The sequence below is a fragment of the Nonomuraea sp. LPB2021202275-12-8 genome, assembly GCF_037044575.1.
GTDB lineage: Bacteria > Actinomycetota > Actinomycetes > Streptosporangiales > Streptosporangiaceae > Nonomuraea.
The window spans coordinates 112,646-167,807 of record NZ_JBAHWD010000009.1 but is presented as its reverse complement, the minus strand read 5'-3'; the positions used below and the strand labels follow the sequence as shown (position 1 = coordinate 167,807).

60 protein-coding genes and 1 tRNA gene (2 of these 61 cut by a window edge) are annotated in these 55,162 nt (G+C 70.5%); 36 read left to right on the top strand and 25 right to left on the bottom strand.

What is annotated here, in order from left to right; translation table 11 throughout:
• Positions 1-34, top strand: the end of a protein-coding gene (locus V5E28_RS19490) for an SDR family NAD(P)-dependent oxidoreductase (protein ID WP_336208364.1). It extends 725 nt beyond the left edge of the window; 34 of the gene's 759 nt are visible here — the last part of the coding sequence; its start codon lies beyond the left edge, outside the window; the stop codon is at positions 32-34.
• Between the two features lie 112 nt (positions 35-146).
• Positions 147-941 (top strand): alpha/beta fold hydrolase, encoded by a 795-nt coding sequence (locus V5E28_RS19485; RefSeq protein ID WP_336208363.1) that lies wholly within the window; start codon positions 147-149, stop codon positions 939-941.
• On the opposite strand, the gene V5E28_RS19480 is transcribed toward V5E28_RS19485, so the two are convergent.
• From V5E28_RS19480 to mce, 3 genes are all read right to left on the bottom strand, one after another.
• Positions 901-1,998 (bottom strand): AI-2E family transporter, encoded by a 1,098-nt coding sequence (locus V5E28_RS19480; RefSeq protein WP_336208362.1) that lies wholly within the window; start codon positions 1,996-1,998, stop codon positions 901-903. The two genes, V5E28_RS19485 and V5E28_RS19480, sit on opposite strands and share 41 nt — an antisense overlap.
• Before the next feature lie 131 nt (positions 1,999-2,129).
• Positions 2,130-3,455, bottom strand: a complete 1,326-nt coding sequence (locus V5E28_RS19475) for a DivIVA domain-containing protein (RefSeq protein WP_336208361.1) — start codon at positions 3,453-3,455, stop codon at positions 2,130-2,132.
• A gap of 192 nt (positions 3,456-3,647) precedes the next feature.
• Positions 3,648-4,070: a methylmalonyl-CoA epimerase gene (mce, locus tag V5E28_RS19470; RefSeq protein WP_336208360.1), complete on the bottom strand. Its 423-nt coding sequence runs from the start codon at positions 4,068-4,070 to the stop codon at positions 3,648-3,650.
• Between the two features lie 96 nt (positions 4,071-4,166).
• On the opposite strand from mce, the gene V5E28_RS19465 reads away from it, so the two are divergent.
• Positions 4,167-5,357, top strand: a complete 1,191-nt coding sequence (locus V5E28_RS19465; protein ID WP_336208470.1) for an acetyl-CoA C-acetyltransferase — start codon at positions 4,167-4,169, stop codon at positions 5,355-5,357.
• A 183-nt stretch (positions 5,358-5,540) separates the two neighbouring features.
• Here the strand turns inward: V5E28_RS19465 and V5E28_RS19460 are convergent, their stop codons facing one another.
• The 3 genes from V5E28_RS19460 to V5E28_RS19450 all read right to left on the bottom strand — a co-directional run bounded on the left by V5E28_RS19460 (position 5,541) and on the right by V5E28_RS19450 (position 7,919).
• On the bottom strand, positions 5,541-5,693 hold the full coding sequence (locus V5E28_RS19460; protein WP_336208359.1) for a hypothetical protein: 153 nt from the start codon (positions 5,691-5,693) through the stop codon (positions 5,541-5,543).
• 149 nt (positions 5,694-5,842) lie between these two features.
• A complete protein-coding gene (locus V5E28_RS19455; RefSeq protein ID WP_336208358.1) occupies positions 5,843-6,514 on the bottom strand; it encodes a DUF4230 domain-containing protein in 672 nt (223 codons plus the stop codon).
• A gap of 28 nt (positions 6,515-6,542) precedes the next feature.
• Complete coding sequence (locus V5E28_RS19450; RefSeq protein WP_336208357.1) at positions 6,543-7,919, bottom strand: hypothetical protein; 1,377 nt, start codon at positions 7,917-7,919, stop codon at positions 6,543-6,545.
• Between the two features lie 228 nt (positions 7,920-8,147).
• On the opposite strand from V5E28_RS19450, the gene V5E28_RS19445 reads away from it, so the two are divergent.
• From V5E28_RS19445 to V5E28_RS19430, 4 genes are read left to right on the top strand one after another with little or no spacing between them, the layout of a single operon-like run.
• On the top strand, positions 8,148-8,699 hold the full coding sequence (locus V5E28_RS19445; RefSeq protein WP_336208356.1) for a MarR family transcriptional regulator: 552 nt from the start codon (positions 8,148-8,150) through the stop codon (positions 8,697-8,699).
• The gene (locus V5E28_RS19440) at positions 8,683-9,627 is read left to right on the top strand and encodes a tetratricopeptide repeat protein (protein ID WP_336208355.1); all 945 of its coding nucleotides are present in this window, start codon (positions 8,683-8,685) and stop codon (positions 9,625-9,627) included. Before V5E28_RS19445 ends, V5E28_RS19440 begins: the two co-directional genes overlap by 17 nt.
• A gap of 9 nt (positions 9,628-9,636) precedes the next feature.
• Positions 9,637-10,266 (top strand): cytidylate kinase-like family protein, encoded by a 630-nt coding sequence (locus V5E28_RS19435; protein ID WP_336208354.1) that lies wholly within the window; start codon positions 9,637-9,639, stop codon positions 10,264-10,266.
• Positions 10,267-10,322: 56 nt separating this feature from the next.
• Positions 10,323-11,732 carry an NAD-dependent malic enzyme gene (locus V5E28_RS19430; RefSeq protein ID WP_336208353.1) on the top strand — a complete coding sequence of 470 codons (1,410 nt, stop codon included), beginning with the start codon at positions 10,323-10,325 and terminating at the stop codon, positions 11,730-11,732.
• A 50-nt stretch (positions 11,733-11,782) separates the two neighbouring features.
• Here V5E28_RS19430 and V5E28_RS19425 read toward each other — a convergent pair whose 3' ends face one another.
• On the bottom strand, positions 11,783-13,195 hold the full coding sequence (locus V5E28_RS19425; RefSeq protein ID WP_336208352.1) for an MFS transporter: 1,413 nt from the start codon (positions 13,193-13,195) through the stop codon (positions 11,783-11,785).
• Positions 13,196-13,261: 66 nt separating this feature from the next.
• On the opposite strand from V5E28_RS19425, the gene V5E28_RS19420 reads away from it, so the two are divergent.
• A complete protein-coding gene (locus V5E28_RS19420) occupies positions 13,262-13,876 on the top strand; it encodes a TetR/AcrR family transcriptional regulator (RefSeq protein ID WP_336208351.1) in 615 nt (204 codons plus the stop codon).
• 7 nt (positions 13,877-13,883) lie between these two features.
• On the opposite strand, the gene V5E28_RS19415 is transcribed toward V5E28_RS19420, so the two are convergent.
• Positions 13,884-14,405 (bottom strand): hypothetical protein, encoded by a 522-nt coding sequence (locus V5E28_RS19415; protein ID WP_336208350.1) that lies wholly within the window; start codon positions 14,403-14,405, stop codon positions 13,884-13,886.
• A 122-nt stretch (positions 14,406-14,527) separates the two neighbouring features.
• On the opposite strand from V5E28_RS19415, the gene V5E28_RS19410 reads away from it, so the two are divergent.
• Complete coding sequence (locus V5E28_RS19410) at positions 14,528-15,106, top strand: YqgE/AlgH family protein (protein WP_336208349.1); 579 nt, start codon at positions 14,528-14,530, stop codon at positions 15,104-15,106.
• 4 nt (positions 15,107-15,110) lie between these two features.
• On the opposite strand, the gene V5E28_RS19405 is transcribed toward V5E28_RS19410, so the two are convergent.
• Complete coding sequence (locus V5E28_RS19405) at positions 15,111-15,719, bottom strand: TetR family transcriptional regulator (RefSeq protein WP_336208348.1); 609 nt, start codon at positions 15,717-15,719, stop codon at positions 15,111-15,113.
• 156 nt (positions 15,720-15,875) lie between these two features.
• On the opposite strand from V5E28_RS19405, the gene V5E28_RS19400 reads away from it, so the two are divergent.
• The 9 genes from V5E28_RS19400 to V5E28_RS19360 all read left to right on the top strand — a co-directional run bounded on the left by V5E28_RS19400 (position 15,876) and on the right by V5E28_RS19360 (position 24,976).
• Positions 15,876-17,474 (top strand): DHA2 family efflux MFS transporter permease subunit, encoded by a 1,599-nt coding sequence (locus V5E28_RS19400; RefSeq protein ID WP_336208347.1) that lies wholly within the window; start codon positions 15,876-15,878, stop codon positions 17,472-17,474.
• Between the two features lie 97 nt (positions 17,475-17,571).
• A complete protein-coding gene (locus V5E28_RS19395; protein WP_336208346.1) occupies positions 17,572-17,832 on the top strand; it encodes a DUF3039 domain-containing protein in 261 nt (86 codons plus the stop codon).
• Positions 17,833-17,909: 77 nt separating this feature from the next.
• Positions 17,910-18,812 (top strand): zinc metalloprotease, encoded by a 903-nt coding sequence (locus V5E28_RS19390; RefSeq protein ID WP_336208345.1) that lies wholly within the window; start codon positions 17,910-17,912, stop codon positions 18,810-18,812.
• Positions 18,809-20,209, top strand: coding sequence for an MFS transporter (locus V5E28_RS19385; RefSeq protein WP_336208344.1), 1,401 nt, complete (start codon positions 18,809-18,811; stop codon positions 20,207-20,209). The genes V5E28_RS19390 and V5E28_RS19385 overlap by 4 nt, the downstream gene beginning before the upstream one ends.
• Before the next feature lie 88 nt (positions 20,210-20,297).
• Positions 20,298-21,068 (top strand): hypothetical protein, encoded by a 771-nt coding sequence (locus V5E28_RS19380; protein ID WP_336208343.1) that lies wholly within the window; start codon positions 20,298-20,300, stop codon positions 21,066-21,068.
• A gap of 133 nt (positions 21,069-21,201) precedes the next feature.
• Positions 21,202-22,950 (top strand): DEAD/DEAH box helicase, encoded by a 1,749-nt coding sequence (locus V5E28_RS19375; protein ID WP_336208342.1) that lies wholly within the window; start codon positions 21,202-21,204, stop codon positions 22,948-22,950.
• A gap of 186 nt (positions 22,951-23,136) precedes the next feature.
• Complete coding sequence (locus tag V5E28_RS19370; RefSeq protein WP_336208341.1) at positions 23,137-23,508, top strand: anti-sigma factor antagonist; 372 nt, start codon at positions 23,137-23,139, stop codon at positions 23,506-23,508.
• A gap of 99 nt (positions 23,509-23,607) precedes the next feature.
• Positions 23,608-24,183, top strand: a complete 576-nt coding sequence (locus tag V5E28_RS19365) for an RNA polymerase sigma factor (protein WP_336208340.1) — start codon at positions 23,608-23,610, stop codon at positions 24,181-24,183.
• Positions 24,176-24,976 carry a hypothetical protein gene (locus V5E28_RS19360; RefSeq protein WP_336208339.1) on the top strand — a complete coding sequence of 267 codons (801 nt, stop codon included), beginning with the start codon at positions 24,176-24,178 and terminating at the stop codon, positions 24,974-24,976. Before V5E28_RS19365 ends, V5E28_RS19360 begins: the two co-directional genes overlap by 8 nt.
• Positions 24,977-25,147: 171 nt before the next feature.
• On the opposite strand, the gene V5E28_RS19355 is transcribed toward V5E28_RS19360, so the two are convergent.
• Both V5E28_RS19355 and V5E28_RS19350 read right to left on the bottom strand, forming a co-directional pair.
• Positions 25,148-25,717 (bottom strand): isochorismatase family protein, encoded by a 570-nt coding sequence (locus V5E28_RS19355; protein WP_336208338.1) that lies wholly within the window; start codon positions 25,715-25,717, stop codon positions 25,148-25,150.
• Positions 25,718-25,732: 15 nt separating this feature from the next.
• Positions 25,733-27,022 (bottom strand): nicotinate phosphoribosyltransferase, encoded by a 1,290-nt coding sequence (locus V5E28_RS19350; RefSeq protein WP_336208337.1) that lies wholly within the window; start codon positions 27,020-27,022, stop codon positions 25,733-25,735.
• A gap of 40 nt (positions 27,023-27,062) precedes the next feature.
• Here V5E28_RS19350 and clpS point away from each other — a divergent pair, with 40 nt between their 5' ends.
• The 5 genes from clpS (at position 27,063) to V5E28_RS19325 (ending at position 29,667) form a co-directional block, all read left to right on the top strand.
• Positions 27,063-27,356 carry an ATP-dependent Clp protease adapter ClpS gene (clpS, locus tag V5E28_RS19345; protein WP_442945842.1) on the top strand — a complete coding sequence of 98 codons (294 nt, stop codon included), beginning with the start codon at positions 27,063-27,065 and terminating at the stop codon, positions 27,354-27,356.
• A gap of 10 nt (positions 27,357-27,366) precedes the next feature.
• Positions 27,367-27,888: a DUF2017 domain-containing protein gene (locus V5E28_RS19340; RefSeq protein ID WP_336208335.1), complete on the top strand. Its 522-nt coding sequence runs from the start codon at positions 27,367-27,369 to the stop codon at positions 27,886-27,888.
• A gap of 13 nt (positions 27,889-27,901) precedes the next feature.
• A complete protein-coding gene (locus tag V5E28_RS19335) occupies positions 27,902-28,303 on the top strand; it encodes a M67 family metallopeptidase (protein ID WP_336208334.1) in 402 nt (133 codons plus the stop codon).
• Between the two features lie 142 nt (positions 28,304-28,445).
• Positions 28,446-28,718: a MoaD/ThiS family protein gene (locus V5E28_RS19330; RefSeq protein WP_336208333.1), complete on the top strand. Its 273-nt coding sequence runs from the start codon at positions 28,446-28,448 to the stop codon at positions 28,716-28,718.
• Between the two features lies 1 nt (position 28,719).
• On the top strand, positions 28,720-29,667 hold the full coding sequence (locus tag V5E28_RS19325; RefSeq protein WP_336208332.1) for a PLP-dependent cysteine synthase family protein: 948 nt from the start codon (positions 28,720-28,722) through the stop codon (positions 29,665-29,667).
• A gap of 77 nt (positions 29,668-29,744) precedes the next feature.
• Here the strand turns inward: V5E28_RS19325 and V5E28_RS19320 are convergent, their stop codons facing one another.
• Together V5E28_RS19320 and V5E28_RS19315 are read right to left on the bottom strand one after the other, a co-directional pair.
• The gene (locus V5E28_RS19320) at positions 29,745-31,526 is read right to left on the bottom strand and encodes a DUF3352 domain-containing protein (RefSeq protein ID WP_336208331.1); all 1,782 of its coding nucleotides are present in this window, start codon (positions 31,524-31,526) and stop codon (positions 29,745-29,747) included.
• Positions 31,527-31,704: 178 nt separating this feature from the next.
• Complete coding sequence (locus V5E28_RS19315) at positions 31,705-32,031, bottom strand: hypothetical protein (protein ID WP_336208330.1); 327 nt, start codon at positions 32,029-32,031, stop codon at positions 31,705-31,707.
• A 110-nt stretch (positions 32,032-32,141) separates the two neighbouring features.
• On the opposite strand from V5E28_RS19315, the gene V5E28_RS19310 reads away from it, so the two are divergent.
• Genes V5E28_RS19310 through V5E28_RS19300 form a run of 3 tightly spaced genes read left to right on the top strand, consistent with a single transcriptional unit; the run spans position 32,142 to position 34,566 of the window.
• Positions 32,142-32,933, top strand: coding sequence for a thioesterase family protein (locus V5E28_RS19310; RefSeq protein WP_336208329.1), 792 nt, complete (start codon positions 32,142-32,144; stop codon positions 32,931-32,933).
• Positions 32,934-32,993: 60 nt separating this feature from the next.
• On the top strand, positions 32,994-33,860 hold the full coding sequence (gene murI, locus V5E28_RS19305; RefSeq protein WP_336208328.1) for a glutamate racemase: 867 nt from the start codon (positions 32,994-32,996) through the stop codon (positions 33,858-33,860).
• Positions 33,814-34,566, top strand: coding sequence for an MBL fold metallo-hydrolase (locus V5E28_RS19300; protein WP_336208327.1), 753 nt, complete (start codon positions 33,814-33,816; stop codon positions 34,564-34,566). Before murI ends, V5E28_RS19300 begins: the two co-directional genes overlap by 47 nt.
• Here the strand turns inward: V5E28_RS19300 and V5E28_RS19295 are convergent.
• Positions 34,551-35,789 (bottom strand): MFS transporter, encoded by a 1,239-nt coding sequence (locus tag V5E28_RS19295; protein ID WP_336208326.1) that lies wholly within the window; start codon positions 35,787-35,789, stop codon positions 34,551-34,553. The two genes, V5E28_RS19300 and V5E28_RS19295, sit on opposite strands and share 16 nt — an antisense overlap.
• A gap of 68 nt (positions 35,790-35,857) precedes the next feature.
• Between V5E28_RS19295 and rph the strand changes: the two genes are divergently transcribed.
• The 5 genes from rph to V5E28_RS19270 all read left to right on the top strand — a co-directional run bounded on the left by rph (position 35,858) and on the right by V5E28_RS19270 (position 41,266).
• The gene (gene rph / locus V5E28_RS19290; protein ID WP_336208325.1) at positions 35,858-36,577 is read left to right on the top strand and encodes a ribonuclease PH; all 720 of its coding nucleotides are present in this window, start codon (positions 35,858-35,860) and stop codon (positions 36,575-36,577) included.
• The gene (rdgB, locus tag V5E28_RS19285) at positions 36,574-37,170 is read left to right on the top strand and encodes an RdgB/HAM1 family non-canonical purine NTP pyrophosphatase (RefSeq protein WP_336208324.1); all 597 of its coding nucleotides are present in this window, start codon (positions 36,574-36,576) and stop codon (positions 37,168-37,170) included. Before rph ends, rdgB begins: the two co-directional genes overlap by 4 nt.
• Before the next feature lie 47 nt (positions 37,171-37,217).
• A complete protein-coding gene (locus tag V5E28_RS19280) occupies positions 37,218-38,819 on the top strand; it encodes a molybdopterin-dependent oxidoreductase (RefSeq protein ID WP_336208323.1) in 1,602 nt (533 codons plus the stop codon).
• A gap of 1,395 nt (positions 38,820-40,214) precedes the next feature.
• Positions 40,215-41,000: a toxin glutamine deamidase domain-containing protein gene (locus tag V5E28_RS19275; protein WP_336208322.1), complete on the top strand. Its 786-nt coding sequence runs from the start codon at positions 40,215-40,217 to the stop codon at positions 40,998-41,000.
• Positions 40,997-41,266, top strand: a complete 270-nt coding sequence (locus V5E28_RS19270) for a hypothetical protein (protein ID WP_336208321.1) — start codon at positions 40,997-40,999, stop codon at positions 41,264-41,266. Before V5E28_RS19275 ends, V5E28_RS19270 begins: the two co-directional genes overlap by 4 nt.
• A gap of 54 nt (positions 41,267-41,320) precedes the next feature.
• Here the strand turns inward: V5E28_RS19270 and V5E28_RS19265 are convergent, their stop codons facing one another.
• The 4 genes from V5E28_RS19265 to V5E28_RS19250 all read right to left on the bottom strand — a co-directional run bounded on the left by V5E28_RS19265 (position 41,321) and on the right by V5E28_RS19250 (position 46,508).
• Positions 41,321-43,810, bottom strand: a complete 2,490-nt coding sequence (locus V5E28_RS19265; protein ID WP_336208320.1) for an ABC transporter permease — start codon at positions 43,808-43,810, stop codon at positions 41,321-41,323.
• A 1-nt stretch (position 43,811) separates the two neighbouring features.
• On the bottom strand, positions 43,812-44,564 hold the full coding sequence (locus V5E28_RS19260) for an ABC transporter ATP-binding protein (protein WP_336208319.1): 753 nt from the start codon (positions 44,562-44,564) through the stop codon (positions 43,812-43,814).
• Positions 44,565-44,668: 104 nt separating this feature from the next.
• Entirely contained in the window at positions 44,669-45,319 is a 651-nt protein-coding gene (locus tag V5E28_RS19255) for a response regulator transcription factor (protein WP_336208318.1), read from the bottom strand.
• A gap of 19 nt (positions 45,320-45,338) precedes the next feature.
• A complete protein-coding gene (locus tag V5E28_RS19250) occupies positions 45,339-46,508 on the bottom strand; it encodes a sensor histidine kinase (protein ID WP_336208317.1) in 1,170 nt (389 codons plus the stop codon).
• 771 nt (positions 46,509-47,279) lie between these two features.
• Here V5E28_RS19250 and V5E28_RS19245 point away from each other — a divergent pair.
• Entirely contained in the window at positions 47,280-47,672 is a 393-nt protein-coding gene (locus V5E28_RS19245; protein ID WP_336208316.1) for a hypothetical protein, read from the top strand.
• Between the two features lie 48 nt (positions 47,673-47,720).
• Positions 47,721-48,731 (top strand): 2-hydroxyacid dehydrogenase, encoded by a 1,011-nt coding sequence (locus V5E28_RS19240; RefSeq protein WP_336208315.1) that lies wholly within the window; start codon positions 47,721-47,723, stop codon positions 48,729-48,731.
• Between the two features lie 68 nt (positions 48,732-48,799).
• On the opposite strand, the gene V5E28_RS19235 is transcribed toward V5E28_RS19240, so the two are convergent.
• The 3 genes from V5E28_RS19235 to bcp all read right to left on the bottom strand — a co-directional run bounded on the left by V5E28_RS19235 (position 48,800) and on the right by bcp (position 49,976).
• A tRNA-Leu gene (locus V5E28_RS19235) sits at positions 48,800-48,872 on the bottom strand.
• Positions 48,863-49,345 carry an HNH endonuclease signature motif containing protein gene (locus V5E28_RS19230; RefSeq protein WP_336208314.1) on the bottom strand — a complete coding sequence of 161 codons (483 nt, stop codon included), beginning with the start codon at positions 49,343-49,345 and terminating at the stop codon, positions 48,863-48,865. The genes V5E28_RS19235 and V5E28_RS19230 overlap by 10 nt, the downstream gene beginning before the upstream one ends.
• Positions 49,346-49,502: 157 nt before the next feature.
• Positions 49,503-49,976, bottom strand: coding sequence for a thioredoxin-dependent thiol peroxidase (gene bcp / locus V5E28_RS19225; protein WP_336208313.1), 474 nt, complete (start codon positions 49,974-49,976; stop codon positions 49,503-49,505).
• Positions 49,977-50,123: 147 nt separating this feature from the next.
• Here bcp and V5E28_RS19220 point away from each other — a divergent pair, with 147 nt between their 5' ends.
• A complete protein-coding gene (locus tag V5E28_RS19220; RefSeq protein ID WP_336208312.1) occupies positions 50,124-50,450 on the top strand; it encodes a DUF3618 domain-containing protein in 327 nt (108 codons plus the stop codon).
• A gap of 94 nt (positions 50,451-50,544) precedes the next feature.
• Here the strand turns inward: V5E28_RS19220 and V5E28_RS19215 are convergent, their stop codons facing one another.
• A complete protein-coding gene (locus tag V5E28_RS19215; RefSeq protein WP_336208311.1) occupies positions 50,545-51,738 on the bottom strand; it encodes an amino acid deaminase/aldolase in 1,194 nt (397 codons plus the stop codon).
• Between the two features lie 138 nt (positions 51,739-51,876).
• Between V5E28_RS19215 and V5E28_RS19210 the strand changes: the two genes are divergently transcribed.
• The gene (locus V5E28_RS19210) at positions 51,877-52,476 is read left to right on the top strand and encodes a DUF6286 domain-containing protein (protein ID WP_336208310.1); all 600 of its coding nucleotides are present in this window, start codon (positions 51,877-51,879) and stop codon (positions 52,474-52,476) included.
• Entirely contained in the window at positions 52,473-52,976 is a 504-nt protein-coding gene (locus V5E28_RS19205) for a hypothetical protein (protein ID WP_336208309.1), read from the top strand. The genes V5E28_RS19210 and V5E28_RS19205 overlap by 4 nt, the downstream gene beginning before the upstream one ends.
• On the opposite strand, the gene V5E28_RS19200 is transcribed toward V5E28_RS19205, so the two are convergent.
• The 3 genes in view from V5E28_RS19200 to gcvT are tightly spaced (at most 52 nt apart) and all read right to left on the bottom strand, a layout consistent with a single transcriptional unit that may run on beyond the window.
• On the bottom strand, positions 52,977-54,353 hold the full coding sequence (locus tag V5E28_RS19200) for an L-serine ammonia-lyase (protein ID WP_336208308.1): 1,377 nt from the start codon (positions 54,351-54,353) through the stop codon (positions 52,977-52,979).
• 52 nt (positions 54,354-54,405) lie between these two features.
• Positions 54,406-54,795, bottom strand: a complete 390-nt coding sequence (gene gcvH, locus V5E28_RS19195) for a glycine cleavage system protein GcvH (RefSeq protein WP_336208307.1) — start codon at positions 54,793-54,795, stop codon at positions 54,406-54,408.
• Positions 54,792-55,162, bottom strand: partial view of a glycine cleavage system aminomethyltransferase GcvT gene (gene gcvT, locus V5E28_RS19190; protein WP_336208306.1) — the 3' portion only. It continues 715 nt past the right edge of the window; only the last 371 of its 1,086 coding nucleotides appear in the window; the start codon falls outside the window, past its right edge — the gene reads right to left on this strand; its stop codon occupies positions 54,792-54,794. Before gcvT ends, gcvH begins: the two co-directional genes overlap by 4 nt.

Below are 55,162 nucleotides of genomic sequence, written 5' to 3'. Positions count from 1 at the left end.
CCTGTTCATCGACGGCGGCGCCACCGCCATCTGACCCCCGGTCGGGCCGCGGTTGACGCCGGCCGGACAGAACCGGTCATGTCGATCCGGCATATAGGCCCTTGCCCTGGAGTGATTGTCGCCGCGAACGGGGCTACCGTGTGGTGGTGCAGCTCTACACGAGATCAGCCGGGACAGGGCTCCCGGTCGTCCTGCTACACGCGTTCCCGCTGTCGTCGGCCATGTGGCTGGCCCAGCGGGAGGGACTGGCCGGAACGTGCCGGGTCATCACACCCGACCTGCGCGGCTTCGGGGGATCGAGGCTGGGAGAGGACGAGCCGTCGATCGAGCTGATGGCCGACGACGTCGCCAGGATGCTCGACGCGGAGGGCATCGACCGTGCCGTGGTCGGCGGGCTGTCCATGGGCGGGTACGTGACGATGGCGTTCTGCCGGCGCCATCCCGACCGGATCCTGGGCGTGATCCTGGCCAGCACGAGAGCCGGCCCCGACGGCGAGCCCGCGCGCGCCAACCGCGAGCGCATCGCGCAGGCGGTGCTGGCCGACGACCGCGAGGTGCTCGTCAAGGAGGTGCTGCCCGCCCTGCTCGGGCCCACTACCAAGCAGCGCAGGGCCATGGTGTTCGGCCGGGTCAAGGGGCTGGTGCAGTCGGCGCCGCCCAAGGCCGTGGCCTGGGCGCAGCGGGCCATGGCGGCGCGGCTGGACTCCTTCGACACGCTGGGCGCGCTGAAGGTGCCCGCGCTGGTCCTGGCGGGGGAGGAGGACGAGCTCACGCCGCCGTCGGACGCCGAGGCGATGGCCAGGGCGGTGCCGGAAGGCAGGGTGGAGGTCATCGCGCAGGCCGGCCACCTGACCGCCGTCGAGCAGCCCGAGGCGTTCAACACGGCGGTGCAGCGCTTCCTCAGCTCTGAGCTTGGCGCGGAATCACGACCTCGCGGATGATCAGGGCGATCGCCGCGGCCACCGGGATGGCCAGCAGCGCGCCCACGATGCCGAGCAGTGCGCCGCCGAACAGGGCGGCGATGACCGTCACGGCGGGCGTCACGTCCACCGACCGCTTCATGACCCTCGGATAGATCAGATAGTTCTCCACCTGCTGGTAGACCACGAAGAAGATCGCGCAGGCGATGCCCGCGGGCAGCGAGCCGAGCAGCGCGACGCCCGTCACCAGTACCGCTCCGATCGTGGCGCCCACCAGGGGGATCAGGTCGGTCAGGGCGACCACCAGAGCCAGCGCGAGCGCGTACTGTACGCCCACGATCGACAGGAAGATCCAGGTCAGCACACCCGCCATGACCGAGATGAGGACGTTGCCCGCGACGTAGCCGCCGATGCCGTCGAGGATCTCCTCGGTGATCGCCACGGTGCGCTCCCGCCGGGAGGACGGCACCAGCCTGAGCAGGTAGGCCTTGATCGTGTGCAGGGATCCGAGGAAGTAGAGCATGAGCACCAGCAGGGTCACCGTGGTGAACGCGCCTTCGAGCACCACCAGCCCTGCGCCCACGACACCGGTGGCCAGCGAGGGCCCCATCGTGCCGGTGACGAACGAGGCGAGCTGCGGCAGGATCTGATAGTTGGCGTCGAGCTGGCGCAGCGTCGGATGGTTGCTCAGCTCGGTGACGTAACCCGGCACCGCCGCGATGAAGTCGGTCAGCTGCTGGCTGACGGGCGGCACCACGGCCAGCCCGAACAGCACGAAGCCCACGATCACCCCGGCGAACACGATCGAGATCGCCCACCGCCTGGTCAGCCCCCGCCGCTGCAGCGCCTCCACCGCCGGGTTCAGGCCGACGGCGAGGAACATCGCCACCACCACCAGGATGATCACGTTGAACAGGCTGAGGACCATCTGCGCGAGCCCGATCGCCGTCAGCACCCCGAGGCCGCCCACCAGCCCGAACAGGAACGGTCCCCGGGCAAGAGGCTTGCCCGGCAGCCCGTAGGGCTGGGCCGGGGCGCTCTCCGCCGCTGCAGGAGCGGGCTTGACTTCTGCGGACACGGCGCTCTCCTGCGGGGGTCGGGGGTGAGTCGGCAACAGAAAGAGAGCCTAGCGACCTCGCGGTCGCCAGGCTCTCCGGCTGATCGATCAGCCCCCGTGTAGATGGCCCAGGATGTCGGCTCGCGTGGCGGTTACTCCTGCCACCACTCGGCGTCGTCCTCGGGCTTGCTCTCCGGCTTGGCCGCCGACGGAGCCGGGGTGACCGGCCTGTTGTTGGCCGGCGCGCTGACCGGTGCGCTGACCGGCGCGCTGGCCGGGGCCGCGATCGCGGGCTTCGGCGGTGCCGCCGTGACCGCGGGCTCGGGCTCCAGGCCCGGCAGGGCCGCGCCGCCGAGCAGCTGGCGCAGCTGGGCCAGGTGGCTGGTGATGCTGTCGCGCTGGCGGGTGAGTTCGTCGACCTGGCGCTGCATCGAGGTGCGGGTGCGCTCGGCCTCGTTCTTGGCCTCGGTGACGATCGTCTCGGCGCTGGACTTGGACTCGGAGACGATCTGCTCGGAGTTCTTGCGGGCGTTGGCGACGAGCTGCTTGGCGTGCAGATCGGCCTCGCGGCGGGTCTGCTCGGCCTGCTGGGTCGCCTTGGTGGCCCGGGACTCGGCGGTGGCGGCGCGCTGCTCGGCCTCCGCGACCAGCTTCTGGGTCGCGGCCTGCGTGCTGGCGTGACGCTCGGCCTCCTGGCGCTCCGCGTCCTCGCGCCTGGACGCGAGCTGGATCTCGAACTCGGCCTCGTCCTGCGCCCGCTTGGCCTCCGACTCCTCGAGCACCCGCTGTGCCTGCGCGCGCATCTCGTCGGCCTGCCGCTTGGCGGTGGTCAGCACCTCGTCGCGCTCGCGCTTGGTCGAGGCGCGCAGCTGGGCCACCTCGCGCTCGGTGGTCGTGCGCAGCTTGGCGATCTCACGCTCGGCGTCCGCGCGCTTCTCGGCGACCTCGTGGTCGGCGGTGGCCCGCAGCTTGGCGACCTCACGCTCGGTGGTGGCGGTCAGCTCGTCGGCCTCCCGGCGGGCGGTCGAGCGGATCTCCTCGGCGTCGCGCTCCGCGCTGGTGCGCATCTCTTCGCTCTCGCGCGTGGCCTGGGCGCGCTTCTCAGCGGCCTCGGCCTCGGCGGCTGCCCGCATGTCGGCCGCGTCGACCTTGGCAGCGGCCTTGATCTCGTTGGCCTCGGACCGGGCCGCCTGGACGAGTTCGGTGGCCTGCTCCTCGGCGAGCCGGAGCAACTGCTCGATGCGGGCGCCCAGACCGGAGTAGGTGGGGCGTTCCTGCTCCTGCAGCTGGCGCTGGGAGTCGGACAGATCACGCTGGAGGGAGGTGACCTGCTCGCGGGACTGGCGCAGCTCGGCGTCGATCTGCTTCAAGTGATCATGGACCTGGTGCCGGTCATAACCACGGAGGACCACGTCGAATTCGCGAGCTGGGGCGTCCTCGAAGAAATTGTTGAGCTGGGCGTCGATGTCGGACTGCATGGAGGCTCGATCCTGGGTTGTCGAGACGGCTACACGGGCCGGACGGGGGGTTCGGGGCACCCGAGCCAGGAGCCCGTGCCATGCGGCAGGCTCCTTGTCCGGTGGAAGGCCAGCGTACTCCGCCCTTGCCGCGTGCGAGGCCCCGTCCGGGTTTCTGCGTGACTAGTTACTAATGAACGTTTTTTGCGTTTGCTAGGGCTTGGCCGCTTGGACCAACTCCGTGAGCATTCCTCCTACGTCCTTGGGGTGCAGAAACGCGATCTCCGAGCCCATCGAGCCGTGCCGGGGACGCTCGTCGAGCAGCCTCACGCCCTTGGCGCCGATCTTATCCATGGCGTCGGCGACGTCCGGCACCCCGAAAGCCACGTGGTGCACTCCCTCACCCCGCTTGGCCAGGAATTTCCCCACCGGGGAGTCGGCCGACAGCGGCTCCAGAAGCTGGATGTAGGAGCCCCCGCCCGCGCCGTCGGCGACGTGCAGCATGGCCTCCTTGACACCCTGCTCCGTGTTCACCTCGCGGGCGACCACCGTCAGCTCGAACGTCTCGGAGAACAGCCGGATCTTCTCCTCAAGGTCATGGCAGGCGATCCCGATGTGGTCGATGCGCATGAACATGTGTGGCCTACCTCCATAGCGGACAAAGTGCTACCCGTGGGTATGGTGTCAAAGAACCCCGCGCGCGCACAGGAGGCCCTTGCCATGTCTGATTCGGTGTCCGGTTCCGTCATCGTCGCCGGCGCTCGCACCCCCATCGGCAAGCTGCTCGGCGCCCTGTCCGGGCTGCCGGCCGTGGAGCTGGGCGGGATCGCCATCAAGGCGGCGCTGGAACGTGCCGGAGTGGCTCCCGAGGCCGTCGAGTACGTGATCATGGGGCAGGTGCTCCAGGCCGGGGCGGGCCAGATCCCCTCCCGCCAGGCGGCGGTCAAGGCGGGCATCCCGATGACCGTCCCCTCGATCACGATCAACAAGGTCTGCCTGTCGGGCCTCGACGCGATCGCCCTGGCCGACCAGCTCATCCGCGCCGGCGAGTTCGACATCGTGGTCGCGGGTGGCATGGAGTCGATGACCAACGCCCCGCACCTGCTGCCGGGCCTGCGCAAGGGCGTCAAGTACGGCGGCGCGGAGGTGGTCGACTCGATGGCCCACGACGGCCTGTTCTGCGCGTTCGACCAGTGCGCGATGGGCGAGTCGACCGAGCGCTACAACGCCCGCCTGGGCATCGGCCGAGAGGAGCAGGACTCCGTGTCCGCCCGCTCCCACCAGCTCGCGGCGGCGGCCGCCAAGAACGGCGCCTTCGAGTCCGAGATCGTGCCGGTGGAGATCCCGCAGCGCCGCGGTGAGCCGGTGGTCGTCAAGGACGACGAGGGCGTGCGCGGCGACACCACGCAGGAGGGCCTCGCCCGGCTGCGCCCCGCCTTCGCCGCCGACGGCACCATCACGGCCGGCTCGGCCTCGCAGATCTCCGACGGCGCCTGCGCGGTGGTGGTCATGTCCAGGGCGAAGGCCGAGGAGCTCGGCCTGCCGTGGCTGGCGGAGATCGGCCGGCACGGCAACGTCGCCGGCCCCGACGCCTCGCTGCAGTCGCAGCCGGCCAACGCCATCAAGCATGCCCTGGCCAAGCAGGGGCTGACTCCCGCGGACCTGGACCTGGTCGAGATCAACGAGGCGTTCGCCAGCGTGGTGATCCAGTCGGTCAAGGAGCTCGGCGTCCCGCTGGACATCGTCAACGTCAACGGCGGCGGCATCGCGCTCGGCCACCCGATCGGCGCCTCGGGCGCGCGCATCGTGCTCAGCCTGGCCCACGAGCTCAAGCGCCGCGGCGGCGGGCTCGGCGCGGCGGGGTTGTGCGGCGGCGGCGGCCAGGGCGACGCGCTCGTCATCCGCGTCCCCAGCGGCGCCTAGGGATCCGGCCGGACGGCGAACCTCGAGAACCGGCAGAAACGCCACAGCGCGCCCCGTCCCCCGACATCGCGGGGAGCGGGACGCGCTGCTTACCCGAACGGCGCATCCGCGGGAGGAAGGCCCACTAGGGCGGCTGATGCGCCCGGCCGCGAGGGAGGTTGCGGCCGGGCGTTCTTGCGATGGTCATGAGGACAGCAGCCGGGCGAAGAGCGAGCGGTGCGAGCGCCTGGCCTTGCGGCCCTTCAGCGCCTCGCGCACCCGGCGGTGCTCGGCGGCGGCATCGCGCAGTTCCTGCGCGTGGTTCTGCATGACTACATATTCGAACTCGGCGTTCATCGAGTGCTCCTGTGCTTGGTGTTCCTTCACTGCCTGCACTCTCAAGACTGGTCCTAAGGCCCGTCCCGGCACATCGGGCGAATGCCCTATCTGGGCCGGACCGGGCACGTAAGGACGCGCCTAAGCAGGGGCGAAGGGCACTAGGGCCCTCAGGGCTCGTCGGTGAACTTCACCGTCACCTTGCTGAATCCGAGGGACTTCAGCATCCCTTCCAGCATCGTCTTGGTGTTGGCGTCGGCACGGCTGCGCAGGTCGCTGGCCACGGCCGCCTCGCTGATCTTCTTCTCCGCCAGCATGTAGAGCTCACGCTGGTCGCCGGGGGAGGACGACAGGAAGTCCTGCACCCGATCGAGCAGGCCGCGCTGCTGGGCGAAGACGTAGGAGCGCGCGTTGTCCAGGTTGGGTTTCTCGAGCTGGGCGCGGGGGAGCCGGATGGTGGCCTCGGTGCGGTCCTCGTTGACGGTCACCCCGTCCTTGCCCATGGCCGAGAAGTCGACGTAGGCGTCCACGCCGCCCGCGCCGACGAACAGGGTCCGTGAGCCCTTGACCGCGTCCGGCAGGAAGTTGGCGTCCTTCTCCAGGTCCACCACCACCTGGAAGCTGCCGGTCGCGCCCTCGAAGCGGCTCAGGTCCTTGATGGACTGCAGCAGGACGGGCTGGCTACGGTCGATGGTCTGCTCGCCCAGCGGGTTCAGCCAGGACCAGGCCAGGCGTCCGCCCACCACGAGCAGGACCACCACGACCAGCAGACCCGCGAGATATCGCCACCTGCGGTGCCGCCCCGGGGTGACCGCGGGGGGTGCCGTTCGGGAAGTCGTCATAGGAGTCTGACTACCCGACCAGCGATCATCATTGCCACCCATGAGGTGACATCTTCGGTCCCCAGCTCGGCGAGGGATGGTCGCTGGGGTCCGGGTACACCGGGTAAACCTGCGGCGCGCTCTCCTCGTGCACCTGCGTGGCGACCGGTGTGGCCGCCTGCGCCGCGCCGCCCGCGGGGCCGCCGCCGAAGTGAGTGCTGGACAGCTTGCACGCCTGGAAGTCGCTGAAGAACATGCGCAGCCACTCTCGGCGCTGGTGCTCGTTGAGCCCGGAGAACCAGGCGGCCGCGTACTCGTGCTCCAGCAATGGCCCGCCGGGCAGCGGCTCACCGCGCAGCCAGGCCATCACGATCTCCCCGTAGCCGTCGGCGGAGCTGCCGGGGCATCGAGCCGCCAGCGAGTCGATGTACTCGTGGGCCGCCTCGTCGGCGAACCCGGCCGACAGGTCCGGCAGGTGGATCGGCGCCAGCCCGCTGGACGGCTTGAGCGGGTCGTCGAGCGGGCGCTGCTCCACCCGGGTGAACGCGGCGGGCGTCTCGGCCAGGCGCGAGGCGATCTCGGTGAAGGCGGCTCCGAGCTCCGTCAGCCCGGCGCGCATGCCGGGATGGACGCACACCGTGATCGGCCATTCCTGACAGCTGTAGGCGATCTCCTGTGCGGCCGCGGGCTTCGGCTCGGCCAGCACCCGTGCCACGCCCGTGCCCGCCGCCAGCACCGCCAGCAGCGCGCACGCCAGCACCAGCGCCTGCCGGGTCACCAGCGCGGCCCAGCCCAGCAGCAGCGCGCCCGTGACGCCGAGCAGCCAGATGATCTGGTCGAGGAAGATCGTCCCGCTCAGCCCCTGGAACAGGTCGTACGGCTCGCCCGTGCCGGGAGCCAGCCTGTCGGCCCAGCCCTCGCCGTCGGCCAGCCAGCTGAACAGCCCGTAGCAGGCGAGCCCGGCGACCGGCGGGGTGACCGCGCTCGGCAGCAGCCAGCCGGCCACCCAGCCGATCACCGAGTAGAGCGCCAGCCCGGCCATGCCCATGCCGAGACCGGACAGGCTCAGCCGGCCCGACTGCTCGGTGAGCACGGTCTTGACGGCCAGCACCAGCACGGTGGCGGCGAACGAGCCCAGCACCACCAGCACGATGGCCAGCGGCGCCTTCAGCGCCCGCCAGGTCGTCAGGGGCCGGTCGCGCAGCGCCTTGCGCTTGCGCAGGGCCACCCAGGCGGCGAAGGCGGCGGCGACCGGCCCGGTCAGCCGGAGCGAGCCGATGACCGCCGCCACGATGTTCTCCCACGCGTCGACGCCAGGGATCAGGACACTCCACGCCGCGGCCAGGCCGAGAGCCAGGAGCACGGCGACCGTGATGGCCGCGCTCTGCTTCAGCTCCTCGCGTGAAACGCCCGTGTGCTCACGCACCCGTTTTCCCGTTGAAGTTCATCAAGCACCCCCCGTGCCCCGTCGGCGAGCGGAAGCGACCCCGTCCAGCCGTCCCCACGGCTGATGGACTTGGGCTCCCCGTCACCATTCGATGCGAGAACCATAACTGAGCGTGATGATTGACGCCCGGATTCTTGGTCAAGCGGAGAATTCGATCGCACTCCGTAAGCGCACGAACCTGGACGACCGGCGCGCTACGGTAGCGCTGTGTCGCAGCAGAAGCCGCTCAATCTGCCGTTCGATCCCATCGACCGTGCCGCGGAGACCTGGCGCGTTCACTTCGGCCCCTCTTCTGCCATGGCCGCCGTCACGTCGATCATGAGAGCGCATCAGATCCTGCTGTCGCAACTTGACTCGCTCCTGAAGCCGTACGACTTGACCTTCGCCAGATACGAGGCGTTGGTGCTCTTGACCTTCAGCAAGACGGGAGCGCTGCCGCTTTGGAAAATCGGGGAGCGGCTGATGGTGCACCCGACCAGCGTCACGAACACGGTTGACAGGCTTGAGAGATCAGGCCTGGTCCGCCGCATGCCCAATCCCCGTGACGGCCGTGGCGTGCTCGCTGAGATCACCGAAGCGGGCCGTGACGTCGTACGGCGGGCCACGTCCGATCTGATGGCGGCCGACTTCGGCCTGTCGATGTACGACGAGGGCGCGCTGAGGGGGATGTTCGACCAGTTGCGCACGCTGCGGGTGGCGGCGGGTGACTTCGCCGGGTCGGCCATGCGGCAAGATGAGGAGCATGGCGGACTTCTCTAGGCCCGGATCGCTCTACGGAGCCGTGGATCTGGGCGCGCGCAAGCAGGCACTGGACGCGCAGACCCGGCGGGAGGGCACGGGTCCACAGGCGGCATCCTCGGCCTCGGTCGTCGACGTGACCGAGGAGACGTTCACGACGGACGTCATCGACCGCTCGATGACCGTGCCGGTCGTTCTCGACCTCTGGTCGCCCCGTGCGCCCGGCAGCGCCCAGCTCAGCCCCGTGCTGGAGAAGGTGGCCGGTTCTATGGGCGGCCGGGTGGTGCTGGCCAAGGTCAACGTGGACGCCAGCCCGCAGATCGCGCAGGCGTTGCGGGTGCAGGCGGTGCCGACCGTGCTGGCCATCTTCCAGGGGCAGGCCGTCACCGGCTTCCAGCAGGTGCTGCCCGAGCAGGAGGTGCGCCGCTGGCTCGACGAGCTGATGGGCGCGGTCGAGCAGTTCTACGAGGCCAACCCCGACGCCCGGCCGCCTGCCGCGGGTCAGGAGGAGCAGCAGGAGGGGCCGCAGGAGCCTCCCGCCGACCCCGACCTGGATGCGGCCGAGCAGGCCATCGAGCGGGGAGACCTCGACGCTGCCGCGGCGGCCTACGAGCGGCTGCTCGCCCGCGCGCCGGGGGACGAGGACGCCAAGATGGGCCTGGCCGGCGTCAGCCTGATCAAGCGGACCGCCGACGCCGACCCCGCCGACGTGCAGCGGCGTCTGCAGGACCCCGCCGACATCGACGCGCAGTTGCTGGCCGCCGACCTGGAGATGCTGTCCGGCTCGGTGGACGAGGCCTTCGACCGGATCATCGCGGTGGTCAAGCGCACCTCGGGCGACGACCGCGACAAGGCCCGGCGCCACCTGCTGAGCCTGTTCGAAGCTCTTCCCGCCGAAGACCCTTCTTTGGCCAGAGCACGTAGAGCTTTGTCGAGCGCGCTGTTCTAACCTGGAGCTATGCGGGTCGTCACGATCTCGGCGACATACGGCACGGCCGGCGGCCACATCGGCCCGGCCGTGGCCGAGATGCTGGGCGTGCCCTTCGTCGACCGCGCCATCCCGGGCGCCGTCGCGCAGGATCTGGGCTGCAGCCTGGAGGAGGCACTGGCGCATGACGACCGGGCCGAGCACGGCCTGGGCAGGCTGCTGTCGAGCGCGATCCGGCTGCCGACGGTCACCTTCGGCGGCGTCGACATGTACGTCCCCGGCGCGCTGCCGCACGCGCCGGAGGAGTTCGTCCGCCGTACCGAGCGAGTCCTGAAGGAGACCGCCCGCACGCGGGGAGGCGTCTTCCTGGGCCGGGCGGGTGCCATCGTGCTGGCCGACCATCCCGGCGCCCTGCACGTCAGGCTCGACGCTCCGCTGAGCCGCCGGATCGCGCAGACGGCCACGCTGAGCGAGCTGGGTGAGCGCGAGGCGCGCAAGATCATCGAGGACAACGACCGCGCCCGCACCGCTTACATCCGCCACTTCTACCGGGCCGATCCGGCCGACATCTCGCTCTATCATCTGGTCGTCGACAGCACGACCATCCCCGTGACGACCTGTGTCGACCTGATCGTGACGGCCGCGGAGGCGCTGGGGTGACCAGAAGACCCCTACCATGGGAGAACTTCTTGGTCAGGCGCGAAGGAGCGATTGACGTGGCGACCGTCCCCAGTGTGTCGTACTCCATCACCGTGCGGCTTGAGGTGCCCGCAGGCGGCAAGGCCGTCAGCCAGCTCACCCACGCCGTAGAGTCGGCAGGCGGCGTGGTCACCGCCCTCGACGTCACCAACGCGGGCCACGAGAAGCTCCGCATCGACGTGACGTGCGCGGCCCGTGACACCGACCACGCCCAGGCGATCGTGGACCAGCTGGAGGCCGTCGAGGGCGTCGTCATCCACAAGGTCTCCGACCGCACCTTCCTGATGCACCTCGGCGGCAAGATCGAGATGAAGTCGAAGGTGCCGCTGCGCAACCGCGACGACCTCTCCATGGCCTACACGCCGGGCGTCGCGCGGGTGTCGATGGCGATCGCCCGTAACAAGGAGGACGCCCGCCGCCTGACCATCAAGCGCAACAGCGTGGCCGTCGTCACCGACGGCTCGGCCGTGCTGGGGCTGGGCAACATCGGCCCGGAGGCCGCGCTGCCCGTCATGGAGGGCAAGGCGGCGCTGTTCAAGCGGTTCGCGGGGATCGACGCCTGGCCCATCTGCCTGGACTCGCAGGACGTGGACGAGATCGTGCGCACGGTGCAGCTCATCGCGCCGGGCTTCGGCGGCATCAACCTGGAGGACATCAGCGCGCCACGCTGCTTCGAGGTGGAGCGGCGGCTGCGCGAGCTGCTGGACATCCCGGTCTTCCACGACGACCAGCACGGCACCGCCATCTGCGTGCTCGCGGCGATGACCAACGCGCTGCGCGTGGTCGACAAGAAGATCGAGGACGTCAGGATCACCATGGCCGGCGCGGGCGCGGCGGGCAACGCCGTCCTGCGGCTGCTGCTGGCGGCAGGCGCCCGCAACGTGGTGGTCTGCGACTATCTCGGCGCCGTCCACCGGGGCCGCGACGACCTCGACGAGTCGCTGCAGTGGATCGCCGACCACACCAACTCGGAGGGCTACTCGGGTGACCTGCGCGGCGCCGTCAAGGGCGCCGACGTGTTCGTGGGCGTCTCGGCGCCGGGCATCCTGACCGGCGACGACATCGCCACGATGGCCCCGGGCGCGGTCGTCTTCGCGCTGGCCAATCCCGAGCCCGAGGTCTCGCCCGACGACGCCCGCGAGTACGCCGCCGTGGTGGCGACGGGCCGCTCCGACTATCCCAACCAGATCAACAACGTGCTGGCGTTCCCCGGCGTCTTCCGCGGGCTGCTGGACGCCCAGGCCAACATCGTCACCTCGGAGATGCTCCTGGCCGCCGCCGGCGCACTCGCCGCCGTCGTCACGACCGAGGAGCTCGGGCCCAACTACATCATCCCCAGCGTCTTCCACCCGGACGTGGCCTCCGCCGTGGCGGCCGCCGTCCGCGAGTCCGCCGGCGGCCGGGCCCGCGGCTTCACGGAGGCGTAGGACCGACGAGTGAGCGAGGGCGATGTTCCGCCCTCGCTCACCTGCTGGTGTCATCGCCGCACGGCGCTTTCGGGTCCTGCGGGTGTACGGGCGCGGTCGGTGCGGATGAAGACCCCTGCCAGGGCGAGAGCCGCGTTGACCAGGACGGCCACGATCACGCCCTGGAGCACCGTGCCCATGGCGGCGGTCACGACCGCGCTCATGACGGGGATGCCCATGGTGATGCCGACCTGCTGGGTCATCGTGGCGAGGCCGGTGGCCAGGCCCTGCTCGGAGTCGGGCAGGCCGGAGGTGGCGCTGACCATGAACGCGACGATCGCCACCATGTTCCCCACGCCGCCGACGAACGTGGCCGCCAGCAGTAGCCAGATCCATCCGGAGCCGGCGCCGAGCAGCGCCAGCGACGCGGTGGCGGCGGCCTGCACGGCGAAGGCGACGGTCATCGCCCGGCCGGTTCCGGTCCTGGCCAGCACCCGCGGGGCGACGACGCCGCCGAGCACCGTGCCGAGTCCGAGCACCCCGAACGACAGGCCGGTGGCCAGCGCCGAGTAGCCGAGGACCTTCTGCAGGTAGAGCGTCAGGAGGAAGACCAGCGAGGTCTCGGTGGCGAACGCGACCAGGCCCGCGAGGTTGCCCCACTTCACGTTGCGCCTGGCCAGGATGGTCACCGGCACCAGCGGAGAGGCGGCGCGCCGTTCGACGAACCAGAACGCGACGAGCAGCACCGCGCCGGCGGCCAGCCCGCCGAGGCCGATCGGGTCGGCGAAGCCGTGCTCACCGGCGCGGGTGAGGCCGTAGACCAGGGCGAGCAGGCCGGCGGTCACCGTCACGGCGCCGGGCAGGTCCATCCTGGGCCGGCGCTCGGGCCGGCTCTCGGTCAGGACGAGGGGCGCCGCGACCAGTACGGCCAGCGCCACGGGCACGTTGACGTAGAAGGCCCAGCGCCAGCTCAGCAGCTCGGTGAGCAGGCCGCCGAGGATCGCGCCGGAGGTGAATCCGGCCGACATCAGCGCCCCGTTCAGCCCGAGCGCCCTGGCCCTCAGCGGTCCTTCCGGGAAGGACGTGGTCAGCAGCGCCAGCCCGGCGGGCGTGACGATGGCCGTGGCCAGGCCCTGGGCGACCCGGGCGACGAGCAGCATGGTGGGCGAGGTGGCCAGCCCGCCGGCCAGCGAGGACAGGCCGAGCAGCGCCATCCCCGCGAGGAAGAGCCTGCGCCGCCCGAACAGGTCGGCGATCCGCCCGAACAGCAGCGTGAACCCGGCGGCGGCCAGCGCGAACGTGGTCGCCACCCATTGCAGGTCGGCCAGCCCGAAGCCCAGTCCCGAGCCGATCACCGGCAACGCGACGTTCAAGATGGAGAAGTCGACCGCGAGCATGAACTGCGATCCCAGCAACAGCACCAGGATCAGTCGTTGGCGGGCGCTCATCCGAGAGGCCTGTGCCGGCTCAGCGAGTACAGTCACGTCGTCCCCCTTAATGGGATTCTCGTTCCGTTAAGATGGTGTGACGCTAGCATACGAGGAGCCTTAATGGAACAAGAGTCCCGTTTGGCGGGAACGGTCCGCCCGGGAGGTCGTACGGCCAAGGTTCGCGCGGCCGTGCTCCAGGCGACCCAGGACGAGCTGGTCGAACGTGGTTTTCACGGCCTGATCATGGACCAGGTGGCGGCGCGGGCGGGGGTCGGGAAGACCACCGTCTACCGCCGCTGGAGCACCACCGCCGGCCTGGTCGCCGACCTCATGACCGAGCTGGCCGAGCAGTCCTCCCCGCCGCCCGACACGGGCACCGTCGACGGCGACCTGCGCGCCAACGCGCTCAGCGTCCTGGGCGCCATCACCGACCCCCGCCTCGGCGCCACCTTCCAGGCCGTCATAGCGGCTGCCACCTGCGACGAAGAGGCCGCCGCCGCCCTGCGAGCCTTCTACGCCCGCCGCGTCGCCGACTGGGCCAAGGTCGTGGACGTGGCGGTGGACCGGGGGGAGCTCCCCGAGGGCACCGACGGGCCGGAGCTCATCCGCGCCGTCTCCGCCCCTCTCTACTACCGCCTGGTGGTCACCAGGGAGCCGGTGGACGAGACGATCGCCGCCCAGGCGGCATCCCGCGCGCTGATCGCGGCCAGGGCGGGCGCCTTCACGACCGGCTGACCGGTCTTCAGGGGCCGAACGGCGAGCGACCGGAGCGGGGCCACAGGGACCCGTACCACCACACGATGCCGCCGGTGAGGACCATGCCGCCAGCGGTGGCGAGCTTGGCCATCAGGTCGACGGGCGGCCCGGTGAAGGGCAGCCGCCCGTGGTGGTGACCCCATGGGCAGTCGTTGCGGACCCGGGTGGAGTCGATCAGGGTGTCGGGCTGGGTGGGGCTCACCGAGTACGCCTCGATCTCGGCGCTGCCACCCCGCCGGATCTTGACGTGCCTGGTGATGGCCTTGCGGGCGGGGATGGAGCCGGTGGCCACGGAGGAGGAGTCGGAGCGCAGGTCGAAGCGGGCGAGCTGGCGGGTCTGGTTGCGCAGGGTGACGCGTACGGTGCCGGAGCGGCAGCCGAACTTGTCGGTGGTCATCGTGAACGGATCGCCGGAGTCGGGGGTCGGCCAGGCCCACGCCGTCGCAGGCAGCATGAGGGTCATGCCGAGCGGCAGGGCGGCCAGGGCGAGACGGGCTCCGATGCGCATAGCTCCTCCCGAGCTCCGCAAATGTGGCGATCTATGGTGTCTACAGTGCCCATATGGCTACAGAAAGTAACATCGGGCCACTGGGGGAGCGGGAAACCCCGTTCACCCTTCATGATGGAGGTATGGCGGAAGCGATCTACGTCGGCGGGTTGTTGGTGGCGACGCCGCTTCTTGACGACCCCAACTTCCGGCGTAGCGTCGTGCTGATCCTCGAACACGACCTCGACGGCGGCACGCTCGGTGTGGTTCTCAACCGGCCGAGCGAGATCTCGGTGACGCAGGTGCTGCCGGTGTGGGATCCGCTGGTGACCGGGCCGAGCGTGCTCTTCGAGGGCGGGCCGGTGCAGACCGACAGCGCGCTGGCGCTGGCCGCGGTGCCGAGCGGTGGGGAGCCGCTGGGCTGGCGCCGGCTGCACGCGGGCACACCGGCCGTGTCCCGGCTGGGCACCGTGGACCTGGACGCGCCGCCCGAGATCCTGCAGCACGAGATCGCGCAGATGCGCATCTTCGCCGGTTACGCGGGCTGGACGTCGGGGCAGCTGGAGAGCGAGATCGCCGAGGGCGCGTGGTACGTCGTCGACTCCGAGGTCGGTGACACCTTCTACGCCGACCCCGGCTCCCTCTGGCGCCACGTGCTGCGGCGGCAGCGGGGAGAGCTCGCGTTCGTGGCGACCTGTCCCGACGATCCCACGATGAACTAGGGAGCTAGGCGTCCCAGCCCGGCCGCAGCGAGCGCTCCACGAGCTGGAGCGTCTCCTCGATGCGCCGCACCATCTGCCTGATGTCGCCCCGATCGGTGGGACATTCGAAGCCGACCCGCATGGCCGACATCGCGAACGTCACGACCAGGTGGGTGAGCGGATCGGCGCCGGGGTCCACGCCCCGGCGGGCGGCTACCGCCTCGATCAGGCGCCGCTCGGTCTCCATGGACCTGCCGATCGCGTGGTCCGCCAGCTGGGGATTGCGGTCCAGCAGACGCCGCATCTTCAGGAATCTCTCGCGGTCCACCGGCGTTGACCGCTCCATGTCGCGCAGCACCGCGCGCAGGGCGTGGGTCATGGACTCGAACGGGGCCTCGCCGGGCGGGCGGTCGGCGAGGGTTTCCAGCATCGTCTCCTCGCCCTGGTCGTGATACCAGAGCACGAGATGGTCCTTGCTGGTGAAGTAGCGGAAGAAGGTGCGGGGCGAGACATCCACCGACCCCGCTATCTGATCCACGGTGGTCGAGTCGTACCCTTGTTCGACGAACAGATCGAGCGCGGCGTCCAAGAGTGCGAGCCGCGTCTTCTCCTTCTTGCGTTCCCGTAGACCCACGCGCGTCACTCCCTCGAAACCTTCCTGTCACAGTCTGCCACAAGTCGGCTTGTGTCGAATAAAACTCATTTGTCATGTGACAGTGGCTGACATATATTACCCAGGCTTAAGGGACGTATGCCCCGATCTGGGGCGCAATGTATCTAGGGGGACTTCATGGCTCATGCGACGGTCGACGCACCGTCGTCGCCGGACAAGGCGGGGACCGGCGGAAATCCATGGCTCGTGCTGCTGGCGGTCAGCCTCGGCGTGATCATGGTGATGCTCGACGGCACGGTGGTGGGCATCGCCAACCCGGTCATCCAGACCGACCTGGGCGCCTCGCTGGCCGACCTGCAGTGGGTGACCAGCGGCTACCTGCTGGCGCTGGCGGTCTTCCTGATCACCGCGGGCAAGCTGGGCGACCTGTTCGGGCACAAGCGCGTCTTCCTCATCGGTGTCGGCGGATTCGCGCTGGTCTCGGTCGGCATCGGTTTCAGCCAGCAGCTGGCAGACGTCATCCCCGGCCTCTCGCCGGTCGGCGCGCTGATCGGCCTGCGGGTGCTGCAGGGCCTGTTCGGCGCGCTGTTGCAGCCTGCCGCGCTGGCGCTGCTGCGCGGGGCTTTCCCCGGTGAGAAGCTCAACCAGGCCATGGGGGCGTGGGGCGCCATCATCGGCCTGTCCAGCGCGGCCGGCCCGATCGTGGGCGGCCTGCTGGTCGAGGACCAGGGCTGGGAGTCCGTCTTCTTCATCAACGCGCCGGTCGGCCTCATCGCGCTGCTGCTGGGCATCTTCCTCATCAAGGAGAGCCCGCTGAAGGCGCTGGCCAAGATCGACTGGGGCGGCGTGGTGCTGCTGTCGGGCGCGATGTTCTCGCTCGTCTGGACGATCATCAAGGCTCCCGAGTGGGGCTGGGGCGACAGCACGACTCTCGGCTTCGGGGCCGCGTTCGTGGTCCTGATCGCCGCGTTCATCTTCTGGCAGAACCGGGCCAGGCAGCCGCTGGTGCCGCTCTCGCTGTTCGCCAACCCGTCGATCTCCATCGGTACCGTGCTCATGATGATGGTCGCCTTCGCCATGTTCGGCGCGATGTTCTTCCTGGGCTTCTTCTTCCAGGGAGTGCACGGGCTGAGCCCGCTGGAGGCCGGCCTGCGCATGCTGCCGATGAGCGCGGGCATGATCGTGGCCTCGCCGCTGGCCGGCATGATGATCGGCAAGCTTGGGCCGAAGATCACGATGGCCTCGGGCCTGGTGGTCACCGCCGGTGCGATGTTCCTGATGTCGCGGCTCAGCATGGACGCCTCGTTCATCGAGAGCGCCATCCCGTTCGTGGTGCTGGCGTTCGGCCTGTCACCCGTGTTCGTGGGCGCCACGGAGATCATCGTGGGCAACGCGCCGCTGGAGCTCAGCGGGGTCGCGGGCGGTCTGCAGCAGTCGGCCATGCAGGTCGGCGGCTCGCTCGGCACCGCGATCCTGGGCGCCGTCATGGCCGCCGAGATCTCCAGCAAGCTGCCCGGCTATCTCGGCACGGCGGCCCAGGCGATCCCGCCGGAGCAGCTGTCGCAGCTGGAGAAGGCCGCGCCGTTCGGCGGGCTGCCGGCGGGCACGCCCGCGCAGCTCGTGCAGGCGGTCGGCCCGGCCGTGAACAACGCGTTCATGGACGGCATGCACCTGGCCTTCCTGGTCAGCACCGGGGTGGCGCTGCTCACGGCGGTCCTGGCGCTGTTCGTCAAGTCGGGACGCAAGATCGAGGGCGCGCCGGTCCACGTCGGCTGACCCCGTTGTTGTCTCCGGTACGGCTCCCGCCCCAGGTGGGAGCCGTATTTTTCGGCAGCGAGCGGGACTGGTCGGCGGCAGGCATAGACTCGGTTGGGTGAGCACGAAGATCCTTCCTGAGCAGGAGACCCGTCCGCAGACGTCGCACGGCGACGGCGACCACGAACGGTTCGCCCACTACGCGGACAAGCACAAGATCACCGAGTCGATGGTGACGGGCACGCCCATCCGCGCGCTGTGCGGCAAGATCTGGGTGCCGAGCCGCGACCCCAAGAAATATCCGGTGTGCCCCGAATGCAAGGAGATCTACGAGGGCCTGCCGGTCGGTGGCGGCGAAGGTGCCGACAAGAAGCAGTGAGTGTTGCTGACATGTGATCACCGTCGGTGGGGCTACGGTCTGTATCCGGACCAGCTCATGCCGTAACGGGGGGTTGCATGACCCGGCGCGCGACCGCCGCCTTTCTCGCATGCGTGCTCGCGACCGGGCTCACCGCGCCGATCCGGCCGGCCGCCGCGGCCGGCTGCGCCGAGCGCCTGCCCGCGGCTCGTCCGCGATCGCCCGAGCCGCGGGCGCCCGAGCCGGGCGACGTGGCCGCGGTCACGGTCGAGCTCGCCAGGCGGCTGCGCGGGGTCACGCCGCCCGCTCGGTTCACCGTGCCGACCTGGGTGCACGTCATCACCGACGGCGTCTCCAGGGCGTCGGGCGAGGCCATCAGAGCCCAGATCGCCGCGCTCAACGCCGCCTACGGCGGCAGGCTCGGCGGCGCCGGGACCGGCGTCTCGTTCCGCCTCGACGGCATCTCCGTCACGCGCAACGCCGCCTGGTTCACCGCCCCGATCGCGCACGAGCGCGCCATGAAGACCGCGCTGCACAAGGGCGGCTCCGAGACGCTGAACCTCTACCTCGCCGAGCTCGGCGACCTGGTGCTGGGTTTCTCCGCCTACCCCTACTGGTACGCCGACGCGCCCGCGCTCGACGGCGTGGTCGTCGACTGGCGGGCCCTGCCCGGCGGCTCGATGCCCGGCTACGACCGCGGCTACACCGGCGTGCACGAGATCGGCCACTGGCTCGGCCTGTTCCACACCTTCGAAGGCGGCTGCGTGGATCCCGGAGACGGCATCCCTGACACCCCGCCACAGGTCAGGCCGACCGAGGGCTGCCCGGAGAGCAAGGACAGCTGCCCGCGGCCCGGCAGGGACTCCGTGCACAACTTCATGGACTACGCGCAGGACCGCTGCATGCGCGAGTTCACGCCCGGCCAGGCGCGCCGGATGCGTCAAATGTGGACGGCCTACCGCAAGCCACCTGGGAAAAGGGCGACTAAGCTATCCGGGTGACAGTACCGAAGGCATTAGACGCTCCCCACCAATCCCCGCGCATCTTCGGTCATCCCTACCTCGCCGCCACGATGGGCATCCTGCTCGTGGTCACGCTGGTCGCCTTCGAGGGCATGTCTGTCGGCGTCGTCATGCCGGACATCTCCAAGGACCTCAACGCCCTGAACCTGTACGGGGTGAGCTTCTCCGCCTTCCTCATCGCCAGCCTGTTCGCCAACGTGGTGGCAGGGCTCTGGGCGGACCGGCACGGCTACGTGCTGCCGTTCCTCGTGGGCCTGGTCCTGTTCGTGCTCGGCATGGGGCTCGCGGGCGCGTCGCAGAGCGCGGGGATGTTCCTGGCGGCACGCGCCGTGCAGGGGCTGGGAGCCGGGCCCACCATCGTGGCGCTGTACGTCATGATCGCCCGGGTCTATCCCCCCGACGTGCGCCCCAGGGTCTTCGCCGCCCTGTCGGCCGCCTGGGTGGTGCCCGCCATGGTCGGGCCGGGAGTCGCCGGATTCGTCGGGCAGACCTGGGGGTGGCGCTGGGTCTTCTACGGCATCATCCCGCTCGTGGTGCCCGCACTGGTCATGCTCGTCCCCGCGCTCAAGCGGCGCGACACCGACGAGGAGACGGCGGCCCCCCGGGGCCCGCGCTCCCGACCCCTGGCCATGACCGTGGCCGCCAGTGCCACCGCCGCCGGCGGCGGCGTGCTGCTGTACGGCGTGGACCGGCTGCACGCCGCCCCCCTGCCCAGCCTGGTCGCCTGCGCGGCGGGCCTCGCCGCCCTCCTGTACGGCCTGTTCAAGCTCCTGCCTCCCGGCTCGCTCCGCTTCGGTCGCGGGCTGCCGACCACCGTGATGATGCGCGGCCTGTTCTCGGCCTCCTTCTTCGGCGTCAACGCCTTCATCCCGCTCGCCCTGCAGGAGGTCAAGTCCTTCGAGACCGTCCCGGCGGGCATCGCGCTCACCACCGGCGCCCTCGGCTGGTCGGCGGCCTCCTACCTGCAGAGCCGGCGCGCGGCCGAGCCGCACGTGCGCGTCAGGACGGGCGCGGCCTGCGTCACGGTGGGCATCGTGCTGTCGGTGCTCGCGGTCCTGCCCGGCGTCAGCGGCTGGGTCGCCGTGCCGGCCTGGGTCGTGGCCGGGTTCGGCATGGGCCTCGGCATGACCACGGTGAGCATCACCACGCTCAAGCTGTCGCCGGTCAACGAGCAGGGCGCCAACAGCGCCTCCCTGTCGGTCACCGACATGCTGGGCTCCGCCCTGACGCTGGGCATCGGTGGCGCTCTGGTCAACCTCATCGGCCACAGCCCGACCGAGATCGCCTGGGGGTTCGGGGTGATCTGCGGGCTGATGGGCGCCATCGCCCTGGCGACCACGCTCCTGTCCTCCCGGGTGGCCCCCGCTTCCTCATAGCCGCGATTCCTCCTCTGTGGTCACAGCGATCGCGGAACGCCTGATCCCCGCGCCCAGCGGTGATAGGACAGCGGGACGAGGAGGTGCCATGGAGGGGGATCACCGCGCCTGGCCGCCCAGGCGCCGCCGCACCGAGGAGCCGGACGAGCTCGACTGGGACGCCGAGGAAGAGCCGTGGAACCCGCGCATCAAGCGCACAGCGGGACGCGGCCTCGAGCCCGAGGACGGTCCCCGTCCCTCGTGGGAGTCGCTGCCGCCGTCGGCCCGGCTGTACGGGGCGCCCGCCGATCCGGGGCCGCGGGTGCCGCACGGCGCGTGGCGGCGGCGAGCGGCGTCGGTGCTCGCCATGGTGCTCGCCGTGGTGCTGGCCTCCGGGTTGGTGGCGGGGCTGGTCGTGGCGGTGCTGCGGTTCGCCGCGCCGGAGCCGGAGCCGGGGCGGCTCAGCGACTCTCTGGCCGGCGTGCGGATGACGCTGCCGGCGGGCTGGCAGGAGGGCAGGGTGCCGCCTGTGACCGGATTCACCTCGGTGGCCAGGGACGGTGGCGGCGCCATCGTGATGGCCAGGCCGGTGCCCGGATCGGCGCCGGACCTCGCGAAGGCGACCAAGGAGGCGGCGGAGCGCTACTCGCGGCTTCTGCTGAAGGGAGATCGCGTCAGCGTGGTCGAGGACGAGCCGATCGCCCAGGGCCACACCCGGGCGCTGCGGGCCACGTACGACGACGTCGTGAACAGGCCCGCCTACCTGCGCGTGACCCTCGTCACCAGGAACGGCAGGACCGCGCTGCTGCTCGGGCTGATCCAGCCCGAGCAGAACGCGGGCAGGCAGGCGCTCGACGCGGTGATGTCCAGCGTGCGATAAGCCGCGTCCCGCCCATAGCACGCAGGAGCGAGCTTGGCCAGAATCCACGATGCACGGCACGTCTTGTCGGTGAGCCCGATTACTCTTGGGTCACTGTGAGAGAGCGAAGCACACGAACCCCAGAGGTGATGCGGTGAGCACCTTCGCCGCATCCCACCTGTCGCCTTCCTATCCAGACCGTGCCGCGTGGGGCACCGCCCCCAAGCTGCGAGCCTGGCAGCAGGATGCCCTGGAGCTGTATTTCAGGCGCGAGCCACGTGACTTCCTCACCGTGGCGACGCCGGGCGCGGGCAAGACCACCTACGCCCTGCGCATCGCCAGCGAGCTGCTCGGCAAGGGCGTGATCAAGGCGATCACCGTCGTCACGCCCACCGAGCACCTCAAGCGCCAGTGGGCCGACGCCGCGGCCAAGGTCGGCATCGGCATCGACCCCGAGTTCAAGAACAGCCAGGGCACCACCAGCCGCGACTACACCGGGGTCGCGGTGACCTACGCCCAGGTCGCCATGCATCCGGCCCTGCACCGCGCGCGCACCGAGGCACGCAAGACGCTGGTGATCTTCGACGAGATCCACCACGCGGGCGACGCCCGGTCGTGGGGCGACGGCGTGAGCGAGGCGTTCGAGCCCGCCGCCCGCCGGCTGCAGCTCACCGGCACCCCGTTCAGGTCCGACGACAACCCCATCCCCTTCGTCACCTACGAAGAGGACGCCGAAGGCTTCAAGCGCAGCGTCTCGGACTACTCCTACGGCTACGGCCCCGCCCTCGACGACGGCGTGGTCAGGCCGGTCATCTTCCTCGCCTACTCCGGCGAGATGAAGTGGCGCACCAGGGCCGGCGACGAACTCGCCGCCACGCTCGGCACCCCGCTCACCAAGGACCAGCTCTCCCAGGCCTGGCGCGCGGCGCTCGATCCCAAGGGCGACTGGATCCGCCAGGTCATGCAGGCCGCCGACCGCCGCCTGACAGAAGTACGGCGCGGCGTCCCCGACGCCGGCGGCCTGGTCATCGCCACCGACCACGAGGCGGCTCGCGCCTACGCGCGTCACCTGCGCGACATCAGCGGCGAGGGCGCCACGGTGGTGCTCTCCGACGACCCCGGCGCCTCCAAGAAGATCAAGCAGTTCGCCACGTCCGGAGACCGCTGGCTGGTCGCTGTCCGCATGGTGTCCGAAGGCGTCGACATCCCGCGCCTGTGCGTGGGCGTCTACGCCACCTCGACCTCGACCCCGCTGTTCTTCGCCCAGGCGGTGGGCCGCTTCGTGCGTGCCCGCAAACGCGGTGAGATGGCCTCGGTCTTCCTGCCGTCGGTGCCCACGCTCATGGGCCTGGCCAACGAGATGGAGGCCGAGCGCGACCACGTCCTCAACCGGAAGCCGCCCGAGGACGGCCTGGACGACAGCCTCCTGGAGGACGCCAACCGCAAGAAGGACAATCCCGACGTCCTGGGCGACGAGCTGCCGTTCGAGACCATGGAGACGTCGGCGACCTTCGACCGGGTGCTGTTCGACGGCGGCGAGTTCGGCACCGGCGCGGAGGTCGGCTCCGCCGAGGAGGAGGACTTCATCGGCCTGCCCGGCCTGCTGGAGCCGGACCAGGTGGCCACGCTGCTGCGCAAGCGCCAGTCCGACCAGCAGGCGGCCAAGCGCAAGCAGCCGGAGCAGGCCCCGGCCGCGCTCGCCCCGCACGAGCAGATCGCCGAGCTGAGACGCGAGCTCAACGGCCTGGTCGGCGCCTGGAACCATCGCACGGGCCAGCCGCACGGCGTCATCCACTCCGAGCTGCGCCGCGCCTGCGGCGGCCCGCCGATCGCCCAGGCGACGGCGGAGCAGATCCAGGAGCGCATCGGCGCGATCCGCCGCTGGGCCACCCAGCGGCGCTAGTGACGTCCCCAGGCCCGCGGCGAGGCTGCGGGCCTGGCCAGGGCCTTTTGGATCACCTCAACCGGAGATCGTGACGCTCCGCAACTCTATGCGTTTGGCAACAGAGCAGTGGCTTTCTGTTAGAAACTGGCCGGAACCGGCAACACTTCCCATGGCTGCCTTGGGATACGCAGAAGGACGTTGACCATGTCGTCTGAGGCCACGGGAAAGTCGACGCTCATCGTCTCTTCTGGCCTCTCCCGAGACGCCGTGATCATCCGCCTGGACGGCGAGATCGACGCCGAGGCGGTGCCCCTGCTGCGGGAGCAGCTGGAGCGCGTCTGGGACATCCCGGGCCGGCGATACCTGATCCTGGACCTGTTCGGAGTCGATTTCTGCGACTCCATAGGCCTCAACGAGCTGGTCGACATCATGCACGGGTGCGAGGCCCGGGGGATGCGGCTGCTGCTCGGCGGCGTGCAGGGCGTCATGGCCCGCGTGCTCTACATCACCGGCCTGCGCAACGCCTTCGAGGTCTTCGACACCTTCGACGACGCCCTGCGGCACGCGCACTCCTGAGGCCCTTGACGCCCAGAGAACTCGTTTCCCTGTATCGGGTGAAAGCAGGTGAACCACACCCGATGAAAGGGGGCGAGTTTGATTACGGACACTGAACGCGTGTCCACCGACGCCGAGGTGATCGAGGTGTCCCGGCAGGATCCGGCCGCTTTCTCCACCCTGTTCGACCGGCATGCTCCTGCTCTGCACCGCTACGTCACCCGGCGGCTGGGCGACTCACTCGCCGACGACGTCGTCGCCGACACCTTCCTGGCGGCCTTCAGACGGCGCGACCGTTACGACCTGAGCCGCGCAGACGCTCGCCCCTGGCTGTACGGCATCGCCGCCAACCTCATCGGCAAGCACCACCGCACCGAGATCAGGGCCTACCACGCGCTGGCCAGGACAGGCGTGGACGACGTGGTGGAGAGCTACGCGGACCGGGTGGCGGCGCGGGTGTCGGCCTCGGCCGCGCACCGCGAACTCGCCCGGGCGCTGGCCGCCCTGTCACAGGACGAGCGGGACGTGCTGCTGATGATCGCCTGGGCTGACCTCGGCTACGACGAGGTGGCCCTGGCGCTCGACATCCCGGTCGGGACCGTGCGGTCCCGGTTACACCGGGCCAGGAAGAAGACCCGCGACGCTCTTGGCGGGACAGATCCGACCGACATCGCCGAGGAGGCAGACCATGGATGACCTGCGGCTACTGCAGCAGATGCGGGCCGACGCGCCGGAGCCCGACACGCAGCGGATGGCACGCCTGCGCGACGTGCTGACCGATGAGATCACTTTCGGAGCAGGCGTCGAGCAGCGCGCCGCCACCGGTGCGCCGCCGTCGGCGGCCCCCGGGACGCTCGCCTCGCAGGGCGCCGTCCGCGGCACCTCGGCGCGGCGGGTGCCACGCCGGCTGACCAGGGTGGGCGCCGTGCTGTCGGGGGTCGCGGCGGCCGTACTGGTGGCCGTCGCGGTGCAGGGAGGCACCGCCACCCCCGCCTTCGCGGTGGACCAGCGCCCGGACGGCTCCGTCGAGGTGTGGATCAGCGAGTTCCGCGACCCCGCGGACCTGGAGGCGGAGCTGGCCGAGGCCGGAGTCAAGGCCGAGGTCGACTATCTGCCCGCCGGCCAGACCTGCAAGGAGCCCCGGGGCAAGGCGGCGGCCGCCGGCGGGCACATGAAGAGCAGCGTCGGCGGCGAGCGCGGCGGGATCAGCTTCTCGATCAGCAAGGGGCAGGTCACCGGCGGCCGGACGCTCGTCCTGGCGGTCTCGCACGACCAGGCAAACCCGAGCAAGCCACCGGTCGGCATGTCGTTGACGGTGGTCGAGGGCACGGTGTCGGCCTGCGAACCCGTCGCGATGCCGAAGCCCACCGACGGCCCCAGTGCGAAAGACGGGTCCGGATACGTCACGCGCGACAAGGGCGACGGCCCGAGCCACCACACCAACCAGGACGACGGCAGCGGCCCCAGCCACGACTCCAGCACCGAATAGCACCGAACAGCACCGAATGAGGCCATGCACCCTCAAGCCGGCGGCTCCGGGACGACCCGGGGCCGCCGGCGGCATGTGCTCCTGCCGTGGGGCCCGGAGAAGAGTGGCCCACCGCACTGACCCCCCGGGGCAGTGCTGGGTGACGCCTGCACGGCTGCCCGCCGGCGCCGTCTAGCGCACTATCGGGGCGCCCTGCAGGGTGGCGCCGGCCTCGTCGAGCTCGGCGAGGGCCGCCTGGGTGGTCTGCCTGGCCACTCCGGCCGTGAGGTCGAGGAGCACGCGCACGGCCAGGGCGTGCTTGACGGCGTCCAGGGCGGTGGCCCGGACGCAGTGGTCCGTGGCGATGCCGACCACGTCGACCTCGTGGACGCCGTGCTGCTCCAGCCATTCGCCGAGCGGCACGCCGTCGCCCGAGGTGCCTTCGAAGCCGCTGTAGGCGGCCTCGTGGGCGCCCTTGCTGAAGACCTCTTCCACCCCGGCGACATCGAAGGCCGGGTGGAAGTCGGCGCCGGGGGTGCCCGCCACGCAGTGGGCCGGCCAGGACCGGATGTAGTCGGGGTCGTCGGAGAAGTGGGGGCCGGGGTCGACGTGGTAGTCGCGGGTGGCCACCACGTGGTCGTAGGCGTGCTCCGCCACGTGCCTGGTGATCGCGGCCGCCACCTCCGAACCGCCCGCCACGGGGAGGCTGCCTCCCTCGCAGAAGTCGTTCTGCACGTCCACAATGATCAGCGCACTGCCCATACGGATCACGATACGTCAGGCGAACTCCGTGGGGATCGCCGCATACCCCCTGCCGAGGTGACGCGCGTCCTGCGGGAGGTGGGTGATGGCCTCGGCGTGCCTGGCCCGGGCCTCGGAGAGGGGCTCGCGGCCCACGGCCTGACCGTCGCGGACGAGCTCGTGCAGGAGGGGGACGCCGCCCGCCGGCACCAGGCCGGAGGTGGTGACCAGCTCGGTCTCGAAGTTCCCGCTCTCGTCCAGCAGCCGGTAGGCCCTCTTGAGGCCGCCGCGCGAGGGTTTGCCGACGGAGCGTTTGGCCACGGGCTCCAGCTTGCCGGTGACGGTCTCGCGGGCCACGAGCTTGTAGACCAGCGCGGCCGTGGGGGCTCCGGAGCCGGTCACCAGCGAGGTGCCGACACCGTAACCGTCGACGGGGGCCGCGGCGAGCGCGGCGATGGCGTACTCGTCCAGGTCTGAGGTGACCAGGATGCGGGTGTTGAAGGCGCCGAGCGCGTCGAGTTGCTCGCGGACCTCCTGGGCCGCCGCGGCCAGGTCGCCGGAGTCGATGCGGACGGCGCGGAGCTTGGGGCCGGCCAGGTCGACGGCGGTGCGGACGGCCTGGGCCACGTCGTAGGTGTCGACCAGCAGCGTGGTCTCGGGGCCGAGGCTGGCGATCTGGGCTTCGAACGCCTGCCGCTCGGTGTCGTGCAGGAGGGTGAACGCGTGCGCGGCCGTACCGGCGGTGGGGATGTCGTACATCAGCCCGGCCATGAGGTTGGAGGTGGAGGAGAAGCCGGCGAGGTAGGCGGCGCGGGCGGCGGCGACGGCGGCGCGCTCGTGCGTGCGGCGCGAGCCCATCTCGATGATCGGCCGCCTGCCGGCCGCGTTGACCATCCTGGAGGCGGCGGAGGCGATCGCGCAGTCGTGGTTGAGCACGGACAGCGTCACGGTCTCCAGGAGCACGGCCTCGGCGAACGTGCCCTCCACGACCATGATCGGGGAGGCGGGGAAGTAGAGGTCGCCCTCCCTGTAGCCGTAGATGTTCCCGGAGAACCTGTAGTCGGCGAGGAAGTCCAGGGTCGGCTCGTCGACCACGCCGTTCGTGCGCAGATAGGTGAGTTCCTCGTCACCGAACCGGAAGTTCTCGAGCTCGTCGAGGACACGTCCCGTCCCCGCCACAACCCCATAGCGACGGCCACCGGGCAGGTGCCGGGCGAACACTTCGAAAACCGCCCGCCGGTGCGCCGCCCCGCTCCGCAGGGCCGCCTGCAACATTGTCAGCTCATAGTGATCTGTGAGCAACGCAGAGCTCATGGTCCTTGTCACGACTCGAAGACTACGGCTGAGGTAGGGCAGGATGGGGGATGTGGGTAGCACCGCTCCAATCACCGTCGAGCGTCCTTCAACGGACGTCCGGCCCGATCTGCCATGGGTGACGATCGTCTGGAATGACCCGGTCAACCTCATGTCCTACGTGACGTATGTCTTCCAAACGGTCTTCGGCTACACCCGTGAGAAGGCCGAGAAGCTGATGATGGACGTCCACCACAAGGGCAAGGCCGTCGTGTCCAGCGGCACGCGCGAGGAGATGGAGCGCGACGTGCAGATCCTGCACTCCTACGGCCTCTGGGCGACGGTCCAGCCGGATTCGGTCAAGTGAGGCGGCGTTCGTGAGTTCGGGGTTCTCCACAGGCAGGGGCGGCGCCGTCGTCGCGACGTTCGAGGCCGCAGAGGTCTCGGTCCTGCGCTCGCTCGTCTCCATGGTCCTCGGCCTGGTGGAGCCGGGTGAGACCAGCGACGATCCGCTGGAGCAGGCGCTCGGCATCGGGGCTGGGCAGGCGCCCTCGGATCCGGTGCTGGTGCGCCTTTTCCCGTCGGCCTACGCGGACGCGCAGGAGGCGACGGAGTTCCGCCGCTACACCGAGGCGACGCTGCGCGACGGCAAGCGGGCCGACGCGCAGACCGTCCTCGGCACCGCCAAGCCGGGTCGCGTCGAGCTCACGCCCGAGCAGGCGCAGTCCTGGCTGCGCGCGCTCAACGACGTGCGGCTGACCCTCGGCGTCAAGCTGGAGGTGACCGAGGAGATCCACGAAGAGATCGAGAACATGACCGAGGATGATCCGCGTTATGCGGCCTTCGTCACCTACGACTGGCTGACCTACCTCCAGGACACCCTGATCCGGGCCCTCTGATAACTTCCGCAGCATGCTGACGATCTCACAGGAACTCGTTGACAAGATCGTTGCCCACGCCCGGGCCGACCACCCCGACGAGGCGTGTGGCGTCATCGCGGGCCGCGAAGGGGTGCCGGAGCGGTTCGTCCCGATGGCGAACGCTGAGCGCTCGCCCACCTTCTACCGCTTCGACTCGATGGAGCAGTTCCGCGTCTGGCGCGAGATGGACGACCGTGACGAGGAGCCTGTGGTGATCTACCACTCGCACACCGCCACCGAGGCCTATCCGTCGCGGACCGACGTGTCCTACGCCTCCGAGCCGAACGCCCACTATGTCCTGGTCTCCACGCGGGCTGAGGACGAAGTGGAGTTCCGCTCCTACCGGATCGTCGACGGTGAGATTTCCGAGGAGGAGGTAAGGTTTATCCCATGATGGTCAGGCCTGTGCAGAGTTTTCTCTTCGCACACACTCCGGCTGTCGTCGTCTACGACTGTCGCTGAGCTGGAATTCCGCAGCCAGCCGCCGGCGTTGGACGCCGACGGGACGACGACCTGATCCGAGGAGACTGACAGCGATGGCCATCGAGGTCCGCATTCCGACCATCCTGCGTAATTACACCGACGGCGCCAAGGCCGTCGACGCCGAGGGCGCGACCCTCGACGAGCTGATCGCCAACCTGGAGTCCCGCCACCCGGGCATCAAGGACCGCCTGGTCGATCAGGGCGGCCTGCGCCGCTTCGTGAACGTCTACCTGAACGACGAGGACGTGCGCTTCCTCGGCGGCCTGGGCACCCCGGTGGCCGACGGCGACACGGTGACCGTCCTGCCTGCTGTCGCCGGCGGCTGACATGCGGTTCGAATCGCTGACCGACTCCGTGGGGCGGACGCCCCTCGTGGGCCTGCCGCGCCTGTCGCCGTCCACTGACGTGCGGATCTGGGCCAAGCTGGAGGACCGCAACCCGACGGGCTCGATCAAGGACCGGCCCGCGCTCTGGATGGTCGAGGAGGCGGAGAAGGACGGCCTGCTCACCCCGGGCTGCACGATCCTGGAGCCCACCAGCGGCAACACCGGCATCTCGCTGGCCATGGCGGCCAAGCTCAAGGGCTACAAGCTGGTCTGCGTCATGCCGGAGAACACCTCCGAGGAGCGCCGCCAGCTGCTGCGCATGTGGGGTGCGGAGATCATCTCCTCGCCGGCCGCGGGCGGCTCCAACGAGGCGGTCCGGGTGGCCAAGGGCCTGGCCGCGTCCCACCCGGACTGGGTGATGCTCTACCAGTATGGAAACCCGGCCAACTGGCGTTCCCACTACGAGTCGACCGGCCCGGAGATTCTCGAGGACCTGCCCACCGTGACCCACTTCGTGGCCGGGCTGGGCACCACCGGGACCCTCATGGGCGTCGGGCGCTTCCTGCGTGAGCGGGTGCCGGAGGTGCGGATCGTGGCCGCCGAGCCGCGCTACGGTGAGCTGGTCTACGGCCTGCGCAACGTGGACGAGGGATTCATCCCTGAGCTGTACGACGAGTCGGTGCTGACCACGCGCTTCTCGGTGGGCTCGGCCGACGCCCTGCGCCGCACCAGGGAGCTGCTGACCTCGGAGGGCATCTTCGCGGGCGTCTCCACCGGCGCCGCCCTGCACGCCGCGCTCGGTGTGGCACGCAAGGCCGTGCAGGCGGGGGAGCGGGCCGACGTCGTGTTCGTGGTGGCCGACGGCGGCTGGAAGTATCTGTCCACCGGAGCCTACGAGGGCACTCTGGACGAGGCGGAGCAGCGCCTGGAAGGGCAGCTCTGGGCCTGATCTGACCGCGTCATGCGCGCGTCATGCGAAAGGGGCGGCCGGCGAGATGCCGGCCGCCCCTCTTCACGTCCTGGCGGCTAGTTGAACAGCACGCGCAGCGAGAACGTCATGTCCGTGTCCGTCTGCGTGCCGCTGAAACCGACGGCGCGCAGAACCTGGAGGTTGGCCTTCTCGTCGCCCTGCATGTTCTCCAGGTATAGCTTCTCGACCTTGTCCAGGTCCACGAAGAGCCCGTAGGTGGCGGCGTCCGCGTCCGGGATGGCGGTCTGGAAGGTCTCGCTGTCTCCCAGCGCTCCGTCCTCGGCGAGCTTCTTGGCGTACTCGTCCGTGGTGGCCACGGTGAAGACGCCGTCGCCGGCGACCTTGGCGATCTGGGGCGCCGGCTGGCCGCTGGACGACATGGCCTGGATGACCTTGTCGAGGACGGCCTGCGCCTTGGCCGGGTCCGTGGCGATGCGGACGCCGCCCTTCATCTGGTCGCTGTCGAGGCCCTCGCTGTCGAGCGCGATCGTGAAGTTCTTGCCCAGGATGGTCGCCAGGTCGTCGGGGAGCTGCAGGCCGAACTGGGTCCTGGCCTGCTCGACGAACTGCTTGAACTGGGCCCCGCTGGGCGTCGCCGCGGCGGACTTCTCGATCTCGGCCCACTTGGTGGTGATGAGCTGGTCCAGGCCGGACATCGAGAACGCGCCCGCGGTGGTGGCGGGCAGCTTCGCCAGCGAGGTGCCGGGCAGCTCCGCGCCGTTGGTGAGGTTCTTGCCGCCCCGCACCACTCCGGCCAGCTCGGCGTAGGCGCCGTCGAACCGCAGTGCGCCCGCGAACCGGGCCGTCTTGATCTGGTCGAGCACCTGCGTCTGCTCGGCCGTCAGGTCGCCCTTGGCCAGCTCGCTCAGCTTGCCGACGTGCGCCCAGAAGGACAGCACGCCCTGCTCACCCATGGCGTTCAGGTCGTCGCTGAACTCGGCGTTGTCGGCAAGGCTGCCTTCCTCGGCGGCGTACTTGTCGGCGAGTTGCTGAGTAGTGGTGACCAGGGCGTAGTCGTCGCGGAAGGCGAGCCCGTACTTCTCCTCGCCCATCAGCTTGGCGATGCCCGCCTTGGCCGCCTCCTCGTCCTTGACCTGGACGGCCATGGCGAAGTCCGGCTGCTCGCCGCCGGAGGGCAGCACGCCGAAGCCGACCCTGCTGCCGAGCCACGGGTCGACGTCCCTGGCGAAATCGATCTTGGCGAAGTCCTCGCCGCCGTCCTTCTTGAGGGCGTCGAACAGCGCCTGGCGCGGGTCCTCGCCCTTGAAGCTGTCCTTCGTGGCGGTGAACTTCTGGGCGATCTGGAACAGCGCCAGCTTCTGGTTGGCGGCCGGGTCCAGGTCGAGACGGACGTAGGCGATGGAGGCAGCGGGGAGCACGTCGTGCGGCTGCGTGCCGCCGCCGCCGATCGCGCCGACCGCCCACACCGCGCCGCCGCCGAGTAACACCACGGCCAGCGCGGAGGCGATGGCGATCACCCAGCCCTTACGGCCCTTCTTGGGCGGCTCACCGCCCGCGCCGAGCACTTCGGGGCCATGGTTCTGCCAACCGCCGCCCTGGCCCGGCTGGCCGAGCTGGTCCTGCGGGCCGTACGGGGCGCCGTAGGCGGGCTGCTGGCCATAGGCGGCCTGCGGGTTGTAGGACGGCTGCTGGCCCTGGGGCTGCTGGCCGTACTGGGGCTGCTGGCCGTACGGCTGCTGGCCGTAGGACGCCTGCTGGCCGTACGGGGCCTGCTGACCAGGCGCCGCCTGCTGGCCGTACTGGGGCTGCTGGCCATACGGCTGCTGCTGCTGGTAGGGCTGCTGCGGCGGGTACGGCTGGCCGTGCGACTGGGGCATCGTCGGCGGGTTCTCAGGCTGCTGCTCCTGGTTCCACCGGTACGCCGTGGTCCGGTCAGGATCTTGGCCCCGTGGGGGATTATTCGCAGACATCACTCAACTCACAGTGTGGACTTATGACCACAAAGAAGGTAGCTGATGTTGCTAGACGGGCGCTTGCAATGTGCTGAAGTGTGGCCTATGCCCGGTTGAGCTCCTGGCGGAGCGTGCTGATGTGCACCTCGCCTTCGCTGTAGTCCTCCACGTGGGCCCATGGCACGAACGTGCATCCGGCGTACACCAGGCGGCCCATCATCCTGGAGACCCAGGGCGGGCGGCCGTGGCGGTCTCGGGTGAGGCCGAGCAGCAGTGGCCCGCGCCTGGCCGACACCACGAGACCGTAGACGGTATTGGCCTGCTGCAGCTCGCCCCTGTGCTTGACCACGCGTATGTCCACGACGTGACCGACCCACACCCCGTTGGCGTCCCATACGGACTGCCCGATGAGTTCGGTGACACTTGCCATGATCGAACTTTCGCAGCCGTATCACGTTTTCGCAGGTAGGCGCGCTGATGGGCGGATGCCGTAGAGTATGGGGTACTAGAATATAGTTCCAGATTTCAGGGCAGGGGCGGATGACCAAGTTCGACGAGGCCACGCAGGCGATCCGGATCGACGAGACCACCTATGACGTGTGCCTCGATCCCGGTTACGCGATCGGCGGCCCGCTCAACGGCGGCTATCTCATCGCGGTGGTCCTGCGCGCGGTGGTGGACGACTCACCGTTCGAGCACCCGGTGAGCACGACCTCGCAGTTCCTCAAGTCCCCCGTCGCCGGCCCGGCACAGGTGCGCGTCGAACGGCTCAAGGCAGGCAGGACCGCCGCCTTCACCCGCGCCACGCTCGTCCAGGACGGCGTCGCGCAGATCGAGAGCCTGGTCACCACCGCGACGCTGCACGACGCGGAGCCTGTCTACGCGAGCGCGCCCGGACACGTCATGCCCCCGCCCGAAGAGTGCGTCAAGCTCCCCGACCCCAAGCCCGAGTCGGGCATGACGCTGAACGCCCAGATGGAGCTGCGCTTCGACCCGCCCACGATCGACTGGCTCAACGGCCGCCCCACCGGCAGGCCCGAGGCGCGCGCCTACTTCCAGATGGCCGAGCCGCAGGACCCCGACCCCTTCGTGCTGGCGCTGGCCATCGACGCGCTGCCGCCGGTGGTCTTCTCCGCCGGGCTGCGCGGCTGGGCGCCGACCGTCGACCTCACCTGGCACCTGCGGGCGCTGCCCGCCCCAGGCCCGCTCGTGCTGCTCGGCGGCGGACGTCTCATCGCCGACGGCTGGTTCGACGAGGAGGTCGAAGCCTGGGACTCGGCGGGCCGGCTCGTCGCCCAGTCTCGCCAGCTGGCGCGGGTGGGGCGCGGGTGACACACGCGCTGTGAGCATTCTTACGCAGTGCGGATGCCGCTGGTCGCCTACCCTCTAAGCGTGCCGGACGCGAGTATTGGAATCTTCGACAGCGGGGTCGGCGGCCTGACGGTCGCGCGCGCGATCATCGACCAGTTGCCGCACGAATCCATCACCTACGTGGCCGACACGGCCCGCCAGCCGTACGGGCCGAGACGCATCGCCGAGGTGCGCGCCTACGCGCTCGAGGTGATGGACCACCTCGTCGAGCATGACGTCAAGATGCTCGTGATCGCGTGCAACAGCGCCAGCGCGGCCGTGCTGCGCGACGCCCGCGAGCGCTACGACGTGCCCGTCGTCGAGGTGATCCAGCCCGCCACCCGGCGCGCGGTGCGCGCCACGCGCACCGGCAGGGTCGGTGTGATCGCCACCCGGGCCACGATCGACTCGATGGCCTATCACGACGCCTTCACCGCCGCTCCCCATGTGCGACTCACCGGCGTGGCCGCCCCACGCCTGGTGGAGTACGTCGAGCGCGGCGAGACGGCCAGCGAGGAGCTGATCGAGGTCGTCCGCGGCTATCTGGAGCCCATCCAGGCGGCCGGCTGCGACACGCTCATCCTCGGCTGCACCCACTACCCGCTGCTCACCGGAGCCATCTCCTATGTCGCCGGTGACGGGGTAACGCTGGTGTCCAGCGCCGACGAGACGGCCAAGGACGTCTACCGCATCCTGCACGACCGCGATCTGGCGGCCGGTAGCGAAGCCACCCCCCGGCACCGCTTCCGCGCCACCGGCGACTCCATGCTCTTCGCCCGGCTCGGACGCCGTTTCCTAGGTCCGGAGATCGATGCGGTCGAAGTCGCACCAGTGGGGGGTACTACCTACAAGGGAGGCCCACATGAAGGTGACCATCATCGGCTGTTCGGGGAGCTTCCCCGGTCCTGACAGCCCCGCGTCCTGCTATCTCGTCGAGGCCGAGGGATTCCGGCTGCTGCTCGACTTCGGCAGCGGATCGCTGGGCGCGCTCCAGCGCCACATCGGCCTGTACGACGTCGACGCGATCTGTCTGACCCACCTGCATGCCGACCACTGCCTGGACCTGTGCGGCTATCACGTGGCCCGCACCTACGGCCCCGCCGCGCCGTACCCGCGGGTGCCCGTGTACGCGCCGGTGGACGCCCCGCGGCGGCTGGCCGCCGCCTACGGCATGCCGGACGAGCCGGACCTGGAGACCGCGTTCGACTTCGCCGGCCTGGCGCCCGGCAGGTTCGACGTCGGCCCCTTCACGGTGACCGCCGCCCTGGTCAACCACCCCGTCGAGGCGTACGGATTCCGCGTCGAGCACGGCGGGCGCAGCGTCGCCTACTCCGGCGACACCGGCGAGTCCAACGACCTGGTCAAGCTGGCGGCGGACGCCGACATCCTGCTGTGCGAGGCGTCGCTGGTCGACCAGCCCGACCTGCCCACCGGGCTGCACCTGACCGGCCGCCAGGCCGCCGAGCACGCCGCCCAGGCAGGCGTCGGACGGCTCGTGCTCACCCACCTCGTGCCCTGGAACGACCCGGCCACCATCATGGGCGACGCTCTCAGGGGCGGCTTCGACGGCCCGGTCGAGCTGGCACGCAGCGGCGCCGTCTACGACCTCAGCTGAACCTGCGAGAAGTCGCGCATCCGCGTCAGCGGCGAGAAGAGCAGCGGCAGGAACGAGATCAGCCGACCGCCCATGAACACCCACAGCGCCTCACGCACGCCGATCTGCTGCGCCACGACACCGCCGAGCAGCGCCCCGATCGGCATCGTCCCCCAGACGACGAACCTGACGGTGGCGTTGACCCGACCCAGCATGTGCTCGGGCGCCACGGCCTGGCGGTAGGAGAGCTGCCCGACGTTGTAGAGGATCGCGCCCAGGGAGAGCGTGATCGAGGTGATCACGAAGAAGGAGACGCGCCAGTCGGCCTCCGTCATCGGCAGCAGCAGGCCGAACGGTGAGCTGACGGCCATGCCCAGCCAGGTCACCCGGGCCATGCCGTACCTCCTGAAGAGCGGACCGCCGACGAGCCCGCCGATCAGCCCGCCCACCGCACCCGACATGAGCAGCAGGCCGATCAGGCCGGCCGGAAGCAGGACCACGTCGGCCAGGAACAGGACGGACAGGCCCAGCACGGCGCTGAGGCAGAGATTCGTCGCCGCGGTGGTCATCATGATCGGGCGCAGCAGCCGGTCACGCCAGACGAACGCGAACCCCTCGCCGATGCCCCGGAACAGCCCGCCCTTCTCTACCGCGGCCACGGGCCGGTCCGCCGCCCTGATCGTGCTCAGGAAGATCAGCGAGCCGAGCGACGCCAGCGCCGTGGCGAGCAGCGTGCGCGGCGCGCCGAGCAGCTGCACCAGCAGGCCGCCCAGGCCGGGGCCCGCCAGCGCGCCGCTGGACCGCACCACCTCCAGCTTGGCGTTGCCGTCACCGAGGCCGCCCTTGTCCACCAGGTCCGGCAGGTAGGTCTGGTCGGCCACGTCGTTGAACACCCCGGCCGCGCTGACCAGCAGGGCCACCACGCACAACAGCCAGATCGACAGCACCCCGAGCGCCTGCGCCAGCGGGATGCTCGCCAGCAGCAGGGACCTGGCCAGATCGGCGGTCATCATCACCCGTCGCTTCCGCATCCGGTCGACCCACACCCCCGCGGGCAGGCCGATGATCAGAAACGCCGAGGTCTGTAACGCGGAAAGCACCCCGACCTCCATTGGAGAGGCGTGCAGTGCCAGCACGGCGACCATAGGAAGGGCCACTCGCGAAATGTTGGCGCCTATTTCGTTGGCCACGTGCGAGCCGAGAAAGCGGAGAAAGTCAGGGTTGCGCAACACCCCCGTTGTCATTGCGTAAGGATCGCTGTGGCGGACACTCTCGGTCAAGAGCGTTGTGGCGCGGAGATAGGGTGATCTGCATGTCACGACAGGATGGCCGCAATTCTGACCAGCTCCGCCCCATCACCATCAGCAGGCAGTGGCTTTCGCATGCCGAGGGCTCTGTGCTGGTGGAATTCGGTGGCACCCGGGTGCTCTGCGCGGCCTCAGTCCAGGACAGCGTGCCGCGCTGGCGCAGAGGCAGCGGGCAGGGCTGGGTGACGGCCGAATACGCCATGTTGCCGCGCGCCACCAACACCCGCAACGACCGCGAGTCCGTGCGCGGCAAGATAGGCGGCCGCACCCACGAGATCTCCCGCCTGATCGGACGCTCGCTGCGCGGCTGCGTCGACTACAAGGCGCTCGGTGAAAACTCCATCGTGCTCGACTGCGACGTGCTGCAGGCCGACGGAGGCACCCGGACCGCCGCCATCACCGGCGCCTACGTGGCGCTCGCCGACGCCGTCGCGTGGATGCGCGAGCGCAAGATGTGCCCCGGCGACCCGCTCATCGGCTCGGTGTCCGCGGTCTCCGTGGGCGTCGTCGGCGCGGTGCCGATGCTCGACCTGTGCTACGTCGAGGACGTGGCGGCCGAGACGGACATGAACGTGGTCATGACCGGCGAAGGCAGCTTCGTCGAAGTGCAGGGCACCGCCGAGGGAGCGCCGTTCGACCGCGCGGTGCTCAACCAGCTCCTCGACCTCGCCGTGGCAGGTTGCGAGGAGCTGACGCTCATCCAGCAGGAGGCACTGGGCTCATGAAGATCGTGCTCGCCACCCGCAACCCGGGCAAGATCGCGGAGTTGCGCCGCATTCTGACGGGGTTCGAGATCGTGGGGCTGGAGGAGTTCCCCTCGATCGGGGAGATCGCCGAGACCGGCGTCACCTTCGAGGAGAACGCCCTGATCAAGGCGCACGCGGTGGCCCAGGGATCGGGGCTGCCCGCGGTGGCCGACGACTCGGGGCTCTGCGTCGACGTGCTGGGCGGCATGCCGGGCGTCTTCTCCGCCCGCTGGTCCGGACGCCACGGCGACGACCAGGCCAATCTGGACCTGCTGCTGGCCCAGGTTTCCGACGTGCCCGCCGCCAAGCTGGCCGCGCACTTCGCCTGCGCCGCCGCGCTCGCGCTGCCGTCGGGCGAGTCACGGGTGGCCGAAGGGATCCTGCCGGGACGCATCGTCTCCACACCGCGCGGGACCAACGGGTTCGGCTACGACCCCGTCCTGGTGCCCGACGGTGAGACCCGGACCACGGCCGAGCTGTCGCCGGAGGAGAAGGACGCCATCAGCCACCGCGGCCGGGCCTTCCGCGCCCTGGCCCCGATCGTGCGCGAGCTGCTCTCCGAGCGCTCGTAACCACCGCGTAAGAACCCCGGCACGCCGGGCGGCGTAGCGTCGGCAGTGTGCAGAGCAACGAGAGCGTGCCCGCCTGGGCCGGCGCGCTGGCGGGAATCGTCGCCGGGGGCGTGGCCCTGGGCGTGGCGCAACTGGCGTCGGGGCTGGTGAGGCCCGAGGCCTTCCCCGTGGTGGCCGTGGGCGACGTGGTGGTGGATCTCTCGCCGGCGCCGCTGAAAGAGTTCGCCATCCGGACGTTCGGCCAGAACGACAAGGCCGTCCTCGTCGGTGGCGTGTTCGTGGTGCTCGGGTTGCTCGCCGCCGTCATCGGCGTGCTGGCCAGGCGCAGAACCTGGTACGGCCTGGCGGGGCTGGCCGGCTTCGCGGTGGTGGGCGTGACGGCGGTGCTGAGCAGGCCCGAGGCCCAGGGGGTCGATGTCCTGCCCACGCTGGCGGGGGTCGGGGCGGGGGCCTGGGCGCTGGTGTGGCTGATCGGGCGAGCCAGGGTCGCGGTGCCCGCCGAGCCCGTACAGCAGGCCGTACGCGACGAGTCCGAGGCCGTGGAGCGGCCGGCGGTCATGCGGGCGGGCCGCGAGCCGATGGTGTTCGACCGGCGGCGGCTGCTGACCGGGGTCGCCGGCGGCGTGGCGGTCGCGGGGGCCGCGACGGTGCTGGGGCGCGGTCTCGCAGGTCGGCGGACCGTGGACGCCGCCAGGATCGGCGTGGCGCTGCCCCGGCCTGCGAGCCCGCTGCCGGCGCTGCCGTCGGGCGTGGACTTCAAGCTCAACGGTCTCTCGTCCTTCGTCACGAGAAATCAGGACTTCTACCGGGTCGACACCGCGCTCGTCGTGCCCCAGGTGGACCCGAAGACCTGGACGCTCCGCATCCACGGCCTGGTGGACCGGCCCGTCGAGATCACCTACGACGACCTGCTCAAACGCCCGCTCACCGAGGCGGACGTCACGCTCACCTGCGTCTCCAACGAGGTCGGCGGGCCCTACGTCGGCAACGCCAGGTGGCTCGGCGTCCGCATGGCCGACGTGCTGCGCGAGGCCGGCCTGAGGTCCGACGCCGACATGCTCCTGTCCACCTCCGACGACGGCTTCACCTGCGGCACCCCGCTGGACGTCGTCATGGACGGCCGCGACGCCCTGTTCGCCATCGCCATGAACGGTGAGGTGCTCCCCGTCGACCACGGCTTCCCGGTGCGCCAGGTGGTGCCGGGGTTGTACGGGTACGTCTCGGCCACCAAGTGGGTCGTGGACATCAAGGTGACGAGGTTCGACACCGACGAGGCCTACTGGACTCCGCGCGGCTGGGCCGCCAGAGGCCCCATCAAGACCCAGTCGCGCATCGACCTGCCCAAACCGGGAGCCACGGTGACCGCAGGCCGCACCACGATCGCCGGCGTCGCCTGGGCCCAGCACACCGGCGTCTCCGCCGTCGAGGTCCGCGTCGACCGGGGCGAGTGGCGTCAGGCGAGACTGGCCCAGGTGCCGGGGCCGGACACCTGGCGGCAGTGGGCACTGGACTGGGACGCCACCCCGGGCGACCACACGATCGAGGTACGCGCCACGGACGTCGCCGGCCGCACCCAGACGGAGGACCGCACCCCCATCGCCCCGGACGGCGCCACGGGCTGGCACACCATCACCGTCGAGGCCGCCTGACCCTGCCTTCGCGGGTGGTTTCGAGGGCCGCGCCGAGGCCGTCGTACCGTCCGGTGGGGGGCCGACGGGTCCGGTTGTCCCGCGTTTGTGCTGGTACGGGCGCTAGACCTGGCCGAGAATCTTCCTGACTTCGCCTCTTCCTCGTGGTGGCGGCCCCTACGATCGGTCGTCGAGTATGACAGGAGGCAGGACGTGTTCCGCGACCGCAAGTCCAGCGTCCGGTGGGTCCTTCCCGAGGGGCGGTACAACCCCGTGGTCGCTGACGGGGTCCGCTGGCTCGACTACGAGCGCGCAGCCGACCCCGACCCGACCGACTCCACGCCCACCGACCCGACCGACTCCGCCGACCCGGCCCCGGCCGCCCACACGAGCCCGCCTGATCCGCCGGCCGGACAGCACCCGCACGCCCGGATGCCGCACGACCACAGTCCGAACGGCCGATCCCGCGACGGCGAGTCGGCCGGCTCGGGCGCAGCCGGTCCCTTGTGGCGCGGGGCGCTCTTCGACGGCCCGAACACCGGCGGCCGCACGCCACCCGGGACGGGCGCCACTTCCGCGAACCCGCGAGCGCCCGGCGCGGGAGATCGCGACCAGCGGGCGGCCCCGTCCAACGGCTCGCCTCGGGGCACCGAGGCGAGCGGCTCTCAACAGCTCGGCGGTTCTCAGCGGCCCGGCGGTTCTCAGCAGCCCAGCAGCCCTCAGCAGCCCGGCAGCCCGAACGGCTCCCGGCCGATGGCGCCGGGGGACCTGTCCCGAAACGGGACGACGGCCGGGATGTCGAACGGCGCCACGATGCCGACGGGAAACGCCCCTGGCATCGCGAGGCCGGCCAGTCCACCGCCGATGCCGGCCGCGCCCCCCGCATCAGGATGCTCGGCGTGGTCCGGGTCCGCTCTCGGGCCGGATTCCTGCGCGACTCAAGCGGCGCACGAGCACCCGTCGCCGTTCACGGGTTTCTGGCCCGGCACGGCACCCCGTACCGGTCAGGAAACCGGGGCCGGTTCTCCGTCCGCGGCGCCGAGCGGGACCCAGGCTCGCCCTGGCGCCGCGGCCCACGGTGAAGTCTCGACCTCCGGCGGCGCCGCGCAGCACAACCCAGCTGCCGTGGGTGGCACTGCCGCTCAGGGGCGGGCTCCGGCTCAGGGAAGCCCCCAGGGTGCCGCCCCTCGTCCAGGTGGCCCGCCGGCGCAGGATGGCGCCTCTGCTCGAAGCGCCGCTACCCGGGGCGGCACGTCCGCACCCGGGAGCGCGCCGGCGGGGACCCGCGGCATGTCAGCCCACCCCGCACCGGCGCCGGCCGGGACTCGCGGCACGCCGGCCCACCCCGCACCGGCGCCGGCCGGGACTCGCGGCATGTCAGCCCACCCCGCACCCGCGCCGGACAGACCGGAGACGGTGACGCGACCCTCCGGCCCCGGCAGCGGGACGGCCGGGGCCGATGAGCGGGCCCTGTCCGGCACCGCCGGCCCGGCTCGCGCGTCCGCCGCATCGCCCACGCCGCGCCCGGCCGATCCTGCCGGTGGGGTCGGCGGCTGGTGGAGAGGGGGCGGTACGGCGGCGTACGACTGGTTCGACTGGCCGCACCGGCCGCCCAAGCTCGCCGACAGCAGGCCCTACGGTGTGCCGGGCGGGCTGGCGCGGCCGGACCCGCAGGTCGAGCAGGACCTGGCGGGGGCCGTGCCGCAGGGCGCGCGGTTCCCCGACCCGCGCGGCACCTGGGTGCGGCTGATCAACGGCGGTGGACCGACGGACGATCCGTTCAGGGCATCGAACGCCGCCGACTGCGCGCTGGCCGTGCTGTCCACGTGGCACGGCGAGCCCGCGGCGTCCGCTCCGAGGATGCCGGAGTACGACAGGATCGGCAGGCCGCTGCTGACCGGCGAGACCGGGAGCGCCGCTCGGATGGAGCGCTGGGTGGGGCAGCGGTTCCAGCACGCGGGTCAGGGGCGGCACGCGTACCCGATGGTGGCGCGACGGCTGCGGGAGGCGGGACACGGGGCGTCGGCCGTCATCGTGGTGCGCTGGCCCGGCGGCGGGGCGCACGCCTGGAACGCGGTCAACTCCCACGGCGAGGTGATCTGGATAGACGCGCAGCGCGGACACATGGCCGTCGAGCCGCCCTACACCACGGTGACCGGGGTGTTCTGCGTCATCCTCGACAGGCAGGGGCAGCCACGATGAACCTGGACCAGGCGCGGGCGATCGCGGAGGAGTACTTCAACGGTGTACGGCCGGCGGACGTGACGCACTCGGTCGGGATCTACGGGTTCAGCGAGGGACATGTCGCCTGGGTGCGCGAGCTGGACCCCGACGACCCGGCGCGGCTGCCGGACTCGGTGGGCGGCGGCTGCATCGTCATCGACGGGAGTTCGGGCGAGGTGGTGGCCCGCCCCCTGCTCGACCCGGAGACGGTCGCCGAGCTGTGGCCCAGCCACAGGACTCGCTGACCGAGCGTTCCTCGCATCGTGGCGGACGCCGGGAAGGCACCCGGCGTCCGCCCCTCATCCCGCGGCGAGCGAGCCGACGATCGACGCCCTCGCGGCCCGGCGGGAGGGCGCGATCGCGGCCAGCACCCCGGCCAGACCCGAGAGCAGCACGAACAGCCCGATCTGCGCCGCGGACGCCGAGAAGACCGCCCCGTCCAGCATCGCCTGCACGGCCGCCCAGCCGAACGAGACCCCGAGCACCACTCCGACCAGCGCGCCGATCAGTCCGAGCACCAGCGCCTCCACCGAGAGCATCCGCCGCAACTGCGGCCTCGTCAGCCCGAGCGCCCGCAGCAGTGCCGACTCCCTGGTCCGCTCATGCACCGACAGGGAGAGCGTGTTGGCGATGCCGAGCAGCGAGATGAGGATGGCCAGCCCCAGCAACCCCGTGATGATCATCAGCACCATGTCGAGCGTCTCGTCGAACTGGCCCCGGACCTCGGTCGAGCTCTGCACCTGGACCGTCGGGTAGCCGGCGGTCGCCGCGTCCACCACCGCCCGCGCCCGCTCCGGCGGCACTCCGTCGCCGATGTTGAGCAGCACCCGGCTGTCACCCGACCCGCCGAACGCCTCGTCGAACTGCCGCTCGGCCATCGTGAGGCTCGGGAGCGCCGACTCGCCTCCGCTGATGACGGCCACCACCTTCAGCGGGACCGTACCGGCCTTCTTGGTCCTGACGGACACCGAGTCGCCCACCCGCACGCCGAGATCCGTGGCGGCGTAGTCGGCCAGGACCGCCTGACCGGCCCCGAGATCCCGCCAGGAACCGGAGATGACCTGAGGCTTGATCGGGCCGTCGTAGGTGCCCACTTCGACCTTGATGTCGCCGACCGACGCCTGGGTGCCGCGGATCTGCAGCACCGCCGCCAGCTCCGGCCTGGTCCGCAGCTGCTCGCCGATCGTGCGGGGGATGGCGTCGCGCTCCTGGGTGACGAGCTGGTAGTCGACCGGGAACTGCTCGTCGAGCTTGACCGTCACCGTGGCCCGCGTCGAAGCCGTGACCACCGAGATCAGCGTCATGAGCGTCACGCCGATGGTCAGCGCCACGGTCGTGGTCGCGGCCCGTCTGGGATTGCGGCCCGAGTTGTCCACGGCCAGCCGTCCGGGCACGCCGAACAGTTTGGCCGGGATCCAGCCGACCAGCGCGCTCAGCGGCTTGACCAGGACCGGTCCCAGGATCAGTACCCCCAGGAAGGTCAGCACGCCGCCCGCCATCACCACCAGCAGCGAGGTCTGCTCGCCGGGAGGCAGCGCCAGCGCGCCGGTGGCGGCCGCGCCGAGCCCCGCCAGCAGGAACAGGGAGGCGAAGACGACCCTGAGCGCCCCAGTGCGGAACGTCTGCTCCTCCGTCTGCGTGCGCAGCGCGGCGATCGGCGCGACCCGGGTGGCCGTGCGCGCGGGCAGTACAGCCGCGCCCATGGTCACCACGAGCCCGATGAACAGGCTGATGGCGATCGTGTCCGGCGCCAGCGTGACCGCCGCGTCGGTGGGCAGCGGGGCCTCGAACGCGCCGAGCACCGCCAGCGTGAGCACGCTCAGGCCGTAGCCGGCCGCCAGGCCGAGCACCGAGGCGACCAGCCCGACCACCGCCGACTCGATCAGGATCGAGCCGAACACCTGCCCGCGGGTGGCGCCGATGCAGCGCAGCAGCGCCATCTCCCTGGTGCGCTGCGCGACCAGGATGTTGAAGGTGTTGTAGATCACCAGCGTGGCCACCAGCATCGCCACCAGGCCGAACATCAGCAGCCCGACGGTGAGCGTCTCCATCTCGATGCCGGCCTGCTGGGCAAGGCTCCGGGCGAGCTCGTCCCCGGTCCGGACCACGTGACCGCCGCCGACGGCGTCCGCGACGGCCCGCTTCAGCCGGACCGGATCGGCCCCCGCCACGTCGATCTCCTGGAACCCGCGCTCGCCCGTCATCCGCTGCGCCGTCGCCGTGGTGAACCCGATCGCACCGGTGTAGGACAGTTCCTGGTCCACACCGGGGTCGAGGATGCCGACGAGCTTGAACAGGTGCTCGCGCTGCTTGGCGTCGAGCACCCTGATGGTGTCGCCGAGCCGGAAGCCCTCGGCCTTGGCGGTGTTCTTGTCGAGCACGGCCGCCTGGTCGTCGGAGCCGGGGCCGGTGCCACTGACGATCATGGTCCGGTCCAGGGCTCCCGGCACGATCGAGACGGCCGTCGTCGGCAGACTGCCCACGGTCTTGCCGTCCTTGCCCAGCAGCGGTGCGCTCCCGCGCACCAGCCCATGCGCCTCGCGCACCCCGGCCACGCCGCGCACCCGTTCCAGCGTTTCCGGCGCGATCCCCTTCTCGCGCTCTTCGGGCAGTACGGCCACCGCCACCTTCTCGGCGTCGGCCGTGACCCGCTGGGCGAACCCGGCCTGGATGGTGTCGTTCAGCACGAACGTGCCCGCGATGAACGCCACCCCCAGCATGATCGCCAGCGAGGTGAGCAGCAGCCTCAGCTTGTGCGCGCGCAGCCCGGCCCGGGCCGTCTTCAGCACCTCAGACCTCCAGCTTCATCAGCGTGTCGAGCACCGACTGCGGCGAGGGCGCGGTGATCTCGGTCACCAGCTCGCCGTCACGCAGGAATACCACCCGGTCGGCGTACGACGCGGCCATCGGGTCATGCGTGACCATGACAATGGTCTGGCCCAGCTCCCGCACCGACGTCCGCAGGAACGACAGCACCTCCGCGCCGCTGCGCGAGTCCAGGTTGCCGGTCGGCTCGTCGGCGAAGATCACCTGGGGCTTGCTGATCAGAGCCCTGGCCACGGCCACCCGCTGCTGCTGGCCGCCGGACAGCTCGGCCGGCCGGTGACCGAGCCGGTCACCCAGCCCGACCGTCTCGACGACCCGGTCGAACAGCAGCTGGTCCGGCTGCCGGGCGGAGATCTCCAGCGGCAGCCGGATGTTCTCCTCGGCGGTCAGCGTCGGCAGCAGGTTGAAGGCCTGGAAGACGAAGCCGATCCGCTCCCGGCGCAGCAGCGTGAGCTGCTTGTCGCCGAGCCCGGTCAGCTCCACGTCACCGATGTGCACCGTGCCGGAGGTGGGGGTGTCGAGCCCAGCCAGGCAGTGCATCAGCGTCGACTTGCCCGAGCCGGAAGGGCCCATGATCGCGGTGAACGCGCCGGTGGCGAAGGCCACGTCCACCTCGCGCAGGGCGTGCACCCTTGCGTCGCCCTGGCCGTACACCTTGGTCAGAGCCTTGGCCACCACGGCCGGAGGGGCCTGGCGCCGGGTCTCGGTGAGAGTCACGTTCGCTCCTTGTCGTCTGAGAACGCGACTCACGCTATGGCCGGAAAATTCGAGATTTATGGGCCCTGAGGAGGGACTTCACGTAGGCCGTCAGATGACCCGGGTCAGCCGTTCGGCCGATGCGACGGCACGATCAACCCGGCCTCGTAGGCGTACACCACCACCTGCGCCCGGTCCCTGACCCCCAGCTTGGCCAGCACCCGGCCCAGATGCGTCTTCACCGTCGCCTCCGCCACCTCCAGCTCCGCCGCGATCTCCAGGTTGGAGCGGCCGCGCGCCACCATGAGCAGCACCTCCCGCTCGCGCGGCGTCAACTCGCCGGTCGCGGCCGGCGCGTCCGACGGCAGGAAAGTGGCGAACCTGTCGAGCATCCGCTTCAGCGTGGTCGGCGCCACCACCGCGTCGCCGGCATGCACCGACCGGATGGCGCTCAGCAGCTCGGCGGTCGGCACGTCCTTGAGCAGGAAGCCCGAAGCCCCCGCCTTGATCGCGGCGAACGCGTACTCGTCCAGATCGAACGTGGTCAGGATCAGCACCTTGGGCCCGGAGATGCGCCGGGTCGCCTCGACGCCGTCCATCCTCGGCATCCGCACGTCCATGAGCACCACGTCCACCTCGACGGTCTCGAGCACCTCGATCGCCCCCACCCCGTCACTCGCCTCGGCCACCACCTCGATGTCGGGCTGGGCGCCCAGCACCATCCGGAAGCCGGCGCGCAGCAACTCCTGGTCGTCGACGAGCATCACGCGAATCACTGGCCGCTCCTCGCCGGCTCTAGGCGGCCCTGGCCTCGGGCACCGGCAGCTTCGCCAGCACCTCGAAACCGCCGCCCGCACGCGGGCCGGCCGTGACCGCCCCGCCGTACATCAAGACCCTCTCCCGCATCCCCACCAGCCCGTGCCCGCCGGGAGCCGGCGGCGCCGCCGCGCCCCGCCCGTCGTCGGTCACCCGCACCACCAGCTCGAACATGGAGTAGCGGAGCTCCACGAGCACCCGGACCCCTGGCCCGCCGTGCTTGAGCGCGTTGGTCAGCGCCTCCTGCACGATCCGGTAGACGGCGAGCTGCTTGCCCTCGGGCAGCTCGCCCGGCGTGCCCGCCACCCGAAGACGCGCCGGCACGCCCGCCCCCCGCACCAGCTCCTCCAGCTGCGCCAGGCCAGGTTGCGGGGTGTAGTCGGTGCCGCCCCCCTCGGCCTCCCGCAGCACCCCGACCAGCCTGCGCATCTCGGCGAGCGCCTCACGCCCGGTCTTGGAGATGTTGCGCACCGCCAGCCGCGCCTGCTCGGGATCGCCGTCGATGGCATAGCCGGCGCCGTCGGCCTGCACCACCATCACGCTCACATTGTGCGCCACCACGTCGTGCAGCTCCCTGGCGATCCTGGCGCGCTCGGCGGCGGCCGCCATCCTGGCCTGCTGGTCGCGCTCGAGCTCGGCGCGCTCGGCCCGCTCCTCCAGGCTCTCCAGATAGCGCCTGCGCGTGTTGGCATAAAGGCCCGCCAGCCAGACCGTCACCACGAAGATCGAACCGCTGAAGAACATCCCGAACGTGGGCGTGTCCCACTGCACCAGCGCCAGGAACACCCCGAGCTCGGCCACCAGCACGGCGGTCAACGCCCAGCGGAACGAGCAACGATGGGCCACCGCCCACAGCGCCACCAGCACCGCCAGATTGGCGGGCACCACATCGACCTGCGCCACCCACTGCCCGAAACTGATCGCTGAGACGAGCGCGAACGCGATCAGCGGCCGCCCCCGCCACAGCAGCGGCAACAGCAGCAGCACGCTCAGCCCCAGGTAGCGCGGCACATCCAGCGGCGGGCCTGCCGGCGCACCGGTCACGTGTGGGACGATCGGCAACAGGCACAGCAGAGCCAGAGGAGTCACCCGCAGGGCGTCCATCAGCTTTCCGTGGCGCGTGGACCACGCGCGTACCCTGCCGAACACATCCACACGATACGTATCGACGGGCAGCGTTCGGGTCAGCCTTGAGGTGGAAGTTTCGCGTACGACCCTGGTCTTACACGGGTCTTACGGGTCTTACGGCAATCTTGTTCTCGGGAGCGCCCTCTGGGGGGCGAGTAAAGGGAGATCGTGATGGCGGATCATGATCGCGATGGCGGGTCGCGCGGCGGAGAAGGTGCGCCGGGCGACCCGATTCGCGAGGAGGGCGCCACGGAGGCGTCCCGCACCGCGTTCGACGACACGCAGACCTTACAGAGCCCTCCGTCACCGGACCCCGCCCACGACGTCCCGCCACCGGACCTCCCACCGAGGGACACCACCTCCCGGGACGTTCCCCCGGGTGACGCCTCCCCGGAAGACGTCCCTCCAAGGGACGCCACCTCTCAGGACACTCCTCCCAGCGGCGATCCTTCGAGGGATCTCCCCGCAGGGGATGACGCCACAGGCGTTCCGCCCCGCGACCTCCCTCCGCGTGACATCCCCGCGGGCGATGCTCCCTCAGGCGCTCCGCCCCACGACGTTCCCCCGTACGACACCCGTACGGCGCACGCGTCGCCGGCCCCTGCGGAGAGTGGGCGCACGGCGGGAGGCCCGACCTACATAGCGCCGGGTTCGGTCCATGGTGCTGCGGGGGCGGGTCATGGTGGGCCGGGTTCGGACCATGGTGCTGAAGGTGCGGCTCCTGGTGGGCCGGGATCCGCACATGGTGGGCCGGGACCGGCACATGGTGCTGCGGGCGCGGCTCCAGGCTGGGTGGGACCACGGCCGTCAGGCTCGGGGTCCTTCCGGGACTTCGTCCGTCAGAAGCCGGCCCAGATCATCGGCGCGGGCCTGATCGGCCTCATCATCGGCGGCCTGCTGGGCGGCGGTGCGGTGATGCTGATCGGAGGCTTCACCGCTCGTGCCCACTACGGCAACTGGGAGCAGTCCGGCTGGGAACGTCATCGCGGCCTCCCCGGCTACCCCGTCCCCGTCCCCGGCTACCCCGTCCCCGGCTATCAGGAGTGCCGCCCGGCCCCCGGCGGCACCTACTGCCATTTCCAGGGCCCGTACCCCTATCCGGTGCCCCCGCCCAGTACCCGGCCCTCGATCTCGCCCCCCAAGCCGATGCCCACCATCAGCCCGTTCCCCACCCGCACGGGTTAGGTTCCGGCCTAAGTGGCATGATGCTGGCAGTCGAAACCGGGGGAAAGCATGCCTGAGCGCAACATAAATCCACATGACCATGCCGCGGGCGTCGAGCCCGGTGACCGCGACGTGGTCACCGGGACACGTGACACCGCCATGGCCGAACGGGCGCGTGACATGGTGGCGCTCGTGCCGAACGAGCGCGGTCTCGCGGCCCTGTCGACCGTGGCAGGCGTCCGTCCCATCCGCTACGACGTCACCGCGTCCCTGCCCGAGGAGGCGGCCGAGGCCGAGGTCATGGTCGTCCCCTCACGACCGGTGGATCGCCTGCTGGCCCTCATCGACGAGCTCCCGTCACTGCGCCTGGTCCAGACCCTCAGCGCCGGCACCGACCAGTGGACCGGCCGCCTGCCCGACCGCGTCGCCCTGTCCAACGCCCGGGGCGCGCACGGGATCGCGGTGGCGGAGTGGGCGGCCGCCGCCCTGCTGGCCTTCTACCGCGGCATCCCGGCCTACGCCGCCGACCAGGAGACGGGCCGCTGGAAGCCCCGCGCGACCGAAAGCCTGTCGGGCAAGAAGGTGCTCATCCTCGGCGCGGGCGACCTCGGCACCCTGCTCCGCGCCCGCCTGGAGCCCTTCGGCGCCCACGTCACCATGGTCGCCCGCCACGCCCGCCAGGACATCCGCGCCATGGACGACCTCCCGAGCCTGCTGCCCGAGCACGACGTCGTGGCCCTCATGGTTCCCCTCACCGACGCCACCCACCACCTGGCCGGCAAGGACTTCCTGAGCAGGATGCGAGACGGCGCGATCCTCATCAACGCGGCCCGCGGCCCCGTCGTCGACACCATGGCCCTGCTCGCCGAGACCCAATCAGGCCGACTGCGCGCCATCCTCGACGTCACCGAGCCCGAGCCCCTGCCGGCGGACAACCCGCTGTGGCGTTCGCCGGGCGTCCTGATCACCCCGCACGTGGCAGGTGACGTCCCCGAGGCCGACGACCGCGCCTGGCAGGTGGCGGCCACCCAGATCGGCCAGTTCGCATCGGGCAAGCGCCCGGACAATCTGGTTTCCTGAGCCGGCCGGTCTCCACGACCTTCGCATCAACGACTGCCTGAACTATCGCGATGCTCGCCTACCAAATGTAGGGCCGGTGGGATTCGAACCCACACTAACAGCCACCTAAAGACTGCGCCTCTGCCATTGGGCTACGACCCCTTCGTCTTTCCCTTGCCTGCGAAATTCGCTGTTTGGGAATGACAGTTGGGGCAGAGGAAGCGCAAATTCTCCATTCGATTGTCGAGCCAATCGCCGTTGATATGGTCGACATGGAGAGTTAGCGACTTGCCCTGCCACGTGCCGTCAATCTTACAGGCTGCGCACGCGTACGAAAGCCCGGCATCACGCAGGGCGCGCCGGAGCGCCGGAGCCTTCTCCCGTATCGAACCCGGCGGGCGGAGGATGAGAATGTCCTGGTAGGGCCGGAGTGCGGGGGAGCGTCTGCCCTTGCCGTGCGCACGCCCCACGAAGTGTGAGGTGTCGATGCCGAAGTGTTTCAGGCGGCGGCTGATGTGGGCGTGGCTCCCGCCGGTCCATCGGATCCCCAGATAGCGCAGCACGTCGGCGACACTGCGCGAACCGGACGCGGCCTCGGCGAGCAGCTCCTGGCTGTACTTCTGGTAAGCGGCCATGACGCAAGGTTAGAAAGGCCCGCTGACAGTTAGCGCTGCCCCGCCAATTCGGCCAACGGCCCCGCTACGGGGACATTTCTCCATTCCGAAATGTTTCCGACCCTTGGAATGAGGAGCCGAGAGCCCTGGGGCCCTCACAGGAGGGCCCCAGCCGGGCTCAGGACAGGCCGAGCTTCTTCTTCAGGCTCGCCACGTGTCCGGTGGCCTTCACGTTGTAGAGGGCCTGCTCGATCTTGCCGTCGGCGTCGATGACGAAGGTGGAGCGGATGACGCCCACGACTTCCTTGCCGTAGAGCTTCTTGGTGCCGTAGGCGCCGTACGCCTTGTGGATTTCCAGCTCGGGATCCGACAGCAGCGGGAACGTCAGCGAGTCGTGTTCGGCGAACTTGGCGAGCTTGGCGGGCTTGTCCTTCGACACGCCGAGGACGGCGAAGCCTTCGGCGGTGAGCCGGCCGAGGTTGTCGCGGAAGTCGCACGCCTGCTTGGTGCAGCCGGGAGTCATCGCGGCGGGGTAGAAATAGAGGATCACCCGCTTGCCGTGGTAGGCGTCGAGGGAGACCTCGCCGCCGTCGGCGGTGGGCAGGGTGAAATCGGGTGCGGCGTCGCCGGGGGCCAGCTTGGTGTCGGTCATGGGTCCTCCTGGGTTTTTCCAGGAAAACCTACCTGGCCGCCCGCCGTGCCGTACGGTGCGCCGACCTGACAGACTGATCACGACGGAGGCGGGCAGAGCCCGCTTGACGACGCGGGGACGACCAGGAGCGCGGTCGAGAGGAGAGCCATGGCTGACACCGATCCCGACGAGCTGGAGCGGCGGATCGCGCGGACGCGAGCGGAGTTGGCGCAGACGGTCGACGCCATCGCCGACCGGGTGAGCCCCAAGCGCGTGGCCGAGCGCACGGTGGCCGATGTGAAGTCCAGGGCCGGCAGTCTGGCGATCTCGGTGGGCGACGCCCTGGGGATGACGTCGCGGCCGGTGGAGTTCGGCGACGACCCGGAGCGGTTGTGGGACGAGGAGCCGCCCAACCTGGCGCCGGTGCTGATCGGTGTGGGCGCGGTGCTGGTGATCGGCGCCGCCATCGCGCTGTGGCGCCGTCGCCGCCGTTAGAGGCACGTCCCGCGTTCGTTGTGGTACGTCCCTCGCTCGTGGTGCGACGCCGCCGTTGGAGGCACGTCGTCACGCGTTCGTGGTGCGAGGCCCGCTAGAGGAACGTCTTGCCTTCGCCTCTGTAGGTGGGGACGGATTCGGTGAGGGTGTCGCCCTCGACGAGGTGGAGGGTGTCGAAGCGCTCGCACATCTCGCCCGCTTTGGCGTGCCTGAACCAGACCCGGTCTCCCACGCGGAGATCCTCGGCGGGCTGGCCGAGCAGGGGGGTCTGCACTTCGCCCGCGCCCTCGTCGGGGGTGTAGCGCAGGCCGGCGGGCAGGTAGGGCTGCGGGAGCCGGCTGGGGCCGGGGGCGCCGGAGGCGAGGTAGCCGCCGCCGAGGACGGTGACCGTGGTGGGGGAGGGGCGGCGGACCACCGGGAGGGCGAACAGGGCGGCGGGCCGGCCGGTGAAGCGGCTGTAGAAGTCGAACAGGCGCGGGTGGAAGAGTCCTGATCCGGCGGCGACCTCGGTGATGGCCTTCTCGCGCACGGTGCGTTCGATGGAGCCGGTGCCGCCGCCGTTGACGAATTCCAGGTCGGCGAACTGGCGGACGGCGTTGACGATGCGGCCGCGTCGGAGGATGAGCTCTCTGGCCGACAGGTTCTGCATGAACCTGATCAGGCGGGCGTAGGCGGCGCCTGTCTGGGGGGCGTCGCCGACTCCGGCGATCTGCGCTTCGTAGGCCATCAGGCCGGTGACGCGGTAGCCGGGGCGCTTGGCGATGTCGGCGGCCAGGTCGGCGGCCTGTTCGGCGTCGCGGATGGGGGAGCGGAGTGCTCCCGCCCGGAATTTCCCGTTGAAGGCTACAAATCCGGCGTCGATGTCGATAGATATCCGGATCTCGTGGCGGGGGTGAACTCCGGCCAGGGCGTGGTCCATGAACGCCAGCTGATCGGCGGAGTCCACCGACAGCGTGATGCGCCCGGCGGCCTCCGCGCTGCCCGCGAGCTCGGCCAGGGCGTGGCGGTCGGCGGTCGGATAGGCCACCAGGATGTCGCCGAACCCCTGCTCCACCAGCCAGAGCGCCTCCGGCAGGGTGAAGGCCATCAGGCCCGCGAACCCGTCCATGGCCAGCACGCGTTCCAGCAGCGGGCGTGACCGGATCGACTTGGTCGCCACCCGGATCGGCTTGCCGCCGGCGCGCCGTACCAGGGCGGCGGCGTTGGCGTGGAAAGCCTCCAGGTCGAGGATCGCGAATGGGGGCTCGAGCGCGGCGGTCGCCCTGTCGTAACGCTGGCGGTCGTCCATACCGGCAGCGTAACCGCATATCGGGCAAATGAATATGAGGCGGATTCACATTGATCGGATGGCCCGTAATGATCGAGCAAACGGGCGGCGAGGGTGCGGTCGAGCGGCCGCCGGACCCGTGTACCTGTGGTCGTTGTGATGACCACGCTCCAGCAGATACTGCCCGGTGCGGCCGTCGCCGCACAGGACTCCCCGCTCCGCAGATCCAAGCGGGCCCTCAGGCCGGCACGCACTCCGGCGGGGGTGTTCGTCGCGTCGGTGCTGACCGCCGCGCTCGGGCTGACCACCGCGGAGGTCGTGTCGGCGCTGCTGGGCAGCCCGCTCGGCTGGGTGCCGGTCGACCAGGCTCTCGCGTTCGCGTCGAAGTCCTCCTGGAGCGAGCTGGCGCCTGTCGCGCTGGCCGTCGCGGGGGCGGGCGCCGCCCTGCTGCTGCTCGCCCTGGTGCCGGGCCGTTCCCGGCTGGTGCCGGTGGAGACGAGCGACCCGCTGATCGTCGTCGGGATCACCCGCGCCGGGCTCCGCCGTACGCTGCGGGCCGTCGCTCAGCAGGTGGACGGGGTGGAGAAGGCGAAGGTACGGCTGCGCAGGCGAAGGATCGAGGTCACCGTGGTGACCGGGCCGGAGAGCTCGGGCGCGATGCTCAGGCAGGTCGGCACCGCGGTGGGCGATCGGCTGGCCGGGGTGGGGACGCTCGCGACCGGCGAGGTGGTCGTGCGGCTGCGCAGGAAAGGGGCGTGATGAGGCAGTATGCGGGCAACCGCGTCGGCCTGGCCGTGGTCGGCACGGTGCTGCTGGGCGCCGGCGGTTACGCCTGGCTACGCGGCAAGGACAAGCTGGATGGGCTGCCGCCACGGGCCAAGGTCCTGCCGGAGCGCGCCGCCATCGCCGTCGCCGAGCAGCCCTGGGCGCTGTGGCTGGTGGCGCTGGCCATGCTGGTGCTCGCCCTGGTCACGCTCCGGTGGCTGCTGCTCAGCCTCGGCTGGGGCCGGTTCGGCGCCCGCTCGGGCACCGGCACGGCCATGCTCTGCGTCGGGCTGAAGGACGTCGAGGGGCTGGCCAGGGCGACGGTGCGGGTCGTCGGCGAGGCCGCATGCCTGCGCATCAGCCTGACCTGCCCGTCCACGGTGGACGTGGGGGCGGTGGCGGCCAAGCTGGACCGTGAGATCGTCAGCCGCATCCGGCGCGAGGTCCGCGACGACGACCTGGGCGCCGTCGTCCGCATCCACGTCCGCCGCTGATCAGCACTCGATCACGTTGACGGCCAGCCCGCCGCGTGAGGTCTCCTTGTACTTGTCGAGCATGTCGCGGCCGGTGTCGCGCATCGTCTTGATGGCCTTGTCCAGCGAGACGTGGTGGCGGCCGTCGCCGCGCAGGGCGATGCGGGCGGCGGTGATGGCCTTGATGGAGGCGACCGCGTTGCGCTCGATGCACGGAATCTGGACCAGGCCGCCGATCGGGTCGCAGGTCAGGCCCAGGTTGTGCTCGATGCCGATCTCGGCGGCGTTCTCCACCTGCTCCGGCGTGCCGCCGAGGACCTCGGTGAGACCGGCGGAGGCCATCGAGCAGGCCGAGCCGACCTCGCCCTGACAGCCGACCTCGGCGCCGGAGATGGAGGCGTTCTCCTTGAACAGCACGCCGATGGCGGCCGCCGTGAGGAAGAAGCGCACCACGCCGTCGTCGTCGGCGTTGGGGGTGAAGCGGGAGTAGTAGGTCAGGACGGCGGGGATGATCCCGGCGGCGCCGTTGGTGGGAGCGGTGACGATGCGCCCGCCCGCGGCGTTCTCCTCGTTGACCGCCAGGGCGAACAGCGAGACCCAGTCCATCGCCTGCAGCGGGTCCTTCTCGGCGGACTCCGTCTGGAGGCGGCGGTGCAGGGGATTGGCGCGACGCTTGACCTTGAGGCCGCCGGGCAGGACGCCCTCCTTGGCGATGCCCCGCCGGACGCACTCCGACATGACCTGCCACAGGTTGAGGATGGCGGCGCGGATCTCGTCCTCGGTGCGGCCGAACGCCTTCTCGTTCTCCAGCATCAGGGCGGAGATCGACAGACCGGTGTTCGAGCAGTGCTTGAGCAGCTCTTCCGCGGAGGTGAAGGGGTAGGGCAGGACCGTGTCGTCCGGCTTGATGCGGTCGGCGCCGGTAGCCGTCTCGTCGACGACGAAGCCCCCGCCGACCGAGAAGTAGACCTTCTCGCGCAGCGGCTCGCCGTCGTCGGAGGAAGCGGTGAAGCGCATGCCGTTCGGGTGCTCGGGCAGCGAGATCTTCCGTTCGAAGACCAGGTCCTGGCCGACGACGAAGGGGATCTCACGGGTGCCGTACAGCTTGACCGTGCCGGACTCGCGCATGGCGGCCAGCCGCTCGTCGATGCTGTCGACGTCCACCAGCTCGGGCTTCTCGCCCGACAGGCCGAGCAGCACGGCCTTGTCGCTGCCGTGGCCCTTGCCGGTCAGGCCGAGCGAGCCGTACAGGATCACCTCGACGCGCGCCGTACGGTCGAGCAGGCCGTCGTCGTGCAGGCTGCGCGCGAACTTGTGCGCGGCGGCCATCGGACCGCCTGTGTGGGAGCTGGACGGGCCGATGCCGATCTTGAACAGGTCGAAGACGCTGATCGCCATTGATGCGCCTTTCAGCAGGGCCGGGGCCCGTTGCCGGGCCCCGACGGTCGGATCAGGACTCGCCTGAGGTGAGCGCCGAATACTCCTCGGCCGAAAGCAGGTCCTCCGCGTCGCCTTCCACGCGAACCCGGAACATCCAGCCCTCGCCGTAAGGGTCGCTGTTGGCCAGCGACGGGTCGTCCACCACGGTCTGGTTGACCTCCACCACCTCGCCGCCGACAGGGGTGTAGATCTCGCTCACCGACTTGGTCGACTCGACCTCGCCGATGGAGTCCCCTGACTCAACGGTCGAGCCGACCTCGGGAAGCTGCACGTAGACGACGTCACCCAGGGCCTCGGCGGCGAAGGCCGTGATCCCGACGGTGGCGATGAGGCCGTCCTCGAGACCGGCCACCCACTCGTGCTCCTTGGTGTAGCTCAGGTCCTCAGGGATGTTGCTCACTTGTTCCTCCTGTAGAAGGGCAGCTCAACCAGGTCCATGGGTTCATGGCTGCCCCGAATGTCCACGGCCAGACCTTCATTGACCCCGGTGTCCACGTAGGCCATCGCGATGGGCTTCCCCAGAGTCTGGGAAGGCGCACCACTGGTGACCTCGCCGACGACGGCACCGTCCTTGGTGACCGGGTAACCGTGGCGCGGCACCCGGCGGCCGCGTGCGACCAGGCCGACGAGCCGGCGCGGCGGCGGGGTGTCCTTTACCGCCTCGAGCGCCGACCTGCCGACGAAGTCGCCCGGCTTGTCGAATTTCACCACTCTGCCCAGGCCCGCGTCGAACGGGGTCAGCTCGACGCCGAGCTCGTTGCCGTACA

What these genes read in the sequence shown, in the direction of transcription:
- V5E28_RS19330 (WP_336208333.1), top strand. Translation starts at nt 28,446, where the DNA reads ATGGCCATCGAGGTCCGCATTCCGACCATCCTGCGTAATTACACCGAC.
- V5E28_RS19210 (WP_336208310.1), top strand. Translation starts at nt 51,877, where the DNA reads ATGACCACGCTCCAGCAGATACTGCCCGGTGCGGCCGTCGCCGCACAG.
- rdgB (WP_336208324.1), top strand. Translation starts at nt 36,574, where the DNA reads ATGAAGATCGTGCTCGCCACCCGCAACCCGGGCAAGATCGCGGAGTTG.
- V5E28_RS19420 (WP_336208351.1), top strand. Translation starts at nt 13,262, where the DNA reads ATGGAACAAGAGTCCCGTTTGGCGGGAACGGTCCGCCCGGGAGGTCGT.
- V5E28_RS19455 (WP_336208358.1), bottom strand. Translation starts at nt 6,514, where the DNA reads ATGACGACTTCCCGAACGGCACCCCCCGCGGTCACCCCGGGGCGGCAC.
- V5E28_RS19300 (WP_336208327.1), top strand. Translation starts at nt 33,814, where the DNA reads ATGAAGGTGACCATCATCGGCTGTTCGGGGAGCTTCCCCGGTCCTGAC.
- V5E28_RS19310 (WP_336208329.1), top strand. Translation starts at nt 32,142, where the DNA reads ATGACCAAGTTCGACGAGGCCACGCAGGCGATCCGGATCGACGAGACC.
- V5E28_RS19360 (WP_336208339.1), top strand. Translation starts at nt 24,176, where the DNA reads ATGGATGACCTGCGGCTACTGCAGCAGATGCGGGCCGACGCGCCGGAG.
- V5E28_RS19230 (WP_336208314.1), bottom strand. Translation starts at nt 49,345, where the DNA reads ATGGCCGCTTACCAGAAGTACAGCCAGGAGCTGCTCGCCGAGGCCGCG.
- bcp (WP_336208313.1), bottom strand. Translation starts at nt 49,976, where the DNA reads ATGACCGACACCAAGCTGGCCCCCGGCGACGCCGCACCCGATTTCACC.
- V5E28_RS19440 (WP_336208355.1), top strand. Translation starts at nt 8,683, where the DNA reads ATGGCGGACTTCTCTAGGCCCGGATCGCTCTACGGAGCCGTGGATCTG.
- V5E28_RS19215 (WP_336208311.1), bottom strand. Translation starts at nt 51,738, where the DNA reads ATGGACGACCGCCAGCGTTACGACAGGGCGACCGCCGCGCTCGAGCCC.
- V5E28_RS19240 (WP_336208315.1), top strand. Translation starts at nt 47,721, where the DNA reads ATGCCTGAGCGCAACATAAATCCACATGACCATGCCGCGGGCGTCGAG.
- V5E28_RS19270 (WP_336208321.1), top strand. Translation starts at nt 40,997, where the DNA reads ATGAACCTGGACCAGGCGCGGGCGATCGCGGAGGAGTACTTCAACGGT.
- V5E28_RS19475 (WP_336208361.1), bottom strand. Translation starts at nt 3,455, where the DNA reads ATGCAGTCCGACATCGACGCCCAGCTCAACAATTTCTTCGAGGACGCC.
- V5E28_RS19200 (WP_336208308.1), bottom strand. Translation starts at nt 54,353, where the DNA reads ATGGCGATCAGCGTCTTCGACCTGTTCAAGATCGGCATCGGCCCGTCC.
- V5E28_RS19390 (WP_336208345.1), top strand. Translation starts at nt 17,910, where the DNA reads ATGACCCGGCGCGCGACCGCCGCCTTTCTCGCATGCGTGCTCGCGACC.
- rph (WP_336208325.1), top strand. Translation starts at nt 35,858, where the DNA reads ATGTCACGACAGGATGGCCGCAATTCTGACCAGCTCCGCCCCATCACC.
- mce (WP_336208360.1), bottom strand. Translation starts at nt 4,070, where the DNA reads ATGTTCATGCGCATCGACCACATCGGGATCGCCTGCCATGACCTTGAG.
- V5E28_RS19410 (WP_336208349.1), top strand. Translation starts at nt 14,528, where the DNA reads ATGGCGGAAGCGATCTACGTCGGCGGGTTGTTGGTGGCGACGCCGCTT.
- V5E28_RS19370 (WP_336208341.1), top strand. Translation starts at nt 23,137, where the DNA reads ATGTCGTCTGAGGCCACGGGAAAGTCGACGCTCATCGTCTCTTCTGGC.
- V5E28_RS19460 (WP_336208359.1), bottom strand. Translation starts at nt 5,693, where the DNA reads ATGAACGCCGAGTTCGAATATGTAGTCATGCAGAACCACGCGCAGGAA.
- V5E28_RS19220 (WP_336208312.1), top strand. Translation starts at nt 50,124, where the DNA reads ATGGCTGACACCGATCCCGACGAGCTGGAGCGGCGGATCGCGCGGACG.
- V5E28_RS19295 (WP_336208326.1), bottom strand. Translation starts at nt 35,789, where the DNA reads ATGACAACGGGGGTGTTGCGCAACCCTGACTTTCTCCGCTTTCTCGGC.
- V5E28_RS19315 (WP_336208330.1), bottom strand. Translation starts at nt 32,031, where the DNA reads ATGGCAAGTGTCACCGAACTCATCGGGCAGTCCGTATGGGACGCCAAC.
- V5E28_RS19320 (WP_336208331.1), bottom strand. Translation starts at nt 31,526, where the DNA reads ATGCCCCAGTCGCACGGCCAGCCGTACCCGCCGCAGCAGCCCTACCAG.
- V5E28_RS19400 (WP_336208347.1), top strand. Translation starts at nt 15,876, where the DNA reads ATGGCTCATGCGACGGTCGACGCACCGTCGTCGCCGGACAAGGCGGGG.
- V5E28_RS19435 (WP_336208354.1), top strand. Translation starts at nt 9,637, where the DNA reads ATGCGGGTCGTCACGATCTCGGCGACATACGGCACGGCCGGCGGCCAC.
- V5E28_RS19325 (WP_336208332.1), top strand. Translation starts at nt 28,720, where the DNA reads ATGCGGTTCGAATCGCTGACCGACTCCGTGGGGCGGACGCCCCTCGTG.
- V5E28_RS19380 (WP_336208343.1), top strand. Translation starts at nt 20,298, where the DNA reads ATGGAGGGGGATCACCGCGCCTGGCCGCCCAGGCGCCGCCGCACCGAG.
- V5E28_RS19355 (WP_336208338.1), bottom strand. Translation starts at nt 25,717, where the DNA reads ATGGGCAGTGCGCTGATCATTGTGGACGTGCAGAACGACTTCTGCGAG.
- V5E28_RS19415 (WP_336208350.1), bottom strand. Translation starts at nt 14,405, where the DNA reads ATGCGCATCGGAGCCCGTCTCGCCCTGGCCGCCCTGCCGCTCGGCATG.
- V5E28_RS19335 (WP_336208334.1), top strand. Translation starts at nt 27,902, where the DNA reads ATGCTGACGATCTCACAGGAACTCGTTGACAAGATCGTTGCCCACGCC.